Genomic DNA, 55252 nt, shown 5'->3' with positions numbered 1-55252 from the left:
TCGAGCGCCTCGCCGTCGCCCGCGCCTCCACGGACGAGATCGAGAAGATGGCGACCGCCCAGGGCATGACGAGCCTGCGCGAGGACGGCTGGCTCAAGGTCCGCCAGGGGCTGACGTCGATCGAGGAGATCCTCCGCGTCGTCGCCTGACCCCGCGCCCCGCCCCGGGGCCGTCCGGGCCCACCTGCACCCAGTGCGCAGATCAGCCCCACTCCCGCGGCCTCACCCCGGGCCCACCTGCACCCAGTGCGCAGATCGGCCCCCACTCCCGCGTCGCGATCCTGTGCCGAGGCCCACCGAGCGGGGGGCGCGGCCCGGTCCCGAAAAGTTTTACCTTCCGGCCGTCCGGCGGCCCGCCCCATCGGTGTCCGGCGGCCGGGTCCGTCGCGGCCCAGGTCAGGGCCCCGGGATGCCTCCGGACGGGTGAATCAATGGATCAAGAACGCCCTGACCTGCGCAAAGTTACAGCCCTGTAGTTCCGGGGACCCGGTGGCACGGGTGCGACTGGTGTGAAAACAATGGCCTCGTTCATTACCACCAGCACCACCAGCACCAAAGGAGACACGCCGTGCCGGAGAGCGAGCAGACGGGCGGGGGCCGCCACCGACGGCGTCGCCGCGAGCGGGCCTCCGACGAGCAGCTGGCCCCGCTGCCCGGTGGCCTCCCGCCGCGCGCACCCTGGCGCCGGGCCAAGGCCGAAGAGGTGTCCTGGACGCCCCTGCCGGCCCCCGGATCGACGCTGCGCCCCATCGGCGCCACCCCGATGCCCGGCCTCGCGGCCGGCGGTTTCGTGCGCCCCCTGCCCAAGCAGGGGAACGGGGACGTCCTGACCCTCGACGCCCCGCCGGACCTGGACCCGCTCGGCCGCCTCGACAGCCCGAGCCCGGTCGGCCCCGACGAGCTGCTCGACCCCCTGGCCGACGTGCGCCGCCGCAGCGCCACCGTGGTGGCCGGCGTCGTCACCGGCGCGGTCACCCTGCCGCCGATGTTCGGCCTGTCCGCCGCCAGCGCGGCCGTCGAGCCCAAGCCGAACCCGACCCCGGCCGTGGTCCTCCCGACCGGCGTCGAGGACTTCTCGCCGTACCTCGGCCAGGTCTCCTGCGACCCGAACGCCAAGCCCGGCGTCGTCGCCTTCTCCCAACTCGTGCTCTCGTACTGGGGCCGCGGCGGCAGCTACGGCATCACCCGCCCCTGCAACATCGGCGGGCAGTCCGAGCACAAGGAAGGCCGCGCCTGGGACTTCCGGCTCGACCCCAACAGCTACGAGGACCAGGTCGCCGGCCAGCGCATCATCGACTGGCTGCTCGCCGACGACGCGCTCAACGCCCGCCGCCTCGGGATCATGTACATCATCTGGAACGAGCGCATCTGGGCGACGTACCAGCGCGAGGACGGCTGGCGGCCCTACCGCGGCCCGGACAACCACACCTCGCACATCCACTTCTCGTTCTCCTGGAACGGCGCGATGAAGCGCACATCCTGGTGGACCGGCACCGTGGCGCCGATCGAGTTCGGCCCGTGCCAGCGCTACATCGGCGAGAAGGTCCCGGTGTACGGCAAGAAGATCAACCTCGCGCCGTGCCCGAAGCCGAAGGCCCGGCCGAAGCCGAAGCCGGACCAGAACTCGAAGCCGGACAAGCCCACGAACGACAAGCCCAAGAACGACAAGCCGGCCGACAAGCCCAAGAACGACAAGCCGAAGACCACGACCAAGTACAAGGTCGTCTCGGTGAAGTCGGGTCAGACGGTCGGCGGCATCGCGAAGAAGTACAGGACGACCGTCGCGAAGATCGTCAAGCTCAACAAGCTGAAGAACCCGAACCGCATCTACGTCGGCCAGAAGCTGCGGGTGCCGGTGAAGGTCACGAGCACCAAGAAGAACAACAGCGGGACCAAGGCGTCGTCGGCCAAGGCCCCGACGAAGACCCCGAGCGTCGTGCGGATCCACGTCGTGAAGCGCGGCGACACGGTCGGTGGCCTCGCGTACCGCTACGACAGCAGCATCTCGGCGATCGTGAAGGCGAACAACCTCAAGGACGCGAACACGATCTACCCGGGCCAGCGGCTCCGGATCCCGAAGGTCTGATCCTTCCGGAGAATCTGACAGACAATCAGGAACGACCCTGGGCGAGCTCGATGCCCAGGGTCGTTCCGATCTCCCGGAGCGTCAGTTCGAAGAGCGGCTCGCCGTCCTCGGTCGCGAACTTGAGGTGCCCGAACACCTCCATGGTGACCGCGCCGTAGAGCTTGACCCAGCTGGACATGTAGGCGAGCACGGCCCCGAGCGGGAGGTCGCCGATGCCCATCTTCGTCCGGCACTCGCGCAGGCCCTCGGCGAGCCGCGGCTCGATCTCGTCGTCCGCCGGGACGGCGAAGGGCCTGGTCGCCCACAGCTCGACGAACATCGCGCCGAACACTGCACCGAAACGGCGGCCGGCCTCCTCCGAGGCGCCCTCGGGCTCGGTGCTGACGTCCGGGATCGGCGTCCCGAACAGCAGGCTGAACTCCGGGGCGTGGGCCAGGGCCCAGCGTCGGAACGCCCGGCTGCACTCGATCATGCGCACGCCGACGGGCTGGTCGAGGTGCCGGTCGCGCTCGGCCTCCAGTTCGGCCGTCAGGTCGTCGTAGCAGGCCGCGACGAGGGCCTCGATCAGCTTGTCGAGGCTCTCGAAGTACCGGTACAGCGCCGGCGCGGTCATGCCCATCTCCCGGGCGATCGCCCGCAGCGAGATCGCCGTCGGGCCGCCCGCGACGAGCTGTCGGCGGGCCACGCCCAGGATCTCGTCGAGCGTCGACCCGCGCAGTCGCTCGCGCCGCGTCCCCGCTGCCGTGTCCACGCTCGTCCACTCCCGGTCCGACATTGCTCTTGACAACTGCGAACAGCGTACACAGAGTTTACACCGTTAGCTATACACCGTTCACTCCGGTGAACTCCGCTCACCGCAGAAGGAGCCGCGATGTTCGAGGCACTCGGACGCCGGACCTACCGTTCCCGTCGCTGGGTCCTCGGGCTCGCCGGCCTCTTCGTCCTCGTGGCCGTGACCTGGGGCACCGGCGTGTTCTCGGCCCTGTCCCAGGGCGGGTTCGAGGACCCGGACAGCGAGTCGGCCCGGGCCCTGACCCGCATCGAGGCGATGTCCGGCGGCACCGGGGATGTCGACGTCGTCGCGGTCTACACCGACCCGGACCGGACCGTCGACGACACGGGCTTCCGCAACACCGTCGTCCAGACCCTGCAGGACCTTCCCGCGGCCGAGGTCGCCGGGTTCTCGACCTACTGGAGCACCGGGTCCGAGGCCTTCGTCTCCGCCGACCGCCACTCCACCTTCGCCGCCGTGACGCTCGCCGGCGTGAGCGACGAGGAGAAGGAGGAGGCCTTCGCCGCCGTCCGCGACCACCTGCGAGCGCCGGGGCTGCAGACCGAGCTCGGCGGCCCCTCGGCCGTGTTCTCCGACATCAGCAGCCAGGTCGAGTCCGACATCGCACGGGCCGAAGCCCTGTCGCTGCCGATCGTCTTCCTGCTCCTGGTGATCGTCTTCGGCAGCCTGACCGCAGCGGCGATGCCGCTCGTGATCGGCGGGCTCGCGATCCTCGGCGCGTTCACGATGCTGCACGTGCTGACGCTGTTCACGGACGTCTCGATCTTCGCGATCAACATCGTCACGATGCTCGGGCTGGGTCTGGCCGTCGACTACGCGCTGTTCGTCGTCAGCCGGTTCCGCGAGGAGCTGCCCCGCGCCGCGACCGTCGAGGACGCCCTCGTGCGGACGATGGCGACCGCCGGCCGCACCGTCGCGTTCTCCGGCCTGACCGTCGCCGTCTCGCTGGCCTCCCTGCTGCTGTTCCCGCAGCCGTTCCTGCAGTCGATGGGCTTCGGCGGCATGGCGGCCGTGCTGGTCGCGATGATCGGGGCACTCACCGTCCTGCCGGCTCTGCTCGGCCTGCTCGGGCACCGCATCGACGCGCTGCGCGTGCCGCGACCCTGGCGGCGCGCCGGCGGTTCGACCGGCGGTGTCTGGGCGCGGGTCGCGCACGGCGTCATGCGCCGGCCGCTCGCCGTCGCCGGTGCGGTGATCGCGCTGCTGCTCCTGCTCGGGACCCCGTTCCTGCGCGCGGAGTTCGGCGGCGTCGACTCCCGCGTCCTGCCCACGGGCACGGAGAGCCGCGTCGTCGACGAGAAGCTCGCGAGCCAGTTCCCGGCCGACCCGAGCGCAACGATCGACGTGGTGCTCGACGGGGCGGACGCCGGGACCGCGACGACCTACGTCGACCGGCTGCGCAGCCTGCCCGGAGTGACCGGGGCCGAGATCACCGCCGGCGGTGACGGCGCAGTGCGGATCGCCGTCCACCACGACGAGCTGCCGACCTCGCCGGCGGCGCGCGACCTGGTCGCCGACATCCGGGGCGTTCACGCCCCGGCGGGGACCGAGGTGCTGGTCGGCGGCGAGAGCGCCGAACTCGTCGACCTGCTCGCGGGTCTGCGCGGCACGCTGCCCTGGATGGCCCTGTTCGTCGGGATCGTCACCCTGCTGCTGCTGTTCGCGGCGTTCGGGTCCGTGGTGCTGCCCCTCAAGGCCCTGGCCATGAACGTGCTCTCGCTCGGCGCCGCGTTCGGTGCGGTGGTGTGGATCTTCCAGGACGGGCACCTGTCCGGCCTGCTCGACTTCACCCCGACCGGAGCGGTCGAGGCGTCGAACCCGATCCTCATGCTCGCGATCGCATTCGGGCTCTCGATGGACTACGAGGTGTTCCTGCTCTCGCGGATCCGCGAGGAGTGGGACCGCACCGGCGACAACACCGCGTCCGTCGCGACGGGGCTCGCCCGCACCGGGGGGATCATCACCAGCGCCGCGCTGCTGCTGATCGTCGTCATCGGCGCGTTCGCGACGTCCGGCATCACGTTCATCAAGATGATCGGCGTCGGGCTGGTGATCGCGATTCTCGTCGACGCGACCATCGTCCGCGGCCTGCTCGTCCCGGCCACGATGCGCCTGCTGGGCACGGCGAACTGGTGGGCCCCCGCCCCGCTGCGCCGAGTGTGGGAGCGCTACGGGTTCCGTGAGGGCGACGGGTTCGTCGCGGAGGAACCGCTCCGGCGGCCGCAGCTGGTGCCGATCATCCTGCCGACCGTCGACCCGGTGTACGTCGGGACGGACGTCGATCCCCTCTACGAGGAGAACGTCCCGATTCCGACGCCGGTGTCCGGATAGGTCCGGATCGCATCGGGTTCGCGTCGGGACTCAAGGCCCGGCCTCCGGAGGACGAAAAGACTGAGGTGATGTGCATTCCGCGCATCACCTCAGTCCTGCGTCGACGGAAGGCCCTCGCGTGGAGCAGACGCCCGACCTGCTTGCCCAGTACGAGATCGCGGACGCGCTCGCCTCGACGCACGAGCTCGCGGTGCACGCACTGACCGCCGAGCACCAGGCGGCCGCGATCGCCGCCGCCGCCGAGGCCGCGGAGGAGGCGGCCCGGGCCCGCGAGGAGGCGATCGCGAACAAGCGCGTCGACCTCGACGAACTGCTGCTGCACCTGCTCGAGCTCGGCGGTTCCGACCTGCACCTGACCGCCGGGGCGCCGCCGGTCGTGCGGCACCTCGGCAAGGTCACGCCGGTCGAGGACCAGCCGGTGCTGACCGGCGACACCCTGCGCGAGCTGATCTACGGAATCCTGACTGAGCGTCAGCGCAAGGTCTTCGAGGAGAATCTCGAACTCGACCTCGCCTACGCGCTGCCCGGGCACGCCCGCTTCCGCATGAACATCTTCCAGCAGCGCGAGTCGATCGGTGCCGTGCTCCGCGTGATCCCCTGGGAGATCAAGGGACTCGGCCAGCTGAACATGCCGGCGGTCATCGGGTCGTTCGCCGAGCTCAAGCGTGGACTCGTGCTGGTCACCGGTCCCACCGGTTCGGGCAAGTCGACGACGCTCGCCGCGATCATCGACCAGATCAACTCGACCCGGCACGACCACATCATGACCATCGAGGACCCGATCGAGTTCCTCCACCAGCACAAGCGCTCGATCGTGAACCAGCGCGAGGTCGGCGGCGACACCCACTCGTTCCGCAACGCGCTCAAGCACGTCCTGCGTCAGGACCCCGACGTCATCCTCGTCGGTGAGCTCCGGGACCTCGACACGATCTCGGTCGCGCTCACCGCGGCGGAGACCGGTCACCTCGTCTTCGCGACCCTGCACACGCAGTCGGCGCAGGACACGATCACCCGTGTGGTCGACGTCTTTCCGGCGGAACAGCAGCAGCAGATCCGCACGCAGCTCGCCGCGACGCTCCAGGGCGTCGTGTGTCAGACGCTGTGCCGTACCGCCGACGGCGTCGGCCGGGTCGCGGCCGTCGAGATCATGGTCTGCACGCCCGGCATCCGCGCGATGATCCGCGACGACAAGCTCCCGCAGATCCCCGGCGCCCTGCAGGCCGGCGCCCGTGACGGCATGCAGACCCTCAACGCGCACCTGGCGGACCTGGTGCGGGCCCACCGGATCACGCTCGACACCGCGCTCGAGCACTGCACGAACAAGGAGGACCTGCTGCAGCTGACGGGGTCTCTGCTGCGCCGTCCCCCCGTCCAGAGCAGCGGCCTCAACGCACCGCTCTCGCTCTGATCCCGCCGGTTTCCACCGACACCCGCTACCGACACCGAGTGCAGGAGCACTGAATGGCAGCAACGCAGTACGCGTACAAGGTCAAGGACAACCGCGGGAAGCTGGTCGAGGGCAAGGTCGAGGCCGACAGCGAGAGCGCGGTCGCCGACAAGCTCCGGTCGATGGGCTACCGCCCGCTGGAGATCAAGCAGGCGAACACCGGTCTGGACCGGGAGATCCGCCTGTTCGGTCGCGAGCGCGTGAAGCTCAAGGATCTCGCGATCTTCTCGCGCCAGTTCGCGACGATGATCAACGCGGGCCTGTCGATGCTGCGCACGCTGACGATCCTGTCGGAGCAGTCGGAGAACGGTGAGCTCAAGCGCGTCCTGCGCCTGGTGAAGACCGACGTCGAAGCCGGCTCGTCGATCTCGGCAGCGTTCGCGAAGCACCCCAAGGTGTTCCCGCCGCTGATGGTCAGCATGGTCCGTGCCGGTGAGGCCGGCGGCTTCCTCGACCAGAGCATGCGTCAGATCGCCGACAACTTCGAGTCCGAGGTCAAGCTCCGCGGCAAGATCAAGGCCGCGATGACCTATCCGGTCGTCGTACTGATCCTCGCCATCCTCATGGTCATCGGCATGCTGCTGTTCGTCGTGCCGATCTTCAAGGACATGTTCGCCACCCTGGGTGGCACCCTGCCGCTCCCGACGCGAATCCTCGTCACGCTCTCGGGATGGATGAAGTTCCTGGCACCGATGCTGGCGATCCTCACCGTCGCCGGCCTGTGGGCCTGGCGGAAGTACGGCCAGACCGAGCAGGTGCGCAACGTCGTCGACCCGCTCAAGCTGAAGCTGCCCGTCTTCGGCAAGCTCTTCCAGAAGGTCGCGCTCGCCCGGTTCGCGCGGACGCTGAGCACGCTGCTCAAGTCCGGCGTCCCGATCCTCACCGCCCTCGAGATCACCGGTGACTCCAGCGGCAACGTCGTCATCAGTCGCGCCCTGGAGCAGGTGAAGGACTCGGTGAAGTCCGGTGAGTCCATCTCCGGCCCGCTCAGCCAGCACGAGGTCTTCCCGTCGATGGTCGTGCACATGATGGCCTCCGGTGAGGAGACCGGCGCCCTCGACGACATGCTCGGCAAGATCGGCGAGTTCTACGACCAGGAGGTCGAGGCGACCACCGAGTCTCTGACCGCCCTCATCGAGCCGCTGATGATCGCCTTCCTCGGCACCGTCGTCGGGTCGATGATCGTCGCCCTGTACCTCCCGATCTTCAAGATCTTCGACCTCATCCAGTAACTGCCCTTACGTCCGAAGAAGTGGCTGCAACAGCAGCCACTTCTTCGGACGTCAACGGCTAGAACGAGCGCAGGTCGTTCAGGTCGTGGATGACGGCGCGGATCTGGGCGATGGTCTCGTCGGTGTCGGTGATGAGCTCCTCGAGCCGGTCGGCGTGGGGGGCGCCGACGGACGCCGTCATCGCCTGCATCGTCATGCCGGCGGCGAAGAGGCGCTGCAGGACGTGGTCGTGCAGGTCGGCAGCGATGCGGTGGCGGTCCTCCAACAGGATCATGCGCTGCTGGGACTCGCGGGCGTCGGCGAGCTCGAGGGCGACGGCGGCGTGGTTCGCGAACGAGGTCGCGAGCTCGAGGTCCTCGTGGTCGAAGGGCTCCCCACCGCACGTGCGCGCGATCAGAAGAGCCCCGCGGGCGCCCTGCTCGCCGAAGAGCGGGACGACCATGACCGGGCCGACCATCACCATCGGACCGCTGCGACGGACCTGCTCGACGCCGTTGGGGCGCTCGGCAACGTCGGCGGCCAGCACCGGTTGCCCGGTGCGGATCACCTCGCCCGAGATCGAGTGCTGGGCGTCGACGACGACGCCGACGAGGTCCTCGGTGTTCTCCCCGTGCGCGACCTCGATCATCAGCTCGTCGCCCGCGGGTGTGGGCAGCAGGACCAGCGTGATGTCCGCGCCGGCGATCGAGTTCGCGGCCCGCGCGACGGCGTGTAGGGGCTCCTCCCCGCCGACGGAGAGCAGGCTGCGCGTCACCTCGATGGACGCCTGGAGCCACTCGCGGCGCCGCTGCTCGGCGGCGTACAGCGCGAGGCCGTCCGCGGAGGTCTCCAGGTTGTTCATGTCCCCGCTCCCACCGTGCGGATGACGTCCACCAGGCGACGGCGGGCCGAGGCGGGCGCTGCGGGCGCGCATCCGACGCGCACCACGAGGTGGGCGTACCCGGGACAGCCGGCGGCAACCTCGACCATGTGCCGGGCGGCCGGGACCTCGATCGGCAGGCTCAGCACGTGCGCGGCCGTGTCGAGCGCGGTCGCGGTCAGCAGGACACGCTGCAGCGCCTCTCCCGCGCGCAGCCAGGCCGCGGGGCTGTCGGTGGGGGTGCTGAGGACCAGACACGTGCTCGTCCGCCAGTCCAGGTCGTCAGGAATCCACGTCGCCCCGGCCCGCCAGGCCCGCAGCTCGGCGAGGTAGGCCGCGTCGGCGTCCAGCACGACCGCGGCCACGCGGGCGGCTCGGGCGGCCGCCGCGGGGTCCATCGCGACCAGATCAGCTCCTTCGGCCCTCGCAGCCGCGACGAGGGCCGCGACGAGGGCCGGCTCGGCCGGGGTGGTGAACGGGCCCCACGAGGACCGCCGCCGCAGCGTGGCCCAGTCCAGACCGGCCAGGACGAGGTCCGGGTCGGTGATGTCCGGTGCCGGGCGCAGCATTGCGAGGTCGTCGACGTCCCCGGTGCCCAAGGCGTCGGGGCCCCAGGTCACCTCGTCACCGATCCCGGCCGCCGCGAGGGCGACCCGGGCGTTGAAGACCGCGGCGCCGCAGCTGAGCAGGAGCTGACGCCCCGTCGGATCAAAGACAGGCAGCCGACGGGACCGGTCGGCGCGCACCACCAGTCGGTCCGGGTGGAGCACCAGCCGCCAGGGCTGGCTGTTCCGCACCGAGGCGGCGAGCGTCGCCCGGACGGCCGCGCGGCGCAGCACCGCCGGCAGCACCCGGGTCAGATCCGGTGTGCGGTCGTGCTCGACGGTCATGGACACCTTCCGCTCACTGGCCGTTCCATGGTCGCCGCCGGCGAGCGCGGAACACAGGGCCGAAGGTCCCGCAGCTCAGGAGTACGCGGCGGGGATCTCCGCAAACGTGGCCTGGCCGAACGCGGTTTGCACCGGGTTGAGGTAGAACGGCGGCGGGGCGTACCGCAGGCGGGTGTCGTAGTTGTAGTCCTTGAGGTACCCGGTCCGCCATCCGGACCCGGTCGTCCCCACCGCCCCGCGGTACTTCTGCGAGATCGAGCCGTACACCTGCAGGTTGTCCAGCGGTGCGCCCATGTTGTAGAGCTCGACGCCGAAGCTGTGCTGCAGGGAGAGGATCGCGGCCTCCAGCTTCAAGGTCTTCGGCCGGTTCGGGTACAGATCCGTGGCGCCACGCAGCTCGTTGATGGTGTCGCACGAGTTGCAGGACATCGGGTGCCAGATCAGCACCGAGTTGTTCGCGACCAGCCCGAGACTGTCGTTGCCGTTGTGGCCGGTGGCGTAGGTCTGGTTGTCCGTCACGTAGATGTTGTTGTCGGCACCGATCGTCACACGGCCCTTGAGGATTCCACTGACGAACGCGTTCCCGTCCCGGCAGGAGTACTTCGCGACGGAGTTGTCCGGGTTGGACGCGGTGGTGAGGTCGAGAAGGGTCTTGACGCTGCACGCGGCACTGGCCTTCGGCGAGGACTGCGTCGCCGGCAGGTTCTGCACGTAGATCACGTTGTTGTCGGGCACGTTCACCTGGACGTTGTCCGGCTTGTTGCCGCCGCAGGTGGCCGGGCTGGTCAGGGTGTACGGGCTCCAGACCCGCATCTTGCCGTTCGACTCGAACTTGATCCGGGTCGGTCCCGTGAACAGACATCCAGGGGTGCCGACGCTGGTGGCGGCCACGGTCTGGGAGCGGAGGCTGGTGTTCGACGGCGGCAGCGTGATCATGCCGAGGTAGGTGAGGCTGCGCGCGAAGGTCGGGTTCGCCGTGCCGTTCGCGCGGTAGCAGTTCGCGACCGGCTTGGGCTTGCCGTTCGAGCTCGGCGCGCAGTTCGGCCACGCGGTCGAGGCGGTGCCGGCGAACACCGGGTTGCCCTGGAGCAGGATCGCGTCGTTGCTGTGCAGCGGGCCGTTGATGCGGTCACCGGTGATGAACTGGATGTCCTGGCAGGACGAGTTCCGCGCCGGCGAGCCCCAGTAGTAGCGCGCGCAGTACACGGCCGCCTGCGAGCTGCTCATCGGGTTGCCGTCGTACACGTAGGTGTTCGCCGGGTCCGTGGACTCGATGTCGGAGTAGTAGAGGAAGTCACCGAAACCCTTGCGCTGCACGACGACCCGGACCGTGCGCGTCTCGTCGCGCACCTTCCCCGTCGACACCACGGTGATCGAGCCGTTCGTCCCGGTCGACGAGGTGTCCGCCTCGTAGTGGTAACGCGCGCAGTTCAGCGGGGTCGGCGTGGTGGAGCAGAGGACGCCCTTCGGGTCGCGGGCTCCGGGCACCGGAACCCATCCGATCGCAGTGCTCGCCCCCCACCCGCAAGCTCCGCCCAGGGGCCGGCGCATCGCGAGGTTCGAGCAGTCGAGAGTCTGCCAGTAGACGTTGTTGGCATTCAGGCGCGAGACGTAGTCGTCGACGCCGGCCTGGGCGGCTGCGAGCGCCGCGTGGTAGTCGGTGCTGCGCCGCGCGTCCGACATCGACTCGATCGCTCGGTCGGTCAGTAGGCCGAGCATGAGCGAGAGAATGGTCCCGTAGCCGAGCACGAGGATCATGCTCATGCCGGCGTCGTTGCGGCGATGGCGCTCCAGCAGTGCGCGCAGGCGTTCCGTCATGACGGCTCTGGCACCGGAACGGCCGTGGCGAGCACGGACGTGGAGGCGTTGGGCAGTGTCACGCGGGTTGCGGACAGGAACCCGCCGGCACCGACACCGTTCGGGGTACGGACCGGCAGGGTGATGTCGATCGAGTCGACAATCAGGAGCTGATCCGGCGTCAGGCCCGGGCGAGCCCCCGGCGGGGTGAGCACGTCGGCGGCGTTGTCGCGGTACACGAACATCGGTGTCGGAGACGGCCAGTCCAGCCCGCGCACGAGGGTACGGACGCTGATCCGACACCCGGCTTGCTTCGGGATGCACGGCGTGTAGCGGAAGTTCGGCGCGCTGCCGACGTCCGGACGCTGGGTCTTCTGGGTCAGCACCCACTTCCCGTTCTCCTCCTCCGCGGCGAAGGTGATCAGGAACGGCCCGGTCGGGTCACCGAGGTTCGCGAACAACTGCAGCCGGTCGCCCTCCGCCGCCGTCAGCGCGGTCGACACGGACGCCGGTCCGATGCAGCTGCCGCACCCGACCTGGAGCTGCGCGGGCTGCACCGCGGTGCGCAGCACGCGGGTCAGGGCGTCCATGCCGACGCGGGCCGAGTCGAGGTCGGCCATGCGGATCTCGCCCGCGGCCGTCTGCCGTTGCGTGCTGATCACGAGCATGGTCACCATGCCGCCGAGCGTCGCGGCCAGCACGGTCGAGGTCATGATCTCCACGAGCGTGATACCCCGGTCGCCGTGGCGGCGACGTAGTCCGGCCAGCAACTGACGGATCATCATCATGGTGGTCACAGCAATACGTTCGCCGTCACGACCTGGGGCCCGGGCTGGTCGGCCCGGAGGTCGATCGTCGGCCAGCCACCGAGGTGGGGCAGGAAGTTCTTCACCTTGATCTGCCAACGGCCGTAGGGAAGCGAAATGCGAACCATCCCGGAGGAATCGGTCTTCACCGGCAGCTCCAGCACCTCTCCCGCGCCCGACCCGCCACTGACTGGATCGCTGACGGTGGTCGCGCAGCCCGTGCTCTGGTCCTTGGCGTGCACGGCGTAGACCGACGCATCGGGAACGGCGAGCAGCCACAGCGCGAGGCGCACGTGCACCGTGACGGGCACCAGGGGCACGTTGGCGGTCGTCGACGTCCCCGGCGTGAGCACGACGGGATCCTGGCGCTCGCCGCCGGTCACGATCGGGTCGGCGTCGTTGCACGAGCCGGCCCACAGGTCGATGCCGTCCGGGAAGGGCCAGGCGCGGAAGCTCCGGATCGGTCCGTCCCCGGGCAGAACCCGACGACCGTTCGGCGTGAAGGCCGTGTTCGCCGCGGTCAACGGGATGTTCTTCGCCGGGGGAAACTCCGGCAGGCTGGGCGCGAGCGCGGCCTCGACGTCGGCCGCGGTGGCGTAAGCGAGGTTCGCCTGCGCGATGGCGTTCGCGAGAACCGTGACCGTCTGCGTCGAACTCGGCCCCCAGGTCGTGCGGTCGATCCCGTTGGGCGCCGAGACGCTCGCGGTGTAGGTCCCCACCGGGAGACCGGCGAAGAAGGAACAGCCCCCGTCCGCGGTGGTCTGGGTGTCGGTGCCGCCTGGCCCGTTCAGGGTGACCTGCCGGCCCTCGACCCGCTCGCCGGTCTGGTCGACGACCGTGACGCGAAGGTGGCCGGTGCCCTGGGCGAAGGTGCCGAGGGGCGGCGTCAGCAGCGTGCTCGACTTCACCGATTGCGTCGAGCCCATGTTCGGCCACGACACCTCGGCCGTCACGCGCAGGTACGCGAGGGGCGCGTTGCCCCCGCCCGCGTCGACGTCGCAGGGGCCGTTCGCCGCCCCCTGCTGCGTCCACTCGGCGACGCGCTTCACGGTGAACGGGACGCCGTCGATCAGCAGCGGCTGACCGACCGCCCCACCGGGCAGCGGGTTGTGGTTGACGACCTCGCCGGCCTCGACCTGCTTCGGGCCGATCGCCGGGGAGTTGAACGCGGAGCGGGCGATGTCGATCTCGCGGGCTGCGAGCGCCGCGGCGCGGACCCGGTTCCGGTCGTCGGTGGTCACCTGCATGACGTCGATCAGACCGGTGGAGACCGTGGTGCCGACGATCGCGAAGATCCCGAACGCCACGACGACCTCGGCCACGCTGAACCCGCGGTCGCGGGGCGGCCCCTCGGTACGACGTGCCTTGCGCCAAAACATGCTTCGCTCCCAGTCGGACATCCGTGTCCGCAGGTCGCCGCCCTGGGAACGATCCGAACCGGGTCCAGCCGTCCTGGCGTGACCTTTGTCGGTACGGCGCGTCGTGCGGGTCAACCGTGCTAATGGCCTTGTCGGTCGGGACTTTGGTCCGGTTGAGGATCCGCAGGTTTGGGTTATGTCAAGGAACGGTCAGCGGTCGAGCTCGCGGTACGTTCCCGGGTTCACGTCGAACAGGGACGGCGGCGGGTTCGCGACGTAGCAGGCGTCGAGCGAGGCGTTGAACGTGCCCGTCATGTCGATGGTGTCCGCATAAAGCATGCCGATGTGGTTCGCGGTGCCGTTGGCTTTGAACAGCTGCCCGCCGGGAGCGGCCCCGGAGAGGTACAGCGACGCCGCGAGCTGGGTGTTCCCGTTCAGTCGCGCGTTGCCGCCCTGGACCACGATCAGCAGCGACGCGTCGAGGCACATCGGACTGTTCGCGTCGGTGATGCGACCACGCGACCACAGCGACCCGTCGAGCGGCTTGAGGTCGACGGTCTGATTCGCGTTCAGGTCGAAGAACAGCACGGTGTGCGGGTTGACGCTGCCGTCCGGGACGGTCCAGGTGGTCGACGTGTAGTAGGTGCCCTGCGCCTGCGCCATCGTCTTCAATTGCTCGAGCTCGGAGTCGGTCAGCGCCGGCCGCTTGATGTTGAACGTCCGGAACAACGCCTCGTCGTCGCGCAGGAACGAGCCGTTGACGTCGAGCTTGCCGTCCAGGTCGAGGTCGCGCGGCTGGTACGGCGTCTGGCCCGCGGCGACGCCGCAGAGCCCGAGCGGGTCGAGCAGCGCGCTCAGCCCGGTCAGTGCCCCACCGAGACGGTCCTGGTCGTACGGGTACTTGCTGTTGCACGGCTTGAGCGAGGCGCCGAGCAGGTCGAGCCCGCCGTGGATCGGCTTGTTGGTGTTCGCGCAGTACTGTCCGCTGCCCTGCGACTCGGTGATGATCTGCGAGGAGTGAACGCCGACCGGCACGCCGTAGGCGGCGTCGAGGCCCGACTCGAAGTGGGTCGCCACCTTGTCGCGCTTGTAGACGCAGCCGGTGCTGAAGATGCTGATCTGGTGCAGGTCGACGGTGCCGCCGAGGTTGACGGTGCGCCCGAAGATCCCCTTGGGGAGGTCCACCGGCGCCACGGTCACCTCGACCTCGATGGTCCGCTCCGCCGGGCCACCGGCGACGCCGGTCGAACGCACCACGTAGCGGTCGCCGTCGTCGCCGTTGTTGATCAGCACCGGCTTGATCGTGGCGGTCCAGCGCCCGCCGCCGCGCACCTCTGCGGACACCGGGTTCGACGCGCTCCACGGGTTCGTCGGACAAGTCGTCAGGTTGCAGACGACTCGGCGCGTTCCGTTGGCCCGGATGTACGCGACGGCCTGGGCGACGCCGGCCTCGGCCGCGTCGAGCGCGCGCCCCGCCTGCTGCGCCTCGCCGGCGCCGCGCATGTCCCGCACCGCCATCGTCGCACCGACGCCGGCCAGCGTCGTCACCAGCATCATGACCGACATCGTCATGAGCATCGCGGTGCCGCGGTCACGCGCCTCTCCGAAGCGCGCACCGCGAGCAGAGTGCCGACGTCTCATCAGATATCTCCGCATCAGGCGATGTGCCGGTTCCGGAAGTCGACCTGGGTCCGGTACTCCTGCTGCCGCCCGCCGCGGAACACCGCGACCTGCAGCACGACGGAGTCGATCCGGGCGAGCTCGGCGCCGTCCGGCTTGCCGTTCTGGTTGCCGACCGGGGCCGGCGTGGCGTCCAGCTCCTCCCAGTCGACGATCCCGTCGGCGTTGCGGTCGTACTGCCACTGGCTGCTGCGCAGCGAGAGCGTGAACCGGGTGACGTTCTCGGCCAGGATCGGCGTCGTCACCGCGTGACCGGCCGCGTCGTTGACCGTCAGCGTGATCTGGCCTGTCCCCGGCGTGTAGCGGTAGGTGAGGACCTCCGGGTCGGCGGCGTCGTAGTCCTGGTGCGCGTCGTTGTCGAAGTCCGCCCAGAAGGTGATTGCGGTTGGCGCCGTCGGCGTCGAGGGGAGATCGACCTGGAGCAGCGTGCCGGCCTGGCGCAGCTCGCGGACGAGCCGCTCCATCGCGCGCCGCACGTCGGCGGTGAGCTCGCTGTTGAGCCGCGCGTCGTCGGTGACCTTGCGAGCGCCGAGAGCGGCGCCGAGCAGCAGCGCCCCGATGACGCTCGTCAGCACCATCGCGACGAGGAGTTCGACGATCGTGAACCCCTGGTCCCGCGACTCGCGCAGCCGCGCGGTCATCGGTTGTCCTCGGCACGGCAGCTGGAGGCGCCGACCGCCATGGAGACCGCCGTCGACGGCGCCGACGCCCCGCCCACCGGCTGGGTCTGGACGTTCACCAGCGCCGGGATCGTCACCTCGGCGACGTGGTTGGCCGCGACGTTCGTGACGCGGTCCTTGGTCAACCCCGTCAGGGACTCGATGTAGTCACCCAGTTCGTGGTCGTTGCTCACCGGCGTGCTCAGCGGGATCGCCGCGAGCGGGTCCTCCGTCGTGTTCGGCGTGATGGTCCCGGCGTGGACGTACTGGCCGACGCCGAGGCCGAGCAGCGGCTTGCCGAACAGGTCCAGGACCGGCGTCCACTTCCAGTACTCGACGTCGGCGCGGTAGCTGACCTCCGTGCTCGCCGTGTGCGCGACACCGGTGACCCGGCACCGGGCGGCCGAACGCGCGGTGATGCGGATGAGACCGTCCGGCGCCTGCGCGGTCGGCAGCACGCGGACGACGCTCGCGTGCGCGCCGCCGCAGGCCTCGGCCGACAGGGGATTGGACGGCGCCTGCTCGTCGGTGCTGTTGATGTAACCGCTGCCGGTGATGCGGGACAGCGGCGCGGTCACGCTGAACGCGCAGTTGTACAGGCTGCCGAGCACGTCCGGCAGGAGGCTGCCCACCGTCGGCAGCGCGTTCACGTAGACCAGCGGCCGGTCCGGCTCGAGACCGGGGAGGGTCGGCGCCTCGGCCCGGAACGAGAACCCGTCGACGCTGACGGTCTGCACCGGGTTGAGGAACCCGGCCAGGCCGTTCACGCCGGCCCGCGGCAGGCCGTTGTCGGCCGCGAGCACGAACGGGGTGATGGCGGTGGCGGTCCAGCACGGGTCGGAGCACCCGGAACCGAGCGATCCGACGGACGCGTTGAGGTTCGCGATGTTCGTGTACGGCGCCGAGACCGACAGCGCCGCCCCGGACTGACGTCCGGTCAGCGAACTCGACGCGGTCATCGCGGTCAGGTTCGCGCGGGCGGAACTGGTCGTGGAGAGCGAGCCGGAGAGGTCGAGCATCCCGCCGGTCAGGGTGATGTTCTCCCCGTTGGACCGGGCCGACCCGACCTCGATCGCGGTGCCCTGCGCGTCGAGCTTGAGGCGCGTCTCCGAGGGCGTGCGCGACGCGATCTGCGTGTAGACCGTCACCGGCTTCCAGCGGTCGTGGTCGCGGTAGAGCACGGTGGCCGTGACGCCGACCTGCGAGGACGGCGGCCGGTCCTTGCCTGCGACCTGGCTGTCGAAGCCGGCCGGGGGCGTGAGCACCAACGGCGTGGTGCCGGGCGAGACGAAGGAGGTGTTGAGGACGATCGCGAAGCTCGGTGGCATGTCTCCGGTGCCCGGCGCGAACACCTTGCGGTACATGGGGACGCCCGCCGGCTCGTACGAACAGCGCGCGGTGCTGCTCGCGGAGACGTACCCGCTCCAGCTCGCCTGCGGCGGGTTCGGAGTTCCCGTCCCGCACGACGGCGCCGTCGTCGGCGCGCTGACGTTGCGGAAGTAGGTGTCGAGCAGATCGCGGTGGTCACCGGCGGTCGGCGTGACGCGGAACGGCAGGGTGCGCATGGCGTCCAGATGACCCTGGAGCAGGCCCTTCGCCTGGGAGGCGAGCTTCGCGTTCCCGGAGGCGCGGATCGACGCCATCATCTGCGGTCCGACCGCGGCCATGGTGATGCCGAGCAGCGTGATCGCGACAACGACCTCGAAGAGGCTGAACCCGGCGTCGGAGCGCCGCAGCGCGAAGCGCCGCCGCAGTCGCTGCCACCGTCCCACCCGACGTAGCTCAGTCACGGGCCACCCGTCCGGTGAGGCCCTCCACGGTCAGGGTGTCGACCCGGTCCGATCCCTCACGGGTGATCGTGATCGAGCCCGGCGTGGCCGTGCCCCGCGGATAGAAGGTGATCCCGTCGATCGTCGAGGCACCGGCGGCGAACGTCGCGGAGGCGATACGCACCCCGTCCTCGACGCGGATCGGCCCGTCGATCAGGACCTGCCCGGTACCCGTGCAGGATCCGCGCAGGACGGACCAGCTCTGCGCCGCGAGGTCGAAGTCGATGCACAGAGTGCGGCCCTCGGTCACCGCCCGCTGCTGGGTCTGACGAAGCAGCGCCTCAAGGGCGGAGGTGGTCGCGGTGTGCCGGGACCCGGCGGTCCAGCTGTGCAGCGTCGTGACGCCGATGGCGGAGAGAATCCCGAAGATCATCAAGCTTGAGCAGAGCTCGACCAGGGTGAAGCCCGCGGCGGAGCCGCTCGACGCGCGGACTCTCCTCGCGACGTTCCCCATCACTGCGGCTCCCGGCCTGACCTCGTGTCGGGACGCGGCGGTGCATCCGCGTCACGGGTTACTTCGGCCGATGCGTCGGTGATCTGAACCTCGGAGCAGTGTTGATCACGTCTCGTCCCGCCGTGACCGATCCGTCCGGAAAGACGGTGGTGCCGGCGCTGTCGACGTCGCACTCCGCGGGTCGCACGGTCCAACGGCCGGACTCGCGCTCGACGCACATGGGTCGGTCCTCTCCCACCGCCCGCTGCTGCGCGTCCCGGAGCACGAGTTGCCGTTCGGCCTGCTCGGCCCGATCCTGAGCGTCCGAGGTCCACCGCGGGGCGGCGGAAGCGACGACGGCGGTGAGCACGCCCACCGTCGCCGCCGCCACGCAGATGCCGACGAGGTTCACGCCTCAGCGCTCATCGGTCACGACGCCTTGACCTCGGCGAAGGTCTGCGGGTCCCACGTGGCGCCGCCCGGGGCGGGCAGGTACGGCGGGGGGTCGCTCTTGAGCTTGCTGTTGTACTTCATCTTGAAGTCGAAGCCCATGTCGACGCCGGCGCCGGCGACGTCGATGCCCAGGGCGTTCACGCCGAGCTTCAGCAGGTCGGCCGCCATGATGCCCTTGTACCGCTGGGCCAGCGAGCCGTTGAGCTGCAGGGTCGGCGGATCGATGTTGATCGCGATCAGGTTGTTGAGCAGGCTGACGTTCGCGACCGGGCTGAGCAGCGGCATCTGCACGCCGAAATGGCCGCCCGTGACGATGGCCGCGTCGACGGTCACCGGCTTGTTGATCCCGAGCGAGTTCAGCACGTTGGTCAGCTGCAGGTGCGTGATGGACCCGCTGTTGAGCAGCCCGAGCACGCTGGGGACGAGACCCGACAGGTCGCTCAGCGACGCGCAGGTGCCGAGCGAGAGCAGGCACTGCAGCGAGTTGTAGACCTCGACCGGCCCGTCGGCGACCAGGCCGAGACGGTCGTTCTCCGTGGTGGCCGTGAGGTCGCTCAGGATCGTGATCTTGCCTTCGGTGCCGATCGTGGTCTTGCCCTGGTACTTGCCGCTGACGCGCACGTCGGCGGCGCGGCAGTCGGACGGCGAGAGCAGGGCGCCGTTCACCGTGGCGGCGACGTCGAGGTTGTAGAGCCCGAGGCCGGCGGCCGAACCCAGCAGGCACTGCACGGTGGCGGTGAGGCCGGGGGGCGGCGACGCGAGGTCCTGAACGTAGATCGCGCTCGGGATGGCGACCGGTGTGGGGTTCGAGGGGAGGATTCCCGAGGTGAGGTCACCGAGCAGGTTCCCGGAGAGGATGTTGCTCAGCGAGAGGTTCACCGTGCTCGGGCAGCCGAGGCCGAGCAGTAGGCACGTGGTGCCGAGCAAGAGGTTCGCCAGCCCCCCGAGCAGGCCGCTGACGATGTTCAGGTTGCCACCGGAACCCGTCCGCACCTTGATGTCGAGGTTGAGCCCGAGCAGGTTCGGCGCCGCACCGCCCATGCACCGGTCGCGGTCCGCGGTGGTCGCGAACGTCGAGTACGGGCTCCAGACCTGCATCTTCCCGGCGTTGGCCCCCTCGAGGAACTTGATGCGAGTCGGGCCGGAGTACGTGCACCCGGTCGCGGTGGCGGCCGCCGCGGCGATGTCGGAGGTCAGCACCGTCGGCATCGTCAGGTCGTCGGCGTAGCTGGGGTTGCCCTTGCCGTAGCTCGGCGAGCCACCCACGACGCAGTTCGACGCGGACGTGGCGCAGGTGGGCGTCGACGCGCTCACGAGGCTGTTGAACGACGGCGACCCCGTCGCGCGGAAGACGTCACGGGTATGCACGCGACTGCCGTCGGTGCTGTCGTCCGCCCGCCACCTCGGCAGGACGCACCCGGAGGCCGGCCGGGTCGGCTGCCCGTTCTCGGACCACGACTTGTACTGGCACCCCGCCGGCGCGCCGGTCAGCCCGAGCAGCGGGATGTTCGGGTACGCGAGGCGGTCGTTGGGGTCCGCCGCCTCGCTCTCGGAGAAGTACAGGTAGTCGGTGAAGCCGCGCTTCTTCAGCGTCACCTTCACGGTCCGCTCCTGGCCGCGGGATTTCCCGGTGGCCGTCACGGTCCACTCGCCACCCGCCGGGACCGCGCTGTACTTGAAGCGCGGGCAGTTCGGCGGCAGCGTCGCGTCGGTCCCGGTGCACGTGTTGCCGGCGCCGTCGACGGAGCCGGCGATCGGCGTCCACGCCGTGGTCGTCGCGGTGGTCAGGCTCGGGTTGGCGCGCAGCTTGGCGACGAAGTCGTCGACACCGGCCTGGGCGGCCTGGATCGCGGCGTTGAAGCCCTGGGACCGTCCGGAGCTCTGCATGCCCTGCACGGCATAACCGCCGACGACGCCGACCGTGAGCACGATCGCCGTGCCGAGGCCGACGACCGGCAACAGCGCATAGCCGCCGTCGCCCCGGTTACGGCGGAAACGTCGCTTCGACAAGAACTGAAGCATCGTCAGCGTCCCATCACGGAGTTGGGCAGGAACACGGTCGCGGTGGCGCTGGTGCCTTTGTCCAGCTGCGAACCCGCAATCGGCACATCGATCAGCACGCAGGAGATCCGGGTGAGCGGGACAACGGCGTCAAAGTCCGCGCAGTGCTCGTCGGCGAAGTCGAAGACCGGGTCGGTCGCGGTGAGCGGCCAGGTCAGACCGCGCGCGAGGACGCGCTTCGTGCAGCCGACCCCGCAGGTCGTCGACGGCGATCCGCCCGGCGCCGCCGCGGCGAATGTCTCCTCGACCAGGCGGGCGGTGCCGGCGTGGTCGGGGTCGGCCTCGACGCGATAGGTCGTCAACTGCGCCTTCCCGGCCTCGCCGTAGTTGGCGTAGAAGGTGACCGAGTTCGACCCGGCCGTCAGAAACGCGGAGTCGCAGTTCGTCGCGCAGGCGGAGTTGATCTGCTCGGGGCGGACCGCGGTCCGCAGGCTCTTCGTCACCGCGTCGAGCGCGACGCGGACGCTGTTCACGCCCGTGAGCCGGGAGCTGGTGCCGGCGCTGCTGCGGAGCATGTCGATGACGAGCGTCGTGAGCAGCCCCCCGACGACGGTGAAGATGACGACGCCGACCATCACCTCGATCAGCGAGAGCCCGGCGTCCCGACGCACCTGCTTCATGACGGCCCGCCTCACGACAGCACCGTCGCGTTGATGACGGGTGGCCGGTCGCCGAGCGAGGGCCAGCGGACCGAGACCTCGACGCGCAGCACGTTGCCGGTCGCCGCGGTGTACGAGACGCCGGTGGTCGGGTGTGCGTCGCGGCCGGCGGTGTCCAGCCAGGTGGCGCGGCGCTCGACCGTGTACCCGATGCCGTCGACATTCTTCGTCGTCGTCTGCGTCGTCTCCGGGATCGAGCCGCGGGAGACGCGGAACAGCGCGCGGCTCCGCTCGATCTCGGCGGAGGCGAGGTTGGCCGCCCGGACGCGGTCGCGGTTGTCCCCGGCGGTGTGCAGCGAGTCGACGGCGATCGTCACGCACGCGACCGCGAGCACGGCGAACACGCTCAGGGCGACGATGATCTCCACCAGGCTGAACCCCGCGTCGCGAGCTCCACGACGCGTTCGCTGCCTGTTGGCTCCGTCACCTTCGGGGACTGCGGCCACGCAAATCTCCAAAGTCCGACCTGCCAAACCGCAGGAAGCTTCGGATTTTCACGCTCTGTACTTGAGTCGGCCCGGGACCAAGGTCCTGGGCAGTCCCTGGGAGTTGGCCGAGATCGTTGGCTGACGGTACGTCATTCCCGGGCAATTCGGCTCTAAAGGGACAGCCGGCATCGTCCGTACGGAGGATCTCTCGCCACCCGCAGGGTCCGACTTGGACCGATCCCTCAACCTTGCCGACTTCCGGGCCGACACCCCCCTCGACCGAAACGTCGCAGCGCAGCCTTCCTCTCCACCGGCGGCGCGACGGCGCACTCACCCTCCGTCCATCCGCCAGGGAGCACCATGTACACCGCACTCCGCAAGTCCCTGAACCGGGAGAACGACAAGGGCTTCACCCTCATCGAACTCCTGGTCGTCATCGTGATCATCGGCATCCTCGCCGCGGTCGCGATCCCGATCTTCCTCAACCAGCGCAAGAAGGCTGCTGACGCGTCGGTCAAGTCCGACGTCCGCAGCGTCGCCACCGCGCTGGAGACGGCCTTCACCGACAACGCTGCCTACCCGGCAGCCGGCACCGGGGCAACCGAGCTCGGCACCCTGCCCGTGGCCGGTGGCACGCTTTCCGTTGCCGGCGAGCAGGTCCGCCTGTCGCCGAACAACACCGTCGCCGAGGTCCGCTACAACGCCGCCGCTGCGTCCGCTACCGCGTTCTGCGTCCGCATCGTCAGCAGCAAGGGCTCGAACGCGACCGGCTTCGTCTGGCGTAGCGACGCCGGCGGCCTCCAGCCGGCCTCGGTCACGGCTTGCGACACGGCTGTGTACACGCAGGCCATCCGCTAGGGCATCTAGGCAAGCACAGCTCCACCCGCTCCGGGGAGACAGTGAACGCTGTCTCCCCGGAGCGTTTCCATGCCCGCCCGAAGAACCGCTGGCAACTCGAGGGTCGTCCGAACGGATGAGCTTTGAGCCGCAAGGCACCTCGCCCTCAACTCGGTCGAACGGAGGGCCGACACCCCAGTCGAACCACACACCGGCCGCTCCCCTCACCTCGGCCGTAGTACGGCTCACCCCTCCAACCCGCCAGGGAGTTCCATGTACACCGCACTCCGCAAGTCCCTGAACCGGGAGAACGACAAGGGCTTCACCCTCATCGAACTCCTGGTCGTCATCGTGATCATCGGCATCCTCGCCGCGGTCGCGATCCCGATCTTCCTCAACCAGCGCAAGAAGGCCGCCGACGCCTCGGTCAAGTCCGACGTCCGCAGCGTCGCCACCGCCCTCGAGACGGCGTTCACCGACACCGCCGCGTACCCGAACGCGCCGGAGATCACGAACACGACCTCTGCGACGAGCACCGGTGGGTCGATCGTCATCGCCGGTGAGACCGTCAAGCTCTCGCCGAACAACTGGGTCAAGGCGATCAAGTACAACGGCGCCGTGACCGCGTTCTGTGTCCAGGTCGTCAGCACCAAGGGCTCGGAGACCACGAACGGCTACGTCTGGAAGAGCGACGCCGGCGGCCTGCAGCCCGCGAACAGCGACTGCACCGCCTACACCACCGACCCGCCGGCCGGGGGCTGATCAGCCTCCGTACCGCTCCAACTGGCTCCGGGGAGACAGCTCAGCTCTGTCTCCCCGGAGCTTCACTTCCACCACACGATCGACCTGGAGGCTCCGTGTCCGGCACCGTCGCCCGACGCCCGCGGGTCTACATACCCGGCCGCAAGCTCCTCACCGGGTTGCCGATCGTCGCCCTCCTCGTCGTGGGGGGAGCGGACCTGGCGTCGGTCGCACTGGTCAAGGTCTCGGTCCCGGACAACGCCAACGAGGCGGCCCGGGCCGGGGTGATGGCCGTCGACGGCCGGGACATGGCAACCCCGCGGACGGCCGAGACGGCCTACAACGCCGCGAACGCCGTCGCCGACCTGCACCGCATGACAATCGATCCTCAGACCTTCACCGTCTACGCCGATGGTTCGGTGGAGCTCACCGCTCACCGCTCGGCGCCGACGATGCTTTTCAAGCACATCCCGGGGCTGAAGACCCTGACCGACGCCACGGTCAGCGTCCGCGTCTCGCGCCCCGACTGGTAACCCGTCCACGGAAGGACCTCCGATGACCGACAGCCCCAACGTTCTGCCGACGGACGCCGACCGCACGCCGGCGCCCGACATGCTGGGCGAACTCGGCCCGCTCGCCTACGGTCTGGTCGTGCTCTCGGAGATCGACGACCTCGCGGACGTCAGCACCCTGTCCGAGCGCCAGGCCGCGCAGCTGCCGTCCCAGGTCGAGCGGACCGTCGAGCGTGACGCGCGTTCCGAAGCCCTCCTCGGCGAGCTCGGCGCGCTCGACCTCTGACCTGACGCAGCGTCAGTCTGGTACGTCAGTCTGTTCGTACCGGACGTACCAGGCTGTCGCCCCGTCGAGGTGATCCAGCAGGAACCCGCTGCGCTCGAGCACGCGGCGGGAGGCGGGGTTCGCGGCGGTGTCGGTTGAGGCGGCCACGCGAGCAACGCCGGGCCGGCCGAGCAGCCACTCCGTCAGCGCGGCGCACGCCTCCGACCCGAGGCCCTGGCCCCGCGCGGAGACCGCGATGCCGTACCGGATCTCGACGACCCCCTCGAGATCCGGCGGGCCGTGGGTCCCGCACTCCCCGACCACCTGGCCGTCGAGAAGGATCAACCACCCCGGGTCGCCGCCGAAGTCGACGGCGAACCGGAAGGCTTGCAGCGCCTCGGGCCCGGGCCACCCGCGCGCCGCGGCGGGTCCGTCGCCGGCGAGTACGGAGCGAGCGACGTCGAGGCCGGCCGGCTCCAGCACCAGCCGGGCCGTCCGGATCGTCGCGGGCTCGAACACGTCCCCATTAATGCGGACGTCCGACGATGTGGTCGCGATGGCAGCCACATCGTCGGACGTTGGGGTCCTTAACGACCCGGAGCCCGGATCGGGCGTTGCCGCCGTCTCCGGGCCCGGGCCCAGGGTCACCGCTTCCGGTGCCTTACTTGTACCGCTCCGACGATCAGCCGGTGTCAGGCACTGATCGCCATCAGAACCGCCTGCCGGGTCTCCCCGGGTAGGCCGGGGGGGTGCCCGCCCGGGAAGAGTGTTCCCGGCGTTCTCGGTTCTGAGCTTGTACTGCGCTTTCAGTCGATCCGCGAGCTCAGCTCTCGGCGCCGACGCGGCGACGGAGCGCCACGCCACCGGCAACGAGGGCCAGGCCGAACGGAATCAGGGCGAGGCTGGCCGCACCGGTGTGCGGCAGGGTCGCGCCACGGACCGCGGAGTTGCGGTCACGGGACTCGCCCGCCACGTCGCCCTCGTCCTCGTCGGACGGGCCGGCGACGTTGGTGGCCTCAACCTCGCAGTTCGCGTCGGCGTCACCGAGCACGGCCAGGCCGCAAACGGTCACCGGGATGTTGGCCTGCAGGTTGTTCAGCAGGTTCAGGCCACCCAGGAGGCCGCTGTTGCCGTTGGCGGAGCTGGAGGCGCCGCCGCCGTTGCCCGAGCCGCTGCCGCCGCCGGCCGAGTTGGCCGCGCCGACCGCCGCGTCGCAGTTCGCGTCGCCGAGGACGGCCAGGCCGCAGACGGTGACCGGAACGTTGAGCTGCGCGTTGTTCAGGGCGTTGAGACCGCCGACCAGGCCGCTGTTGCCGTTGGCCGAGGACGACGCACCGCCGCCACCGCCCGCGGTGTTCGCGGACTTGACCTCACAGTCGCCGGTGCCCCTGGCGAGCAGCGCGCCGACGCCACACACGGTGACGGGGACGTTCGCCTGGAGGTTGTTGCCGAGGTTCACGCCGCCGAGCAGGCCGCGGTTGTTGTTCGCGGAGGACTTGGCGCCACCGCCGCTGTTGCTCGTGCTGCCGCTGGTGCTCGTCGAGCCGGCCTTGTTGCCGGTCGAGACGACCGGGCTGCCGTCGCCGACACCCAGAACGCCCGCGCCGCCGACGGTGACCGGCAGGTTCAGCTGAACGCCGTTGAGCAGGTTCAGGCCACCCAGCAGCCCGCTGTTGTTGTCAGCGGACGAGTCGGCGTGGACGCTGGGGGCGCCGAGCACGAGTGCGGCACCCGCGGACAGGAGCACAGCTCCCTTGACCTTCTTCGAGGCTCGCATCGAGGCCCCTCCTTTTGGTTTCACGTGAGTCGTCATGTCGGTCGACGGGGGCCCCGACCTTTGTTCCGGATGTTTTTCGGTCCTGCCAGAAATTGGGTCTTCCGAACCCTCAACCCTGGCCCGCTCGCTGCCGATACCCCCTGCAGCGACCGGTCCTGACCGCTCCCCCCGGGGCGGCTCCGCACCGGGCGCCAGAGGCGTTTGGCACGGAATGAAGAACCGAACTTGCGTGCTGAGACGCAGTTGATGGTGCACCGGTTCCCTTCACGGGCGCAGGTCAATGACTGCGTTGCTGCGTGTCGCCCGGGGCAAATGGGGCACGCCCGGACGAACCGGCGGCACCCAACCAAGTCTTTGCCATTAGGACCGGTCGAAACGGGATCCCCGGCGCCGGCTCCGCCGCGCGGTTCAGCGCGGGGTTAAACGACCAGGGCCCGGATCGGCTACTGCCGATCCGGGCCCGGGCCCAGGGTCACCGCTTCCGGTGCCTCACATCAGATCCACGCGTGCCAGGTCTTCCCGGACAGGCCGGGGGGGTGCCCGCCCGGGAAGAGTGTTCCCGGCGTGAGCGGATCTGAGCTTGTTCCGTCGGTGTCAGCTCTCCGAGCCGACGCGGCGACGCAGGGCGACGCCACCGGCCACGAGGGCCAGGCCGAACGGGATGAGCGCGAGGCCGGCCGCACCGGTGTGCGGGAGGGTCGCGCCGCGGACGGCGGAGTTGCGGTCGCGGCTCTCGCCGAGAACGTCACCGTCGCCGTTGGTGTTGGTCGCCTCGACCTCGCAGGTCGCGTCCGCGTCGCCGAGGACGGCCAGGCCGCAGACGGTGACCGGAATGTTGGCGTCCAGGCCGTTGAGCAGGTTCAGGCCGGAGACCAGACCGCTGTTGCCGTCCGAGCTGCTGTCGCCGCTCGAGCCGAGCAGGTCGCTGTCGTCGCCGTCCAGGTCGTCGTCGTCGCTGTCGCCGTTGCCGGAGTTCGACGCCGTGACGTCCGCCTCGCAGTCGGCGTTGCCGAGGACGCCCAGGCCGCAGACCGTCACGGGGACGTTCAGCTGCGCGTTGTTCAGCGCGTTCGCGCCGGCAACCAGGCCCTCGTTGTCGTCGGCCGAGGACGAGCCACCGCCGCCGCCGCTGTTCGAGGAGCGAACCTCGCAGTCACCCTCGCCGCGGGCGAGCAGGGCGCCCACGCCGCACACGGTGACCGGCACGTTGGCCTGGAGGTTGTTGCCGACGTTGGCGCCCGAGACCAGGCCGTCGTTGTCGTCGGCGGAGGAGGAGCCGCTGGAGCCGGAGCCCGAGCCGCTGCCCTCGTTCGTGGTCTTCACGGTGTTCTTGCCCTCGCCGACGCCGAGGACGCCCGCGCCACCGACGGTGACGGGAACGTTCAGCTGAACGTCGTTGAGCAGGTTGAGGCCGGAGACCAGGCCGTTGTTGCCGTCCGCCTTGGAGTCAGCGTGGACGGTGGGGGCGCCAAGCACGAGGGCGGCACCCGCGGAAAGGAGCACGGCTCCCTTGACCTTCTTCGAGGCTCGCATTGAAGCCCCTCCTTCGAGTTCACGTTGGGTCGTTATCAGGGTCAGGTGTGGTGCGGTATTGCTCTTCCGGCCCTGCCCCGTGTGCAGGACCGACCGGCCTTGCGGCCGTTCGGACGGTCAACCCAGTGGGGCTACCGTCCTGCCGGCTCGGCGCCGACCGCGGCTCCTGCCGCGCTGACGCGGGGCGACACTCCCGTTGCCAGAACGCCGATCGGGGCAGGTGCCGTCGTCGTCGGGGTCCCGCAAGACCCGTTCAATGACGACACCGGGGGCTCAACCGACGGGGTCGTCGGCTGGAGAAGACCGCCCATCACACCTCGGGCGGGTTCACCGACCTTCCCGGCCGCCGCGTAAGCGGCCCGGACAGCCGATGAGACCGAGTAGCCGGTCACCGCGGTGGCGCCCGGAACAACCCGTCCCTCGATTCCATACATGGACATACATTCGCATTCAGGGGTGGGACCGTTACTGAGGTTGGTTCGGATTTGCACCAACCCGTACCGTTCCCGCCGCCCGGTACGCCCGGACAACCCGTGAACACCGATCCGTGCTCTCCTCCGCCAGGCGTTGAGGTCCTGTGGACCCGCTCCCCTGGCCCGATCGCTGCCGAAACCCCCTGCAGCGACGATCCCTACCGCGCCCCCCGCGGCCTCCCACCGAGCCACCGGAGTCGGGCAGCCGGCCGGAGTAGGACGAGTCGAGCGAGTACGCCCCGCCGCAGCCGAGGCTGCGCCGGAGACGACCGTCCGGTTCGGTCCGCACGCGCGGGAGCGCGAAGTGAGGCGCATCTGCCTGCTCTCCGCGTCCATCGTGCTTCCTCCCCAGGTCCTTCCGCTCGGGTGAGCGGAGGGGTGCCTCCCTGTCCGTCAGCCCCTTGTGTCGATAGGGATAAAAGGGATTAACGGTGCAAGTGAGGCGATCGGTCTGTTGGAGAGTAGCTGCGCCCAAATGGGCCTTCCACCCAGCCAACGGAGATGACCGTTCAAAGTCTCCGGAAACGACCAAAGTTCACTCGGTCATCAGCGATTACGACAAGTAATCAGAACCCCACCCTCAGTCGATCGGACGACCCCTCCCTAGGCCGTTCGACCAGGCATTACTGATCGTGCACCTTCCCCCCCCATTGGCGCAGGGAAACGCGAAAAACTGTGACGTGCCCGTTCCGCCCCAGTACGGGCGTGCCCGCTGTGGTAACTGTGGGTTGAGTGACCAATGTGACCAGGGCCACGCGGCGGTGACGCTCCGGACGCCTCGAATGCGAGGGAGATTACGGTGCGTTAGGCAAAGAAGGTTCGACTTCGTCCGACGCCGGGCCACCGGCGGGCGCGCGGTCAGCGCGCCTCGGCATCCGGATCCTCGTCGTCGGGACCGAAGCCGACCCAGCCGACGCGATAGGCGCCGGGGCCCGCCCCCGAGCCGTCGTCCTCGTCGGCCGGGGCGACGGCGATCAGGTCCGGGGTGAACAACATCGCGCAGATCTCGCGGTACAGCCAGTCGGGCTGGGAGATGAACGGCACGCGGGACAGGGCCTGGTCCTTACCGGCAGACTCCATGATGAAGGCGCCGTAGCCGAGCAGCCGGCCGGGCACCGAGCGCTCGTAGCGCATGTCGGTGACCTTGCCCATCGGCATCATGTCGACCTGCCGCAGGATGATGCCGTGGACGAGCATCACCCGCTTGTTGGTGATGACGAACCGGTAGAACCACCAGTCGAGCAGCGCCCAGGCCAGGTAGAAGCAGGTGCCGGACCAGGCGAGCCAGATCAGGTCACGGATGCCCGCGGCCGAGGTCGGCAGCGCGATGTCGAGGAACAGCGCGACCGCGAACCCGCCGAAGAAGACGGCCAAAGGCATCGCCATCGCCGCGTAGTGGCGGCGCTGCACGATGACCACCCGCTCCGCGGGCAGCAGGTACTTACCGACCAGGTACGTCCCGGGCGTCCGGGGCGGGGCGACGGTGGCGGTCACGGCAGGCGACTTCTGGCAGCGGGCCGACCGGCGGGCGCGCCGGCGACGTCAGCTGCCGCCGAGGTTCTCGGTGAAGGTGAAGAAGCTGTCGACGAAGGACGTCGTGCCGCCCGACAGCCCGTCCCAGGCGTTGCCGACGGCCTCGGCGGACCGCGCGGGCTGCTGGGTCAGGGCCACCAGGACGAAGACCAGCAGCGCGAGCGCGACGACTGGATGCTTACGCAACGCCGACACGTCTTTCCCCCAGCGATCGATGGACGCGGATGATCTTGGTCCGAGCGTACACGGCGCACACTACGACAAGACCTCACATGTCACAATGACCACAGGAGTAACACGGTCTGTCCGCGTGGCGAACAGCGGGGGAGCTAGCGTCGGCACGTGTCCAGCTCCTCCCCGTCGGTTGCTGTGGTGGCCGAGTCCCGCCCGGGTGAGCGACGGGTGGCCCTGGTCCCGGAATTGGCCGGCCGGCTGCGAGCGCGGGGCTTCAGGGTCGCGGTCGCAGCCGGGGCCGGCCTCGCAAGATCATCTCCCGACGTCGCGTACACAAACGCCGCCGTTCGGGTGACGCCGGACCCCGTTGTGGGTGCCGACGTGCTGCTCTCGGTGAGGCCGCCGCGCCCGGACGACGTCCGCCGGCTCGCGCCCGGCGCGCTGACCATCTCCTTCCTCCCGGTGTCCGAGGAGCGCGATCTGGTCGAGCTGATGCGCGCCCAGGGCGTCACCGCGCTCTCGCTCGACCTGCTGCCGCGCACCTCCGCGGCCCAGCCGATGGACGCGCTCACCTCGCAGGCTCTGGTCACCGGGTACCGGGGGGCGCTCGTCGCCGCCGAGCGGCTGCCGCGCTTCTTCCCCGGGTTCGTCACCGCAGCCGGGACGCTGCCCCCGGCGCGGGTGGTCGTCCTCGGCGCCGGGGTGGCCGGCCTGCAGGCGATCGCCACCGCCCGCCGACTCGGAGCCGAGGTGGCGGCCTACGACGTCCGGGCCTCGGCACCGGAGGAGGTGCGCAGCCTCGGGGCGGAGTTTCTCGACCTCGGGCTGCCGCCGCTGACCGGCGCCGCCGGCTACGCCCGGGTGATGGACCCCGACCGGGCGACCCGCCAGGCCGAGCTTCTCGCCCCGCACGTCGCCACCGCCGACGCCGTTCTCACGACCGCGGCGGTCCCCGGCCACGCGGCGCCGATCCTCGTCACCCGGGCGATGGTCGCGGCGATGCGGCCCGGATCGGTGGTGGTCGACCTCGCGGCCGAGTCCGGCGGGAACGTCGAGGGCGTGCGGCCGGGGGTGGAGGAGATCGTCGGCGACGGCGTCCTGCTCTGGGGCGGCGCGGACGTGCCGAGCCAGTTGCCGGAGACCGCGAGCCGTCTCTACGCCGCCAACGTCGTCGCGTTGCTCGAGCACCTCGGCCCCGAGGGCGTGCGCTCCCCCGACCTCGACGACGAGATCCTCGCCGCCTGCTGCGTCACCCACGCCGGCGTGATCCGGGGCCCGGCCGCGGAGCTGCTGCGGTGAGCCCCGACCCCCTGGCGGTCGCCGACATCGCCGACATCGCCGCCGTCGCCGACGAGCTCGCCCGCGCCCGCCGCGTCGTGCTCGTCCCCGGGTACGGCCTCGCGGTGGCGCAGGCGCAGCACGCGCTCGCCCACCTCGCGGGGACGTTGCGACGGCGCGGAACGACGGTCGAGATCGCGGTGCACCCGGTCGCGGGCCGGATGCCGGGGCAGCTCAACGTCCTGCTCGACGCGGCGGGCGTGGCGTGGTCGGACCTGCGGGACGGCGACACCGCGGAGTTCGACGGCGTCGACGTCGCCCTGCTCGTCGGGGCCAACGACGTCGTGAACCCGGCCCTGAGGATGCCGGTGTTCCCGGTGGAGCGGGCACACCGGGTCGTTGCGCTGCTGCGGTCGGCCGGTCCGGGGTTCGCGGGGGTCGAGAACCGGGTCCTGCGCCGCGCCACCGTGCTGCTCGGCGACGCGCTTGAGCTCCTGCTCGTGCTAGTCCGCGAGACCGAACAAGCGGTCGCCGGCGTCCCCCAGCCCGGGGACGATGTAGCCGACGTCGTTGAGCCGCTCGTCGAGCCCGGCGACGACGACCGAGACTGACTTCGCGTCAGATCCCAGGGCCTCCTCGACGTGAGCCAGGCCCTCGGGCGCGGCGAGCAGGCACAGCGCGCAGACCGACTCGGCGCCGCGCTCGAGGAGGTACTGCGCCGCCATGACGAGCGTGCCGCCGGTCGCGAGCATCGGGTCGAGCACGAAGCACTGCCGGCCGGACAGGTCGGCGGGCAGCCGTTCGGCGTAGGTGCTCGCGAGCAACGTCTTCTCGTCGCGGACCAGGCCGAGGAACCCGACCTCGGCGGTCGGCAGCAGTCGCATCATCCCGTCGAGCATCCCGAGCCCGGCCCGCAGGATCGGCACGACGAGCGGCTTGGGCGCCGCCAGGCGGACCCCCGCCGCCGGCGCCAGCGGCGTCTGCACGGTGACGGGTTCGACCCGCACGTCCCGGGTCGCCTCGTAGGCCAGCAGGGTCACGAGTTCGTCGCAGAGCAGCCGGAACGTGGGGGCCGGGGTGGCGGCGTCGCGGAGCGCCGTGAGCTTGTGCGCGACCAGCGGATGGTCGACCACGTGGGCGCGCAGGGCCCCCGCCGGCGAGTCCGGGGAATCCGACATGGCCGCAGACTCTCACGGGTAGGGCCGAGGGTCGGATCGACGGTCGGGCACGGTCGGAGGTTTGCGCCCCTGCCCGGCGGGGCTCGGATCTGTCAGGATCGGGATCACCCGTTGGGGCAGGAGTCGGTTATGCCGAGCGAAGCGACTGATTTCGCGGTGGTCGTCTACCGGGAGGACGACCGCTGGCAGGCCACCGCGCTGTCCACTTCGGTCGGCCAGGACCTCGACTCGCTGGTCGAGGCAACGCGGCGTCAGGCGGCCGACGGGGACGCGATCGGGTTCGTCTCGATCGAGGACGACTTCTTCGTCGCGGTGCGGGTGCAGGGGTCCGACGTCTCGCTGTTGCTGTCGGACGTCACGGCCGCCGGGGAGTCGCCCGTCGCCGGCGAGGTCCTCGAGGCGCTCGACCTCCCGTTGCCCGGACCCGACGAGGACGAACGGGTGCAGCCGGCCGGGAACCTCCAGATCTTCGCGGATCTGGGGCTCTCCGCCATGGAGCTCGGCGCGTTGTGCGACGACCTCGACCTGTATCCGGATGAGATGCTCGACAGCATCGCCGCGCGACTCGGCTTCGCGGAGCCGTACCGTCGCGCACTGAATGCCGCGCTGGCCGATTGACGCTTGCTGGGGAGCGAGAACGTGGGGTACTTCGCCGCCGTGCTGACCCGTACCGAGGACGGGTGGGACGCCAACGAGATCGATCTCGACGAGATCGAGGACCTGACCGACCTCGCCGACGCGATGCGTGAGTCGTCGGCGGACGCCGATCCGGAATCGACCTCGCTGCTCTTCTTCGAGCAGGAGGACGCCTGGTTCGCGGTCGTCCGCGTCGACGGGGAGGAGGACCCCCGGGTCTTCGTCTCGGACAGCGACGCCGTGGGCCACTCGGCCTACGCCGAGATGCTGCTCGAGGCCGCGGGTGGCACCGGGGCCGCGCTCGCCGTCGAGGAGCTCGACGTCGAGCCCGAGGACAGCGACGCCGTCGACGACGACGCGGACGACGAGCCCGAGGACCTCGACGCCGGGCCGGTCGGCGACACCGAGTTGCTCACCGACCTCGGCACCGACGGCGAGACGCTGCTCTCCCTCTGCTCGAAGGAGGGCATGTTGCCGTCGGAGATCCTGACCGCGCTGGCCGAGGCGGCCGGGGCGGGCGAGGCGCTGGAGTCCGTGCGCTGAACGTGGTGCGGACCGCCTGGGAGCCCGCGATGCGCGACGCGCTCGCGGAGGCCCGCGCCGCGGTCGCGACCGGCGACATCCCCGTCGGCGCCGTCGTACTCGACGCCGATGGGGCGGTGATCGGCCGCGGCCGCAACCGGCGCGAGGCCGACGGCGACCCGACCGCCCACGCGGAGATCCTCGCCCTTCGCGAGGCCGCGGCCGCCCGCGGCGAGTGGCGCCTCGCGGGCTGCACCCTCGTCGTCACCCTCGAGCCGTGCACGATGTGCGCCGGCGCGATCGGACTGTCCCGACTGGCCCGCGTCGTCTACGGCGCGACCGACCCGAAGGCGGGTGCCGTGGAATCGCTCTGGGACGTCCTGCGCGACCGCCGGCTCAACCACCGGCCCGAGGTCATCACCGGCGTCCTCGACGCCGAGTGCGCCGCGGTGCTGTCGGAGTTCTTCGCCGGGCACCGGCTGTCGGGCCCGGGCGGTGCGGGCATGAAGGACGTCTCGTGAGCGGGTGGGGTCCGCCGCCGGCGGAGGACTCGGCGCCGACGCCGAGGAAGAAGCGGCCCTGGCCCGCGGTCGTGCTGGCCGGGATCGGCGGGGTGCTGCTCGCCGTCGCGTTCGCGATCGTCGCCGCCCTCGTGCTCGCGCTGCTGTTCTGGCAACTGATGGCGAACATCGTGATGGTGATCTTCGTCCAGGAGCTCGAGTGGTACGGCCCGAGCGTCTACACCGCCGGCGGGAACCTGTGGTGGTACGTCGTCGGGATCGGCGCCGTGGGCGCCGCGGCCTTCGTCGCGGGCATGACCATGCTCGACCGCGCGGGCACCCCCCTGCGCCGACCGGGACGAGGCCGTCCGGCCTGACCTCGGCGCTTGATATCGTCTCCGGCGGTGGCGTGTCCGAGCGGCCGAAGGAGCACGCCTCGAAAGCGTGTGATGTGCAAGCATCCGTGGGTTCAAATCCCACCGCCACCGCCAGCCCCGGCGACGTTTCCGCAGGTGAGAGCCTCGGGATGCGTCGCCGGACTGCTTAAAACGGCCTGCTGGTCACAGAAGTGGTCACAGAAACTCAGGGCGCCTGGGGCGAAGCAGGGTTAGCCGCGGGCACGATCAGTGCCGCGACCCGAGCTGCGGCGGCGGCCTGCATGTCGAGATCGACGTGTGAGTAGGTGTCCAACGTGATTGACACGTTCGCGTGCCCGAGCCGCTCCTGAACGATGCGCGGGTGCACGCCGGCCTTGAGAGCAAGAGTCGCGTGGGTGTGGCGGAGATCGTGGAGTCGGATCCGGGGAAGGCCGGCAGCGCGTGCGGCCTTACCGAACTGGTAGCTGATGGCCTTGGGATGGATCGGCGTGCCGTCGGCTGCGCACACCACCAGGTCCTGGTCGTCGTAGCCCTCTCCGAAGCGCAACCGCTCCTCCAGCTGGCGCGTGCGGTGCAGGCGAAGGGCGGCCACGGTGGCGGGATCCAGGGCCACGATCCGGCGACCCTTGGCGGTCTTGGGCGTCCCCCACGCCATGCCGGGCGCGCCTTTGCGCTGAACATCGGTCGTGATGAGCGTTCGGACGACGCGCAGCGTGCCGGCATCCAGATCGACGTCAGCCCACCGCAGCCCGAGGACCTCCCCTCGGCGCATGCCCGTGGTGGCCAGCAGCCACCAGCACACCCGCAGGCGGTCCTTATCGACGGAGTCCAGGAATGTGTGCAACTGGGCCCCGCTCCAGGTCGCCAAATCGTTCCGGCGAGCGGCGCGCGGCGGATCGGCGGCGTCGGCTGGGTTGCGGACGACCGCCTGCCAGCGAACTGCATCCCGGAAGGCCCGGTGCAGGATCGCCGCGATGTAGGCCACCGAGCGCGGGCTGAGCGCCCGATGCGCGTCATCGCCGGCCAGCAGCGCCCCGTACAACGCGTTCAACTGAGTCGGGTCGACCTCTTGCAACAGTCGTCGCCCGATGGGGCGCCCGGCGATGTGCAGCCGCACGTTGCGGCGGTAGGACTCGAAAGTCCCCGGCTTGATGGTGTGCTCGACCGCAGGCAGCCAGGTCTGGGTCAGGAAGTCGGCCAACGTCTGCCGTTGCGGGGCGACGTAGGTCCGTTGTTCCAGCGAGCCCAGGATGCGCGTGAGTTCGGCCTGGGCGGCCTTCTGCGAGGGGAAGCCGCGACGGCGGGTCTGTTCGCGGTCGGCCCCGACTCCGATGTCGACGACGAGGTACCAGGTCCCGTTTGCCGCTTGGCGGACGCTGCCTCGGCGTCCAGTGCCGGTTGATGGCATGAATGACCCCCACACGGAAGAAGGGATGGGTTGGTCCGACGATCGCTGGAACGGCCGAAGCCTGCCAACGACCGCCGAACGCCCAGTCTGGCCATGATTCCTGTCGGGGACTTCCCTAGCGGCCGGCTTCGTTCTGACCAGGTTCCTGCCGGCCGGCGTTGATGTACGCGTCGAGGTCGTCGCTGTCGATCCGAACGTGCTTGCCGAGTTTGACCACCGCGATACGCCGCTCGGCGCGCAACCGCCACACGAACCGGACCGAAGTGCCGAGTCGCTGTGCGGCCTGCTGGACGGTGAGAAGTTCCATGAGCCCTCCCCAGGTGATAGTTGCTGCACTTTGTTACGCCACGATGCCCAGACAATACCGCTCATGACTTCCTGCAGCAACTATCGACATAAGCTGGGGAGCGTGTACGGTGGTGGACATGCCCGGACGCAAACGCACCCCGTCGCCGCAGGAGCCACCGCCGGTGAACCTCAACGAGGTCATCGCCTACAACTTCCGCCGGGCCCGCGAGCTGCGCGGGCTGACCCAGGACGAGGCCGCGGTAGCACTCGAGCCGTTCTTAGGCCAGCGCCTCACCCAGGCCAGCATTTCTGCACTGGAGCGGTCCTACGGCGGGGACAAGCGCCGCGAGTTCGATGCCCAGGAGATCCTCGCGTTCACCTGCGCGTTCGATGTCCCCCTGATGTGGTTCTTCCTGCCCCCACCGCAGGACGCCCGCCGGCTGCAGGGAACCTCGGACCGCGTGAACGAGCTCTACACCCTCGCCTTGGGTCGCGAGGATCAGCTCGACGAGCTCTACGCCCGGTTCCGCGAGCTCGGGATGACCGAGCCCTCGGAGGTTGACGACACGTTGGCCCGGGTGTTCGGTGCTCCGACCGCACTCACCTTGCGCGACTACCGGCATCGCCGCAAAGAGATGCTGCTCGCGCTGCTCGACGACTACGCCGACAAGGTCGACGCCACTGCCGACGAGATGGGCCAGTTCTTCGACCACCTGCGCAAGGTGGGGATCCGCGGGCTGGTCGCCGAGAAGCTCAACGACCATGACTACGCGGTCCCGCCCGCAGCCCGGCGCCGCAAGACTCCCGGGGCCTAATGGCCACCTGTCCCGACCCTGCACCATGTACTAGATTTTTGTACTACACTTTGGCCATGACTGAGGTCCCCGTGCGTGAGCTCAACCAGGACACCGCCGGGGTGCTGGCGCGGGTCAAGCGTGGCGAGGCGATCGAGGTGACCGAACGCGGCACCGTGATTGCGCGGTTGATCCCGGCGGAGAACCACCCCTTGGCCGAGCTGATCGGCACGGGACGGCTGCGCCCGGCCACCACCTCCGGGCCGGCGCCCCGCCCCTCGGGGCCGGTGCGCACCGAGGACGAAGCCGGGGAGTTGCTGCGCCGACTCCGTGACGACGAGCGGTACTGATGCTCTACCTGGACACCGCGGCCCTGGTGAAGTTGGTGCGCCCGGAGCCGGAGTCCGAGGCGTTGGCGGACTGGCTGGACGCACGCTCTCCCGCGCCTTGGGTGTCCTCGGTGTTGGTGGAAGTGGAGCTTCCTCGCGCCCTGCGCCGCAATGAGCCGGCGCTGCTCGGCGGTGTGCCCGCCGTGATCGCCCGCCTCGCCCGCTACGAGATCGACGAAGTCGTTCGCGCCACCGCGGCCGCATATCCCGATCCGAACCTGCGCAGTCTTGACGCGATTCACCTCGCGACCGCGAGTGCGGTCTTCGGGACCCGACTGGACGCCTTCCTCACCTACGACCAGCGCCTCCTTGAGGCGGCCCAAAGCATGGGCCTGCCGATCGCGAGTCCCGGTCGACCCGAATCGTCGGAGTGAGGCTGCCGGCTCCGGGCGTCTGAGGTCGGTCAGCGGCTCAGGCCACGACCGTCGTCGCGTTCACGGGCCAGGCTGCGTTCGCGCTCGTAGTGCAGGTCCCGGCTGCGTTGCAGCTCTAGTTCATCTCGCATGTCAGCGGCGGCGGTGATCGGTCGGGGCCGGGCCAGTTCCAAGGTCGGCCGACCGAACACGTTGCGGCCCGGACGTCGCGTGCTACTTCGGTTGGCGGTGTCCTGCAGCTCTCGGGCGTCGCGTTCGACTTGGCGGTCGAGTTCGTTGATCTCGGTGCTCAGCCGCGCCTGTACCGGGAGGGACTGCGTCAGCGCGCTTTGATGTTCGCCGATCGTGGTGGTCAAGTTCGCGCGCCGGCTGCGGGAGAAGCGGGGCAGGTCCGCGAGTTCGGCGTTGGCCTGCTGGAGCTGTTGGCGATGGAGCTGTTGCTCGGCGCGGAGCTGTTCGGCCTCGGCTCGTCGTTGGGCCAGGAGCAGGAGGCGTGCGGCGTGCTCGGGCGGTATCGCCGGCTCCACGGGTGCGGCTTCGCGTTCGGCGGCCGCTCGGCGGGCGGCTTCGGTGCGGGCGTGTTCGGCGGCGCGGGTTCGGGCCGCGTCGCGGGCGGTGTGGGCGGCGTCCTGTGCGCCGCTGGTCGCGAGCGCCGCAGCGAGGAGATCGCGGGCGCGGTCCTCGGGGCTGCGCTCGGCATCGAAGCCTTGGGGCCGACGTTCGTGGTCGGGGCGCGGGCTGTGGTGGTGGTCGGGTTCGGTGGCGGGGTCGGTGGTGACGTAGACGTGGTTGGCCTCGCGACCTCGGGTCATGCCGACGTAGAGGTGTTCACGATCGATGCCCGGGCGGGCCAGCACGATCCCGAGGTCGGTGGTGGCACCTTGGGCGGCGTCGATGGTGATGGCCCACCCGTAGTCGGCGTGCGCGGCGACGTAGGCAGGGGGCAGCACGGTGCGTCCTCGTCCGTTGAGGTCTTCCACGATCAGCCCACCACCGGGGCCTTGGGTGTCGAGGACGCGGTACCGGTCACCGTTGCGAACGTGCCCGTCGGCGATGGGCAGGCTTCGATCGTTGCGGCGGGTACGGAGCAGGTCGCCGGCTTGCCAGTCCCGCTCACCGATCTTCACGACGGGTCCGTGCACTTCGCCGACGGCTTGGGCGGCGGCGCGGGCACGGGCGTTGAGGGCGTCGACGTCGGCGCGGGTGCGCGCCATCATCAACGCCCCCTTTCCCCACCTGTGCTGCGCCCAGTGCGCGTAGACCGCGTCGAGCGCGTCCTCACCCGAGCCGCACGAATGGATCCGCCCGGCCGCGGCGTAGACGTCGAGGACCCTCGGGTCACGTCTGCGTAGCGCGAGGGAGGCGTCGCGTTCCCAGTCCTCATGGAAGCGGTGGATGGCGGCGAGTTCGACCCCGTGCCCGGCGTTGGCCAGGGCGGCGAGCATCCCGCCGGGGCCGTTGACGACCCCGATCTGGGCGGGGTCACCGACCAGCACGACCTTCGCCGCGGTCCGGGCCGCGACACTGATGAGCAGGTCCAGGTCCAGGGTCGAGGCCATCGATGCTTCATCGACGATCAGCACGGTGCGGTCGTCGGGGATGGACCAGGCCCGCTCTGGAGCCGGCAGCGTTCGCAGGCGACCGATGTTGTGCAGCCATTTGGCGAGGGTGTCGGCCCGACCGCCGGTGGCGGAGGCGAGCTCGGCCGCCGCCCGCGCCGAGGGCGCGAGCCCGACCATCCGGTACCCGGCGTCCTGCCATGCCAAGGCGGCCGCGCCCAGGCACGTCGTTTTCCCGGCCCCAGCCGGCGCGGTCAGAACGGTCACAAAGTCCCCGCCCAAGATCAGGTGCCGCGCCGCGTTGTGCTGGCCGGCATCCAGGCCGCGCGCGATCAGGGCAAGCGTGCCGATCTCGGCCGGGACCGTCCCATAGCCACCGGCGCGGCCCCGCTCGGCGAAGGAGAGGATCCGGGCTTCGGCCGCGAGGACCTCGGCGCTGGCCCACCGGCCATCCGACGCCCGCGCCGTGACGCCCTTCGGGTGCTCCCCGACCGAGACCGCCTCGCTCAGTTCCAGCGCCTGGCCGGTGAGCGCCTCGACCCGGGCGAGTGTGCTCGCCGCCGACCCGGCGGTCGCGGGCAGTCGGGCCGCGACCTGGCCGGCGACATCCGCGCGGGAGAACACCGCCCGCACCCGCCCGGCCGCACGAACCGCCTCAGCGAGCAATCCCGCCTCATCCTCGACACCCGGCGGCGGGGCATGGGCCGCTGCTCGGATGGCGTCCATCAAGCCCGTGCCGGTGAATCCGGCGCGGGCCGCCTCGGCCGCCCACGCCTCGTGCAGTGCGGACAACTCGGATAAGGCGGGGTGGTTCTTGCCCGGCCGCGTCTTCAGGACCGCGGTCTTCACCACCGCTATCCGCTCACTCGCCGTCAGTTCCCGGCCGAGGGCCTTCTCGAATTCCGCGATCTTTGGGCTCGCGTCACCTTCGATTTCCGCGGTGCGTTTGCTCCACAATTTCAGCAGCTGTTCTGGGACACCGGCGATTTCGGCCTGGCCATGTTCATTCACCATGGCGAATTCGACGCCAAGTCGCTCAGTGAGCTCGTCTCGCAAGGCGGCCTGGTAGATCATTCCGGCGCTCTTCTTGTGGTGATACAGCTCGCTCGCATCCAAGGTTCGCCAGACCCCGTCCGCGCAGCGGACCTTGTTGATCACGAGCGCATGGGTGTGCAGCTGCGGATCCCCGCACCGGCTAGTCCGATGGTCGAAGAGGGCGACGGCCAAGCCCTGGGTGCTGATCTGTTCGGGCCCGTCGGTGCCGCGCCGCGACAACCCGGCATGGGAGTCGAGATAGGCAAGCCCCGCTGCAACCGCGGCACGGTGTGCACTCATCGCAGCCGCCGCGACCGCCGGATCTCCCAGCGCCCACAGGGAACTGGCGCTCTTCGGCGCCGAGAACGTGAGGTCGAACCCAGTGATCCCGTCGACGCGCCAGGCCCGGCCTAACCGTTGTCCGGTCATCGGGTGCAGGCCGCGCGCGAACAACGCCTCCAGCTGTGCCTCAGTCACCACGCCGCCGGGTTCGAGGCCGAGCTCGGCCAAGCCGCGGCCGTGCCAACGCCCGGGAGCCTCCCCGATCCCCAGGTAGTACTCGGTGGCCGCGCAAGCGACGCCGGCGGTGTAGTACCGCCACGAAGCGGTCCCGATCTTCGCCGAACTCAACACCGCCGCGACGCCTCCCCGATAAAGCCGGACGGCGACCACCGTACATTCAAAGAATGCACATGTCTGCAAGTTTTGCGGGGAAGTTGTTACTTGAACATCGGGAATGCTGTGGGTCGGTTAGTTGAGGTTAGTGGCGGTGATTATTGGCGAGTAAGGGTTATGGATTGATGTTTCCTTCCGAGCGATTTTGCTCGGGCGTGTCGCCCGCGCCCTGACGGCGTGCGGAGCGGCCGCTTCCATCTCGGGCGGTTCCCGAAGCCAGGCTCTCCGCGCCCAGCTGCGCGGTCGGCGGGTGCCGATGGGCGGGTCGGACGTGGGCGATGGAGACCACAACTGAGACCACGGATCCGCCATCGCCCTCCCTCGCGCGACCGCCAGGGTGGGGGGACGTGACGGTGGTGGGGTTCACCGTTCCAAACCGTCACCCTCGGGTGGCCAACAGTCCCTACAGATGCTGATTCCCCTATAGAAGGGTGCGCCGTGACGTCCTCGGGTCCGTCCTCCACTCTGCGGATCATCGCGTGGCGGCTTCGTGGGGCGGCGGGGCGGTGGGGCGGTGGGGCGGTGGGGCGGTGGGGCGGTGGGGCGGTGGGGCGAATCATGGTTCGCGGTGATCGAAGGCGCCCGGCCGGCCGAATCCGTTGCGCCTGTTTTTCGAGGCAAGAGGCATCGACCTGGCCCGGCTGACCGCCGAGCTGGGGGCATGAACTCGGCTGGTGCTTACGCGTCAGTGTTGAGCAGATCGCCGAAGATTCGGCGCCCCAGGTCGACGGCGGCCGCCTGGTCCAGCTGGACACCGACGACGTCGGGATGAAGGGCTGCCCACCGGGTTGCGCTGTTGGGCGAGGCGAAGCAGTTGATGCTGTCGCAGCAGGCCGTCTCGGCTGGTCCATGTCCGGTCCGACCACCGGCGAAGACGACCGCAGTGGACGGTTCCCAGATGGTCGTGCTCGGACTCGCAAGGATCGTGATCGTCTCGCCGGTGATCGGGTCGGGGGAGGTGATCGTCACGTTGCGGCCCAGCATCGGCGCGACGCCGAGCGAGTCAACAGCGCACATCGCCCACACCGCGGGCCCGTCCTTGACCTGCACGCGATGGCGCGTCGGGGCGATGGAGAACGGATACGCCGCACGGATCCCGCCGTGATCGTCAAGGGCCAGGAAATCGCCCGCCGCAAGTTCACGGAGCACGTCGGCCACGGTCCGCGAGAACGGGACGACGAGCTGGTCCAGGACCGCAGGTTCTGGCAGACGCCCCGTGCAACCCAGCGACCGCAGGACCGCCTGCTGCACCTGGCGCAAACCCCGCTCGGCCGGCGCCAGACGCCCCTGTCCCGCGCGCCCGGCCGGGCCGAGCCAGGACATCCCGGCCGGGCGAGGAGGAGCAGGCATGGCGATGAGTACGCGCCGCAGCTCGTCCACGCTCGGACTCCCCGCAATCGCCCCGTCGGCCGTCCGATAGAGCCGACACGAAAGCGAGCCTGCGGTGCTGGGCGCGGCGAAGAGGTCGAACCCGTCAACGAGAATCGTCGGGGACCCGGCCATGCCCCACCGCGCCGCGTCCCGCTCGTCGACGATCTCGATCAGCTCGATCGAGGCGACCTGCCCGGCAAGGGCGGCCCGGATCCGTTCGGTGACGACCGGCGCGTTCGGGCAGTCCGGTAGGGCGAGGATCGTGATCTGCATATCGCCGCTCCCTTGCGCGGTTCCGAGGGGCTTGAAGCTAGACGTTCCAGTGCGATGGAAGGTCAAGGCCTACGCTTCGGAGATGCAGATCGGGGCCCTCGCCACCGCTACCGGGTTGACGACCAAGACGATCCGGTTCTACGAGCAGAGCGGCCTTCTCTCTCCACCGCCCCGGACCGCCGGCGGATATCGCGACTATCCGGAGCACACCACCGCCCGGCTGAAGTTCATCCGTGACGCGCAGTCCGCCGGCCTCACCCTCGCGGAGCTTCGCTCCGTCCTTGAGCTTCGCGACGCAGGCGTCGCTCCCTGCGATCAGGTGAGGCGTCTCATCGCGCGGCACTTGCGCGACATCGATCGGCGCATCATCGAACTGCGAGCGACACGGGCCGTTCTGCGCAACCTTGCCGACCGGGCCGCCGCCGTGGATGCGGACACCTGCGCTGAGGCGGACATCTGCACGATCCTCGCGAGGTGAGCTTGCCCAGTCCGCGTCTGCTACCGGCCGCTCAAGTCCATGCTTGCCATGGAATCGAGGATGTAACGGAAGGCCGGCATGCGCTTCAACAGGCTGGACTTCTTGCCTTTGACTCTGAGTTGGCCGCGCGTCAAGGCGAAGACCGGCGCCATCTTCCGCCCGAGAACCGCGCGCCAGACCTCCGGAGCTCCCGAGATGACGAAGTCGCTGGGTGCTGAGACCCCCGGAGACAGCTCGCGGATGTCGGTGATCTTGCCCGCGTCGAAGCGGACGAAGAACGCGCTGTCGATCGGTGCCTGAAACATGAAGGTCATCGTGCAGGAGAGGTCCCTGCCCTTGTCGGCCCACGTCGGATCGGCGCTGAGCAGTCGGCCATCGCCTCACACATGTGGATAGTCCCGAACTGCATTGTGCTGCTCCTTCCGTGCTGGGACTCAGTGCACGCGCGAGGACCTGCGCACCGTTTCTCGGGAGGCGAGGTCGGGGCGACTGTCCTGGACCTGGCGTTCGGGGCTGCCTGCCGGGGGTTCGGTGAGGGTCATCGTGGCGCGGGCTTTGAAGGTGATGCCTTGGTAGGTGCCTTGGAGTTCCTGTTCGTCGATGGCGGGCATGCCGAGGGTGGGTAGCCAGCAGGTGCGCTGGCGCTGGGTACCGGTGACGTCGCCGGACATGGTGGTGGTTCGCTCGATGATGTAGCAGTCGAGGCGCCGGCCCTCGATGGTGACCGGACGGGTGCCGGTCACCGTGGAGGTGCTCTCGCCCCGGGTTCCGCCGGCCTTCCATCGGCTGGTCCAGGACTCGCCTATGCGGATAGGGCGCCGGATCAGTTGTTGCGGGGGGTCGAAGGTTCCGCCGTAGGAGAGTCCGAGGGCATTGGCTTTGAGGCTGAGCGCATCGACTGATCCGCTGGTGTAGCGGCGGGTTTCGTCGGTGGTGGCGAAGCTGGTCTCGGTGTGGAGGGCGAATTCTGGTCGGTCCGGCCCGCCGCCGGTTCGGGTGACGACGGTGTCTGCGTCCTCGGCGAAGGGCTGGTCCGAACCGGCGGCGCCGACCTTCCGTGTGCCCTCGACCCGGTAAGTCCAACGTCCTTCCAGCGGTGCGGCGATCCTGGTGGGAGTAGCCACCCCGGGCCGCTGAGTCGGCTGGGGAGCTGGGGATGGCTCGACGGAGCGCTTCTTCTTCTTCGGCGCTGGCGAGACCGTTGGCGCGGCCGTGGGTCGGGCCCTGGCAGTCGCCTTCGGTGTGGTGGTCGGTGCCGCGGCGGTGGCTTGGGGTGCAACGGCTCCAGCAGCGGCAGCGGCGGCCGCTGGGGGCGGGACCTGGGTGACTCCGAGGTCCTCGCGGACGGCGAAGGCCAGCCCTGGCAGGGCGATGGCCAGGGCGAGGAGCCCGGCCATGGACCCGGCGATCGCCAGCCGCGGCCGGGTGCCGGTTCGGGCCAGTCCGGTGGAGGGCCAGAAGGCGAAGCGCCCGAGCAGGACGGTGGCCGCCGGCACGAGGAGTGAGCGCACGATGAAGGTGTCGATCAGGACACCGACCGCCACGCCGAATCCGATCTGACGGACACTCGGAAGTGGTGTGATCAGCAAAGCTGCGAAGGTGCCGGCCAGGACGAAACCGGCGGCGGTGATGGTCGGCCCGGTGCTGACCAGGGCGCGGGTGGTGGCCTCACGCACGCTGTGTCCGGCGTCGAGTTCTTCGCGGATGCGCCCGACGATGAAGATGTTGTAGTCCGAGCCCAAGGCGATCAGCATCACGAACAGCAGGATCGGCAGGTAGAAGGCCAGGCCCTCGTGGCCGAGCATCCCCTGGAATACCAGGGTGGTGATGCCCAACGCGGCGAACATCGACAGCAGCACGCTGAACAGCAGGTAGAGCGGCGCGATCACGGAGCGGACCAGCAGCGCGAGCACGATCATGATCAGCGCGATGACCAGCGCCCCGACGGTGCGCAGGTCACCGTTGATCAGGGTGTCGATGTCGGCGAAGTACGCGCTGGGGCCACCGATCGCGATGCGGGCGTCGGTGACCTCGCTGCCGGCGAGAGCGTCCGCGGCGACGTTGTCCAGGTCGCGGACAGAGTTGAGTACGTCCTGGGCGTAGGGGCTGGAGTCGAAGGCCACCACGATCCGGGTGGTCCGGTCATCCGTGCCCAGGAAGTACCCGAGGCGCTCCCTGAAGTCCGGGTATTGCCGGAGCAGGGCGCCGGAGATGCGCAGTCCTTCGGGGGAGGACAGTGCGCCAAGTAAGGGACCAACGTCGGTGCGGTTCGGGTCGATGCCGAGGGCGTTGAGATCGGTTTCGCCGCCGGTGAACTCGGCGAGGCTCTGGTTGGTCAGGGGCGCACCGGCGGGCTGGGTGACGGAGCGGACCTCCGCCACGCCGGGCACGGCCCGCAGACGGTCGGTGAGCCGGTCGATCGCGGCCAGGCGATCGCGCTCGAGCAGTGATTGGTCGGCGGAGATCACCACGAACGCCGGCGCCAGCGCCCCTGGGGGGTAGTGGGCGGCGAGCAGTTCGAAGCCCTGCCGGGCCTCGGCGTCGGCGGGTAGTTCCGAGGGGATGTCGAAGGAGGTCTTGGTCTGGGTCGCGGCCGCTGCCGGTAGCGCGAGGACCGCGACGCTGACCAACAGCACGGCCACCGGGCGGCGCCCCACGAGGTCCGCGACGCTCCGCCACCTGGCTTCCATGCGGTCGGTGCGGGTCGGGTTCGGGCCGGTGGGCCAGAACACCGCGCGCCCGGCCAGTCTGATCAGCGCCGGGGTGAGGGTGAGTGAGGCAAGGCCGGTGACGGCGACGGCCACGCCGAGCACGGGGCCGAAGGAATGCACGATCCCCAGTTCGCCCGCGAGGAACGCGAGGAACCCCACGGTGACCGTCGCGGCAGACGCGACCACCGTCGGCGATACCGCCGACGTGGCGCGGACCAGGCGGGAGTCATCGCTGGCCTCGTCGGCGCTCCGGGCTTCCTCGCGGTAACGGGACAAGACGAACATCGCGTAGTCGGTGCCGGCGCCGAAGGCCATCACGATCATGAAGGTCTCGGCCAGGCTGTGCACCTCCAGGCCGCCCTGCGCTGCGTAGCCGGCCAGACCCCGCGCGACCAGGAACGCGCAGCCGATGGTGACCAGGGAGATGAGCGGGGCGACGGCGGATCGGTAGACCACCACCAGGATCAGCAGCACCAGCACGATGGTGGCGACGGCGGTCTTGTCGAAGGCCTCCACGGTCGCGGTGGCCTGATCGGCGCCGAGAGCGGCCAGCCCGGTCACCTCGACCTGCAGGCCCGGCGGAGCGGTGGCGGCCACGTGATCGCGCAGGAAACTGACGGTCCGTTCAGAGGAGACCGAGAAGATCTGGGCGTGGATGCTGACGATGATCAGTTCCGCGGCCCCGTCCGGGGACTGCAGGACCGGGCTGAGCTCCGGGTTGGACGCCGCCGACTGCACGCCCTTGACATGGGTCGCGGCCGCCGGCGAACCCAGGAACTGCGCAAGCTCCGCGATGTAGGCGCGGTCCGTCGGCTGAAGCCCGCCACCGCGGCCCAGCACGATCACCGCGGGATCGCGGGTCGGGTCGTCCGGGAAGGCCGACCGCAGCAGGGCATCCGCCTGCCCGGAGGGCGCGTCGGCGGGTACGAAAGCAGTCTGGTCAGCGGTGCCGAGATCCCGCACGCTCGGTGCGGCCAGGGTGATCCAGACCGCGCCCACGATCCAGATCAGCGCCACCCACCTTGCGTGACGCTCCACGAAACGCGCGTGGGCCTTCACCGCCGAGCCTCAAGTCCGCCCAGCAGCACCTCCACCACAGAATCGCCCAACACCTGAGTTGGCAGCTCGCCCTCGACGACCAAGGCCTGCAACGCCGCGATCGCCACCGCACCGAAGATCGCCGACGCTGTCGCCGCCGGATCGCTCAGCTCCCGCAGGGAGCCGTCCGCGACGCCCTCCTCCAGCAGCGCCATCACCGGTAGGTGAAAGGCAGGGACGAGCTCCGCCACGGTGTCCGTCAGCTGACCCGCCTGCTCCAGGTTCCCGATCAGGACCCGGCACGCCTCCGGGTACTCCGCGACCGTGGCGAGCATCGCCCGGATCACGCCCTCGAGACGGTCGCGGCTCGAACCGGGGCCCCTCGTCGCCTCCGCGACTGCGGAAGCGAGGTTCCCGGCGGTGGAGTGCATGAGCCAGCCCAGGACGGCCTCCTTGCCCCGGAAGTGGTAGTAGAGCGTCGCCCTCGGCACCCCGGAGGCCATCACGAGATCGTCCATGCGGGTGGCGCCGAAGCCCTTGCGGACAAAGACCTCCGCCAACGCGCGGGCGGAACTCAGCAGCCACGCCGGCTGCGGACGCACGCCGTCAGCCCCAAACCTTGGACGTCATGCTTGGACGTTACGTCCAAACGGTGCATCCAATCAAGGGTTGGGTGCCCTCGCAGGGTGACCGCCCGCGTCCGCGGGGGACCCAACGGGAGCCTGACCTGCTGGTCACACGGTGGTCACAGAAACTGCGGAAATTGGCGGCTATCAGCGGTCTGGCTCAGCGAGGCGCGATGCTTGCAAAACGGCCCTGAGCTGCAGAAACACAGACTGTAAGAAACCTACGGTCACTAGCGGATTGAACCGCTGCCAGAGTTCAAATCCCACCGCCACCGCCAGCTGACCAGCACAAACGCCGGGCGACTCGATCAGGGTCACCCGGCGTTTTGGTGTCCGGTCTCAGTTCCGGTCTCATTTGCCCTCGGCGATGCCCTCCGCGGTCTCAGTTCCCCAGAGCAGAACGCCGAGACGATCCGCGACGTCGCGCTGCACCGCTCCGGTCATGTGCTGGTAGCGCGCGGCCATCGCGGTGTTCGACCACCCCATCAGGCCCATCACGGCGCGCTCGGACACCCCGAGCAGCAGGAGGACGGTCGCGGCCGTGTGGCGGGCATCGTGCAGGCGGCTTTCCCGGAGGCCGGTGTCCTTCAGGAGCCGCTTCCAGTCGGTGTAGTCGGTGCGCGGGTTGACCGGCTGCCCCGTTGGGGTCGCGAACAGCCACCCGCCGTCAGTCCAGAGCTGCCCGGCCTTGATGCGCTCGGCCGCCTGCAGCGCGCGGTGGCGGCGGAGGACGGCGACCAGCTCATCCGGCAGCCCGACGGTGCGGCGGCCGGCGCGGGGACTTCGTGTCGGCCGTGTCGTCGCGCAGGGCTATCCGCTGCGGGCAGTCCCCGGCCCGCGGGTGCCCGCACGGCTCGTCGCATCCGTGCTTCCATCGAGGCCGTTGGCGGGCTCGCCGGACGGTCAGCAGCCCGGCCTCCAGGTCCACGTCCGTCCATTTGAGGCCCAGCGCCTCGCCCTGGCGGAGTCCGAGAGCCAGCGCGACCGCCCAGCGCGCGGCGTTCCGGCGGTCGGCTGCGGCGACCAGGAGGTGCTTGACCTCGTCGACCGAGTACGGCTCGACTTCGTCATCGCCCAGGGTCGGCGCCTTGGCGATGGTGGCGGGGTTGATCGTCACCAGGTGCCGGCGGCGCTGTGCCTCGTTGAGGGCGGTGCGGATGGTCCGGTGCACCTGGTGGGCGGTCGCGGGCTTGCTGCCGTTCGCAATCATGCGGGCGTAAAGCTTCTCCAGGTGCTCCGGTTCGAGCTTCGCGAGGCGGTGCCGTCCGATTCCGGGTATCAGGTGGACATTCACGGCGACCCGGTATGCGGAGAGGGTGTTCGGACGCACGTGGGCGGCGGCGATGTTCTCGACCCAATGCGTGAGCCAGGCCTCAACCGTCCAGGCGTCGCCGGCCTTGCGCACCGACCCCGCATCCCGGGCCTTTCGAGCTCCCGCACCTTGCGGATGACGACTGCCTGGGTCTTGCCGCGGACATGGCGGCGATCCGGCTTGCCACCGTCCGGGATGCCGACGGTGATGCGGCCGTGCCAATAGCCGTCGGCGCCCAAGTAGGTGGACGAGGCGCCGTTCGGCCGGCGCGTGAGGGGCTCGCTCATCAGGCAGCTCCCTCGTGTCGGTTCGCGGCGCGGAGTCGCTCAACGTAGTCGGCAAGCGCACCTGCGGGGATGCGGCGAAGTCTGCCGATCAGGACTGACTCCACCGTTCCGGTGCTGATCAGCTCGTACATCAGCGTGCGGCCGATGCCGAGCGACTCGGCGGCCTGCTCGACCGTCAGGACGATTCTGGGCGTTGGCGCTGCCTCAATCGAGATCGCGTTCGCTGCCTGTGGATGCATCTGAACTCCTCCCCAACCCCGGCCCGGCCCGCCTGTATTCGGCCAGGTCCGCACGTATATGTGGGTACGAAGGGCGAGGCAATCGACGCGAGCGACCGATTCACTGACCCTGAATCGGTAGGAGTTTGGTAGTAGACTTAGGTCCATGCCTCGTGGGAACCCGGCGCCGAAACTCGCCATCACCGTTGACCCGGACGTCTACGAACAGGTCCTGGAGGCCGCGAAAGCGGAGGGTTCGAGCGTGTCCGCCTGGATGACCGCCGCGGCACGGCGGGCCTTGGCGGTCCGCGACGGCCTGGCCGCGGTCGCGGAGTGGGAGGCCGAGCACGGTCAGCTGACCGAGGCCGAGCTCGAAGCCGCCCGCCAGCGCGTGACCGGCACGGCCGGACGCCGCTCGGCGTGAGCGAAGTCGTCTACGACGCTGGGGCTCTGATCGCCGCCGATCGCAACGACCGGGAGTTCTGGGCCGACCACAAGGTCCGCCTGCAGCGCGGCATCATCCCCGCAGTGCCTGCACCGGTGGTGGCCCAGGTCAGTCGGTCACCCCGGCAGGCGTCTTTACGGCGCCTTCTGCGCGGCTGCGAGGTCGTTCCCCTGGACGAGGCAGGAGCGCACCGGGTCGGCTCGGTCCTGGCCCGTGCGTCCAGCACCGACCTCGCCGACGGCGCTGTCGTCGACGCGGCATCTGCCGAGGCGATGATCGTGACCAGCGACCGGCCCGACATCTCCCGCCTGCTCGACGCCATCGGTTCGACCGCGACGATCGTCGACGTCTGACCCTCACCGGCCGATCGGGTCGTGGCCCTTCCCGGGTGATGGCCGAGTAGCTGAATGTGGGGCGGCGCGATCTGCGCGGCGGAGCGCGATGAGCCGATCGACTTCGGCGGCGACCTCGGGCAATTTGGCGCCGGACAGAGTCTCGCGGATCGACGCCAGTCGCTGCTGCGAGAACGCCGCATCTTGCCGACGGCCCATGGTGACGGTGGCGGAGTGGTCGCGGCCGTCGGTGGCCAGCGCGTGGTCAAGAATCTGACGGCCAGTCACGTACGGCTCGCTGAGGTGCTCTTCAGCGGGGACGTCGAGCGGTATGTAGGCGTGGTTTGCCTCGCGGCCGCGGGCCATTGCGACGTAGAGGGATTGGCGGTCCATACCGGGGCCGGCGACGAGGTGGGCGGTGTCGACGGTGGCGCCCTGCGCGCGATGGACGGTGCTGGCATAGCCGAGTTCGACATGCTCGGCGACGTAGCGCGCCGGAAGCCGCACTCCGTGGCCCTGCCAGACGCCTTCACCCTCGCCGCCGCGGTGGTAGTCACCCAGACGCTGGTCGAGGTCATCGGCATGGTTATCTACGTGCGCACGACCCCGCTGCTGATACCGGAACCTGGGGCGGCCGCTGCGGCGACCCGCCTTGATCAGCCTGGAGCTGGCTCAGCCTCCAGCAGGTGACCGAAGGTCGCTCGGCTGATTTCCATCGCGTCGGCACGACCGAGAACGGCGCCGGGCGCTTCGAGGTGCAAGGCTGCCCAGCGGGCGGCGGTGTGGGCTGAGGCGAAGAAGTTGATGACGTCGCAGCAGACCGCGGAGGCCGGCCCCTTCTCCGCGCGACGGCCGACGAGGACCACTGTGCCGGCTGGCTCCCATTCGGTCGCGGCGTTCGGCGTCGCGGTGATGATGATCGTCTGGCCACTGACGGGATCGGAGGAAGTGATGGCCGTCGCTCGGCCGAGCATGGGTCCCACGCCGAGCGCGTCGATCGCGCACATCGCCCACACCGTCGGGCCGCCCTCGATCGCCACCTGATGCCGGGTCTGCCGCAGGGAGAACGGGTAGGCCGCACGGACACCGCCGTCGTCGATGGAAACGAAGTCTTGCTCTGCGAGCGCAGCTAGGACCGCACGCCCGCTGCGCCCCGGCCCGGCCGCCGCGTCCAGTGCCCGGTCGTTCGGCAATGTTCCGGAGGACGCTAGGGAGCGAAGAACCGCCTGTTGCACAGCGCGCATCCCTGCATCCGTCGGAGCCAACCGGCCCTGGCCACCGCGCACAACCGGGTCGAGCAAAGAGGTCGTGCCCGTTGGCTCGGCGGGCCGTGGAGCGATCACCGCTCGCAGCTCCTCGACGCTCGGTGCACCCCACATTCGCCCGTCCGCGCCTGGGTAGAGACGGCACGATAGTGACGGTTGGGCACCGTCCCCGGCGAAGGGGTCAATTCCGTCCACCAGCAACGTCGGTGATCCGCACATCCCCCACGCCCACGCCTCGGCCTCGTCCTCCACGACGACAACGTCGATCGCCGGTGTGCGCCCAGGCCCCGCCTCACGCAGGCGGGCGACCAACAACGACGCGTTCGGGCAATCGGGCACGGACAGGACGGTGATCAGTGCGCTGAGCGGCGGGGCAGCGGACACCGCGCCGGTGCGGTCGGTCCAATAGCGCGGCTTGCGCCGCGTGTGCGCGACCGCGAGGACGCGGATCACGTCATCGACCACCAGGTAGGCCACCCGATACGGGAACCGGCGAACCGCGGCCTGACGCACCGGCAGATCTCCCGGCAGGCCAGAGACCAAAGGCGCCGCATCGGGCCAAAGGTCGATGCCGAGGACCGCAGCCTCGACCGCCGCAAGGAAGGCCGACCCGAGGACGGGATGCTGATCGTCGTACCAGTGCGCCGCGTCGGTGAGTTCGGCAGCGGCCTCCGACTCGAAGAGGACGCTGCGCTTCACCGCTCGGCGAGACGCGCGGCCAGGCCGTCGCGGACGTCTTGCCAGGGAGTGCCGACCGAGTCGCCGTCCACGACGCGGCGCGCGCGAGCAGCCAGTTCCGAGGCCCAGGCGTCATCGACGAGCTGCGGGTCGTCGTCGGCCTCGCCGTCCAGGCTCGCCAGCAGCACCGCGGCGACGCCGGCCCGCTCACCGGGGGGCAGCGCCAGAGCGTGCTGGAGGAGGTCATGCGCCTCGCTGGTCACGTCTTGAGTGTAGGCCGCGCCGCCGACCAGGGCGCGGGATCACCACCGCGACCGGTCTGGTCTCATTCCGGTCTCATTCGTGGTCGTCCGTCGACGTCCGCCGGAGCGGCACAGGGTCACCCGGCGTCTTGGCCCCCAGTCGCCATTGCCGCTGACCCATGTACTAGGTTTTTGTACTACACTCGGGCCATGGCTGAGGTGCCGGTGCGTGAGCTCAACCAGAACACCGCCGGGGTGCTAGCACGGGTCAAGCGTGGCGAGGCGATCGAAGTAACCGAACGCGGCACCGTGATCGCGCGGTTGATCCCGGCGGAGAACCACCCCTTGGCCGAGCTGATCGGCACGGGACGGCTGCGTCCGGCCACCACGTCCGGGCCGGCGCCCCGCCCCTCCGGGCCCGTGCGCACCGAGGACGAGGCCGGAGACCTACTGCGCCGACTCCGTGACGACGAGCGGTACTGATGCTCTACCTGGACACCGCGGCCCTGGTGAAGTTGGTGCGCCCGGAGCCGGAGTCCGAGGCGTTGGCGGACTGGCTGGACGCACGCTCCCCCGCGCCGTGGGTGACCTCGGTGTTGGTGGAGGTGGAGCTTCCGCGCGCCCTGCGCCGCACCGAGCCGGCGCTGCTCGGTGCTGTGCCCGCCGTGATCGCCCGCCTCGCCCGGTACGAGATCGACGACGTCGTTCGCGCCACCGCAGCTGCACATCCCGATCCGAACCTGCGCGGTCCTGACGCGATTCACCTCGCGACCGCGAGTGCGGTCTTCGGGAAGCGACTGGACGCCTTCGTCACCTACGACCAGCGCCTCCTTGAGGCGGGCCAAAGTATGGGCCTGCCGGTCGCGAGTCCCGGCCGAGGCGAGTTGTCCGGGTGAGGCTGTCGCAACCGGCGTGCGAGGTCATCCCCCTCGATGAGGCGGCCGCTCATCGGGTCGGCGCGATTCTGGCTCGGGCGGCCGGCTCGGACCTGGTCGCCGGCGCGGTCGTGGACGCGGCGCCCAGCGACGCGGTGATCGTGACCAGCGACCGGCCCGACATCACCCAGCTGCTCGACGCCATCGGGTCGACCGCGACGATCGTCGACGTCTGACCCGGTTCAGAAGGCGCCCTCAAGGCGGGCGCTCACCTCGCGGTAGCGACTGACCGGGATGAGGTGGACGCCGGCGAAGGCGCCGCTGTCGCGGAGGGCGAGGACCTGTTCGCAGGCGGCGTCCACGCCGGCAGCCGGGTCCTGGCGGACGCGCTCGACGAGCTCGGCCGGGATGTGGATGTCGGGGATCGACGCCCGGAGCCGCTCGGCCATGGTCACGCTGGCGAGCACCATCACCCCGGCGTAGACCGGCAGGTCGACGGGGTTCTCGTCCCGCCACCGCAGCAGGGCGTCGACCGAGTAGCTCACCTGGACGAAGACGAAGTCAGCCTGCTGCTTCCAGCGCGGGAACCGGCGCCCGAGCCCGGCGGTGACTCCGAGGCGGAACGGGCCGACCCCGGCGAACGCCTGGCGGTCCGTCGTGGAACGCGCCTCCTCGAGCATCGCGCCCACGGTGAGCTCGCTGGTCCGGTCGCCGGCCGTCGGCTTGTCACCGTGGACGAACAGGAACTGGTCGACCCCGTACGCGGCCGCGGTGAGCAGGTCGCGGCGGAACCCGAGCAGGTTCCGGTCGCGGGCGTTGACGCACGCCACCGACCGGCCGCCCATCGCCTCGACCTCGTGGGCGACCGCGATGCTCGACACCGTCGCGCGCCCGATGTGGTTGTCCGGGATCAGGAACGCGTCCGCGATCGGCGCGAGCACCCCGATCTGGTGGCGGACGTGCTTGAGGTCCGGCCGCGTCGGCGGCTCGACCTCGCAGATCAGCCGGAACGACTCGGCAGGTACGTCAGGCACGGGAGGAACCTAGTCCTCGCGCAGGGTCAGGCGTCGAGGTCGAGCGCGGGGATCGGGCGGTGGGCGATCTCGCGGGCCTCGGCGGCGGGGACGCCGAAGGCGCGGAGCATCATCTCGGCGCCGGCGGAGTCGGCGTCGGGGCCGAAGCGGCCGGCGAGGACGCCCTTGATCGCGGCGAACCCGGCCGCGGAGACCGACGTCAACGCCAGCTCGAGGTCCCCGATGTCGAAGCGGCCGGACTCGATGCCGCGCTCGAGGGTCTTGCGCGCGTACGGGAGCAGGGAGTCCTCGAACTTCGCGTCCGCGCCCTCGAGCTTGGTCATCACTGCGGCGAGCTCGGGCTGCTCGGCGGCGAAGTGGACGAAGCGGCGGTAGGCGAACGCGGCGGTCTCGGCGGCGTCGTCGAACTCCAGCGCCTTGGTCCCGATCATCGCGGACACGCTCGCCATCACCTCGAGCAGGACGGCCTCGACGAGGGCCTCCTTGGACTCGAAGTGGCTGTAGAAGGTCCCGAACCCGATGTCGGCGCGCTCGGTGACGTCGCCGATCCGCAGGTTGGCCTCGCCGCCGTCGGCGAGCACCTGACGCGCCGCCGCCAGGAGACGCTCGCGCGCCTCGGTCTTGCGGCGCTCGCGGCGCCCCTCTTTGGGCGCGTCTGCAGGTTCCGCTCTTTCCACGCCCGCACGATCTCACAGACGAATGAACTTTCAAACTTGATTTGCGAATCAGGTTGGCGGAGGATGTGCGCATGACCACACCGCAGCAGCAGTCCTCTCGGCACTACGACGTCGTCATCGTCGGCGCGGGCCACAACGGCCTCACCGCCGGCTGCTACCTGGCCAAGGCCGGCAAGCGGGTGCTGATCGTCGAGGCGTCGCCGCAGTTCGGCGGCATGACCGCCACGAACGCGACGCTCCCGGAGGCGCCGAACCACCTGTTCAACGAGGGCGCGATCCAGCTCACCGGCATCTTCCGGCTCTCGGGCGTCGCGGAGGAGCTGGAGCTGTACAAGTACGGGCTGCGCGAGATCCCGGTCGACCCGGCGCACATCCAGCTCGCTCCTGACGGCAGCTCACTCGCGATCTGGAAGGACGCGAGCAAGACCGCCGACGAGCTGCGGTACTTCTCCCCGAAGGACGCGCGGGCGTGGCTGGAGATGTCCAACGCCATGTACTACGCGATGGGTCCGGTCATCGAGTACATGAAGGTTCACCCGACGCGGCCGCTGAGCAAGGAGCTGCTGAAGGAGACCGCGAAGGCCGTCCCGCACCTGCGGAAGATGTGGGGCCTCAAGCACATCGTCGGGGCGTCGCACTTCGAGTTCCTCGACGAGACCTTTGAGTCCCCGCTGCCCAAGGGCGCCCTGTCGGCGATGGCCGCCTTCTCGCAGCTCAAGCTCGACATGACCG

The 55252-nt window shown here is 70.0% G+C and carries 58 protein-coding genes, 1 tRNA gene and 1 pseudogene (2 of these 60 only partly in view); 26 read left to right on the top strand and 34 right to left on the bottom strand.

Going from position 1 to position 55252, the window contains the following annotated elements; genetic code table 11:
* On the top strand, nucleotides 1-149 hold the end of the coding sequence (locus SPOPO_RS0109835) for a GspE/PulE family protein (RefSeq protein WP_019874607.1). 1537 nt of this gene lie to the left of the window's left edge; the window shows 149 of its 1686 coding nt (coding positions 1538-1686); the start codon falls outside the window, past its left edge; its stop codon occupies nucleotides 147-149.
* Between the two features lie 418 nt (nucleotides 150-567).
* Nucleotides 568-2085, top strand: coding sequence for a LysM peptidoglycan-binding domain-containing protein (locus SPOPO_RS0109830; RefSeq protein ID WP_028984653.1), 1518 nt, complete (start codon nucleotides 568-570; stop codon nucleotides 2083-2085).
* A gap of 25 nt (nucleotides 2086-2110) precedes the next feature.
* On the opposite strand, the gene SPOPO_RS0109825 is transcribed toward SPOPO_RS0109830, so the two are convergent.
* Nucleotides 2111-2836: a TetR/AcrR family transcriptional regulator gene (locus SPOPO_RS0109825; RefSeq protein ID WP_019874606.1), complete on the bottom strand. Its 726-nt coding sequence runs from the start codon at nucleotides 2834-2836 to the stop codon at nucleotides 2111-2113.
* Nucleotides 2837-2956: 120 nt separating this feature from the next.
* Between SPOPO_RS0109825 and SPOPO_RS0109820 the strand changes: the two genes are divergently transcribed.
* The 3 genes from SPOPO_RS0109820 (at nucleotide 2957) to SPOPO_RS0109810 (ending at nucleotide 7888) form a co-directional block, all read left to right on the top strand.
* Nucleotides 2957-5209 carry an MMPL family transporter gene (locus SPOPO_RS0109820; RefSeq protein WP_019874605.1) on the top strand — a complete coding sequence of 751 codons (2253 nt, stop codon included), beginning with the start codon at nucleotides 2957-2959 and terminating at the stop codon, nucleotides 5207-5209.
* A 118-nt stretch (nucleotides 5210-5327) separates the two neighbouring features.
* The gene (locus SPOPO_RS0109815; protein WP_019874604.1) at nucleotides 5328-6617 is read left to right on the top strand and encodes a type IV pilus twitching motility protein PilT; all 1290 of its coding nucleotides are present in this window, start codon (nucleotides 5328-5330) and stop codon (nucleotides 6615-6617) included.
* Nucleotides 6618-6670: 53 nt separating this feature from the next.
* Complete coding sequence (locus SPOPO_RS0109810; RefSeq protein ID WP_019874603.1) at nucleotides 6671-7888, top strand: type II secretion system F family protein; 1218 nt, start codon at nucleotides 6671-6673, stop codon at nucleotides 7886-7888.
* Nucleotides 7889-7946: 58 nt separating this feature from the next.
* Here SPOPO_RS0109810 and SPOPO_RS0109805 read toward each other — a convergent pair whose 3' ends face one another.
* From SPOPO_RS0109805 to SPOPO_RS0109745, 13 genes are all read right to left on the bottom strand, one after another.
* On the bottom strand, nucleotides 7947-8729 hold the full coding sequence (locus SPOPO_RS0109805) for a GAF domain-containing protein (protein WP_019874602.1): 783 nt from the start codon (nucleotides 8727-8729) through the stop codon (nucleotides 7947-7949).
* On the bottom strand, nucleotides 8726-9637 hold the full coding sequence (locus SPOPO_RS0109800) for a hypothetical protein (RefSeq protein WP_019874601.1): 912 nt from the start codon (nucleotides 9635-9637) through the stop codon (nucleotides 8726-8728). Before SPOPO_RS0109800 ends, SPOPO_RS0109805 begins: the two co-directional genes overlap by 4 nt.
* Before the next feature lie 75 nt (nucleotides 9638-9712).
* Entirely contained in the window at nucleotides 9713-11455 is a 1743-nt protein-coding gene (locus SPOPO_RS0109795) for a hypothetical protein (RefSeq protein WP_019874600.1), read from the bottom strand.
* A complete protein-coding gene (locus SPOPO_RS0109790) occupies nucleotides 11452-12231 on the bottom strand; it encodes a PulJ/GspJ family protein (protein ID WP_019874599.1) in 780 nt (259 codons plus the stop codon). Before SPOPO_RS0109790 ends, SPOPO_RS0109795 begins: the two co-directional genes overlap by 4 nt.
* Nucleotides 12228-13619 carry a carboxypeptidase-like regulatory domain-containing protein gene (locus SPOPO_RS0109785; protein ID WP_156869755.1) on the bottom strand — a complete coding sequence of 464 codons (1392 nt, stop codon included), beginning with the start codon at nucleotides 13617-13619 and terminating at the stop codon, nucleotides 12228-12230. Before SPOPO_RS0109785 ends, SPOPO_RS0109790 begins: the two co-directional genes overlap by 4 nt.
* A 189-nt stretch (nucleotides 13620-13808) precedes the next feature.
* The gene (locus SPOPO_RS0109780; RefSeq protein ID WP_156869753.1) at nucleotides 13809-15239 is read right to left on the bottom strand and encodes a hypothetical protein; all 1431 of its coding nucleotides are present in this window, start codon (nucleotides 15237-15239) and stop codon (nucleotides 13809-13811) included.
* 14 nt (nucleotides 15240-15253) lie between these two features.
* A complete protein-coding gene (locus SPOPO_RS0109775; RefSeq protein ID WP_019874596.1) occupies nucleotides 15254-15919 on the bottom strand; it encodes a PilW family protein in 666 nt (221 codons plus the stop codon).
* Nucleotides 15916-17727: a type IV pilus modification PilV family protein gene (locus SPOPO_RS0109770; protein ID WP_084670967.1), complete on the bottom strand. Its 1812-nt coding sequence runs from the start codon at nucleotides 17725-17727 to the stop codon at nucleotides 15916-15918. The genes SPOPO_RS0109775 and SPOPO_RS0109770 overlap by 4 nt, the downstream gene beginning before the upstream one ends.
* Nucleotides 17720-18220, bottom strand: coding sequence for a GspH/FimT family pseudopilin (locus tag SPOPO_RS0109765; RefSeq protein WP_019874594.1), 501 nt, complete (start codon nucleotides 18218-18220; stop codon nucleotides 17720-17722). The genes SPOPO_RS0109770 and SPOPO_RS0109765 overlap by 8 nt, the downstream gene beginning before the upstream one ends.
* 58 nt (nucleotides 18221-18278) lie before the next feature.
* The gene (locus SPOPO_RS0109760; RefSeq protein ID WP_019874593.1) at nucleotides 18279-18611 is read right to left on the bottom strand and encodes a hypothetical protein; all 333 of its coding nucleotides are present in this window, start codon (nucleotides 18609-18611) and stop codon (nucleotides 18279-18281) included.
* 17 nt (nucleotides 18612-18628) lie between these two features.
* On the bottom strand, nucleotides 18629-20662 hold the full coding sequence (locus tag SPOPO_RS0109755) for a hypothetical protein (RefSeq protein WP_156869751.1): 2034 nt from the start codon (nucleotides 20660-20662) through the stop codon (nucleotides 18629-18631).
* A gap of 14 nt (nucleotides 20663-20676) precedes the next feature.
* Nucleotides 20677-21333, bottom strand: coding sequence for a PulJ/GspJ family protein (locus SPOPO_RS0109750; protein ID WP_019874591.1), 657 nt, complete (start codon nucleotides 21331-21333; stop codon nucleotides 20677-20679).
* A gap of 11 nt (nucleotides 21334-21344) precedes the next feature.
* Nucleotides 21345-21818, bottom strand: a complete 474-nt coding sequence (locus SPOPO_RS0109745; protein ID WP_281168157.1) for a type IV pilus modification PilV family protein — start codon at nucleotides 21816-21818, stop codon at nucleotides 21345-21347.
* 342 nt (nucleotides 21819-22160) lie between these two features.
* On the opposite strand from SPOPO_RS0109745, the gene SPOPO_RS35865 reads away from it, so the two are divergent.
* The 4 genes from SPOPO_RS35865 to SPOPO_RS0109725 all read left to right on the top strand — a co-directional run bounded on the left by SPOPO_RS35865 (nucleotide 22161) and on the right by SPOPO_RS0109725 (nucleotide 24176).
* Nucleotides 22161-22658 carry a type II secretion system protein gene (locus tag SPOPO_RS35865; RefSeq protein WP_019874589.1) on the top strand — a complete coding sequence of 166 codons (498 nt, stop codon included), beginning with the start codon at nucleotides 22161-22163 and terminating at the stop codon, nucleotides 22656-22658.
* A gap of 252 nt (nucleotides 22659-22910) precedes the next feature.
* On the top strand, nucleotides 22911-23399 hold the full coding sequence (locus SPOPO_RS35860; protein WP_019874588.1) for a type IV pilin protein: 489 nt from the start codon (nucleotides 22911-22913) through the stop codon (nucleotides 23397-23399).
* Between the two features lie 95 nt (nucleotides 23400-23494).
* On the top strand, nucleotides 23495-23911 hold the full coding sequence (locus SPOPO_RS0109730) for a hypothetical protein (RefSeq protein WP_019874587.1): 417 nt from the start codon (nucleotides 23495-23497) through the stop codon (nucleotides 23909-23911).
* Nucleotides 23912-23933: 22 nt separating this feature from the next.
* Entirely contained in the window at nucleotides 23934-24176 is a 243-nt protein-coding gene (locus tag SPOPO_RS0109725) for a hypothetical protein (RefSeq protein ID WP_019874586.1), read from the top strand.
* 12 nt (nucleotides 24177-24188) lie between these two features.
* On the opposite strand, the gene SPOPO_RS34785 is transcribed toward SPOPO_RS0109725, so the two are convergent.
* The 5 genes from SPOPO_RS34785 to SPOPO_RS0109700 form a co-directional block, all read right to left on the bottom strand.
* Nucleotides 24189-24722, bottom strand: coding sequence for a GNAT family N-acetyltransferase (locus SPOPO_RS34785; protein ID WP_169577179.1), 534 nt, complete (start codon nucleotides 24720-24722; stop codon nucleotides 24189-24191).
* A gap of 256 nt (nucleotides 24723-24978) precedes the next feature.
* Entirely contained in the window at nucleotides 24979-25932 is a 954-nt protein-coding gene (locus tag SPOPO_RS0109715) for a hypothetical protein (RefSeq protein WP_019874584.1), read from the bottom strand.
* Nucleotides 25933-26526: 594 nt separating this feature from the next.
* On the bottom strand, nucleotides 26527-27465 hold the full coding sequence (locus SPOPO_RS0109710) for a hypothetical protein (protein ID WP_019874583.1): 939 nt from the start codon (nucleotides 27463-27465) through the stop codon (nucleotides 26527-26529).
* A 1331-nt stretch (nucleotides 27466-28796) separates the two neighbouring features.
* Nucleotides 28797-29432: a PH domain-containing protein gene (locus SPOPO_RS28735; RefSeq protein ID WP_019874582.1), complete on the bottom strand. Its 636-nt coding sequence runs from the start codon at nucleotides 29430-29432 to the stop codon at nucleotides 28797-28799.
* A gap of 48 nt (nucleotides 29433-29480) precedes the next feature.
* Nucleotides 29481-29657 carry a hypothetical protein gene (locus SPOPO_RS0109700; RefSeq protein ID WP_156869749.1) on the bottom strand — a complete coding sequence of 59 codons (177 nt, stop codon included), beginning with the start codon at nucleotides 29655-29657 and terminating at the stop codon, nucleotides 29481-29483.
* A 156-nt stretch (nucleotides 29658-29813) separates the two neighbouring features.
* On the opposite strand from SPOPO_RS0109700, the gene SPOPO_RS0109695 reads away from it, so the two are divergent.
* Together SPOPO_RS0109695 and SPOPO_RS28730 are read left to right on the top strand one after the other, a co-directional pair.
* A complete protein-coding gene (locus SPOPO_RS0109695; protein ID WP_028984651.1) occupies nucleotides 29814-30944 on the top strand; it encodes an NAD(P) transhydrogenase subunit alpha in 1131 nt (376 codons plus the stop codon).
* Nucleotides 30941-31534, top strand: coding sequence for an NAD(P)(+) transhydrogenase (Re/Si-specific) subunit beta (locus SPOPO_RS28730; RefSeq protein ID WP_019874579.1), 594 nt, complete (start codon nucleotides 30941-30943; stop codon nucleotides 31532-31534). Before SPOPO_RS0109695 ends, SPOPO_RS28730 begins: the two co-directional genes overlap by 4 nt.
* On the opposite strand, the gene upp is transcribed toward SPOPO_RS28730, so the two are convergent.
* On the bottom strand, nucleotides 31427-32068 hold the full coding sequence (gene upp / locus SPOPO_RS0109685) for a uracil phosphoribosyltransferase (RefSeq protein WP_028984650.1): 642 nt from the start codon (nucleotides 32066-32068) through the stop codon (nucleotides 31427-31429). The genes SPOPO_RS28730 and upp overlap by 108 nt on opposite strands.
* 162 nt (nucleotides 32069-32230) lie before the next feature.
* Between upp and SPOPO_RS0109680 the strand changes: the two genes are divergently transcribed.
* The 5 genes from SPOPO_RS0109680 to SPOPO_RS0109660 all read left to right on the top strand — a co-directional run bounded on the left by SPOPO_RS0109680 (nucleotide 32231) and on the right by SPOPO_RS0109660 (nucleotide 34250).
* A complete protein-coding gene (locus tag SPOPO_RS0109680; protein ID WP_019874577.1) occupies nucleotides 32231-32719 on the top strand; it encodes a tRNA adenosine deaminase-associated protein in 489 nt (162 codons plus the stop codon).
* 21 nt (nucleotides 32720-32740) lie between these two features.
* Nucleotides 32741-33280 carry a tRNA adenosine deaminase-associated protein gene (locus tag SPOPO_RS0109675; RefSeq protein WP_019874576.1) on the top strand — a complete coding sequence of 180 codons (540 nt, stop codon included), beginning with the start codon at nucleotides 32741-32743 and terminating at the stop codon, nucleotides 33278-33280.
* Nucleotides 33281-33309: 29 nt separating this feature from the next.
* Entirely contained in the window at nucleotides 33310-33780 is a 471-nt protein-coding gene (gene tadA, locus SPOPO_RS0109670) for a tRNA adenosine(34) deaminase TadA (protein WP_033386140.1), read from the top strand.
* Nucleotides 33777-34136: a hypothetical protein gene (locus tag SPOPO_RS0109665; RefSeq protein ID WP_019874574.1), complete on the top strand. Its 360-nt coding sequence runs from the start codon at nucleotides 33777-33779 to the stop codon at nucleotides 34134-34136. The genes tadA and SPOPO_RS0109665 overlap by 4 nt, the downstream gene beginning before the upstream one ends.
* A gap of 26 nt (nucleotides 34137-34162) precedes the next feature.
* A tRNA-Ser gene (locus SPOPO_RS0109660) sits at nucleotides 34163-34250 on the top strand.
* A gap of 91 nt (nucleotides 34251-34341) precedes the next feature.
* Here the strand turns inward: SPOPO_RS0109660 and SPOPO_RS0109655 are convergent.
* Complete coding sequence (locus tag SPOPO_RS0109655; RefSeq protein WP_019874573.1) at nucleotides 34342-35544, bottom strand: tyrosine-type recombinase/integrase; 1203 nt, start codon at nucleotides 35542-35544, stop codon at nucleotides 34342-34344.
* A gap of 115 nt (nucleotides 35545-35659) precedes the next feature.
* Nucleotides 35660-35851 carry a helix-turn-helix domain-containing protein gene (locus SPOPO_RS0109650; protein ID WP_019874572.1) on the bottom strand — a complete coding sequence of 64 codons (192 nt, stop codon included), beginning with the start codon at nucleotides 35849-35851 and terminating at the stop codon, nucleotides 35660-35662.
* A 118-nt stretch (nucleotides 35852-35969) separates the two neighbouring features.
* Here SPOPO_RS0109650 and SPOPO_RS0109645 point away from each other — a divergent pair, with 118 nt between their 5' ends.
* Genes SPOPO_RS0109645 through SPOPO_RS0109635 form a run of 3 tightly spaced genes read left to right on the top strand, consistent with a single transcriptional unit; the run spans nucleotide 35970 to nucleotide 37389 of the window.
* A complete protein-coding gene (locus SPOPO_RS0109645; RefSeq protein WP_156869747.1) occupies nucleotides 35970-36647 on the top strand; it encodes a helix-turn-helix domain-containing protein in 678 nt (225 codons plus the stop codon).
* Nucleotides 36648-36703: 56 nt separating this feature from the next.
* Nucleotides 36704-36976 (top strand): type II toxin-antitoxin system Phd/YefM family antitoxin, encoded by a 273-nt coding sequence (locus SPOPO_RS0109640; RefSeq protein WP_028984649.1) that lies wholly within the window; start codon nucleotides 36704-36706, stop codon nucleotides 36974-36976.
* Nucleotides 36976-37389, top strand: a complete 414-nt coding sequence (locus tag SPOPO_RS0109635) for a type II toxin-antitoxin system VapC family toxin (RefSeq protein WP_019874569.1) — start codon at nucleotides 36976-36978, stop codon at nucleotides 37387-37389. The genes SPOPO_RS0109640 and SPOPO_RS0109635 overlap by 1 nt, the downstream gene beginning before the upstream one ends.
* A 29-nt stretch (nucleotides 37390-37418) precedes the next feature.
* On the opposite strand, the gene mobF is transcribed toward SPOPO_RS0109635, so the two are convergent.
* The gene (gene mobF / locus SPOPO_RS0109630) at nucleotides 37419-40655 is read right to left on the bottom strand and encodes a MobF family relaxase (protein ID WP_156869745.1); all 3237 of its coding nucleotides are present in this window, start codon (nucleotides 40653-40655) and stop codon (nucleotides 37419-37421) included.
* Between the two features lie 681 nt (nucleotides 40656-41336).
* Nucleotides 41337-42368: an alkylmercury lyase family protein gene (locus SPOPO_RS0109625; protein ID WP_211210879.1), complete on the bottom strand. Its 1032-nt coding sequence runs from the start codon at nucleotides 42366-42368 to the stop codon at nucleotides 41337-41339.
* A 16-nt stretch (nucleotides 42369-42384) separates the two neighbouring features.
* On the opposite strand from SPOPO_RS0109625, the gene SPOPO_RS28725 reads away from it, so the two are divergent.
* A complete protein-coding gene (locus tag SPOPO_RS28725) occupies nucleotides 42385-42780 on the top strand; it encodes a heavy metal-responsive transcriptional regulator (RefSeq protein WP_019874567.1) in 396 nt (131 codons plus the stop codon).
* A 20-nt stretch (nucleotides 42781-42800) separates the two neighbouring features.
* Here SPOPO_RS28725 and SPOPO_RS31970 read toward each other — a convergent pair whose 3' ends face one another.
* From SPOPO_RS31970 to SPOPO_RS0109595, 5 genes and pseudogenes are all read right to left on the bottom strand, one after another.
* The gene (locus tag SPOPO_RS31970; RefSeq protein ID WP_156869743.1) at nucleotides 42801-43085 is read right to left on the bottom strand and encodes an SCP2 sterol-binding domain-containing protein; all 285 of its coding nucleotides are present in this window, start codon (nucleotides 43083-43085) and stop codon (nucleotides 42801-42803) included.
* A gap of 129 nt (nucleotides 43086-43214) precedes the next feature.
* Entirely contained in the window at nucleotides 43215-46508 is a 3294-nt protein-coding gene (locus SPOPO_RS0109610; protein ID WP_019874565.1) for an MMPL family transporter, read from the bottom strand.
* Nucleotides 46509-46546: 38 nt separating this feature from the next.
* Entirely contained in the window at nucleotides 46547-47131 is a 585-nt protein-coding gene (locus tag SPOPO_RS28715; protein WP_019874564.1) for a TetR/AcrR family transcriptional regulator, read from the bottom strand.
* A gap of 375 nt (nucleotides 47132-47506) precedes the next feature.
* Nucleotides 47507-48754, bottom strand: a pseudogene (locus SPOPO_RS36035) (tyrosine-type recombinase/integrase).
* Nucleotides 48754-48993, bottom strand: coding sequence for an excisionase family DNA-binding protein (locus tag SPOPO_RS0109595; RefSeq protein WP_019874563.1), 240 nt, complete (start codon nucleotides 48991-48993; stop codon nucleotides 48754-48756). The pseudogene SPOPO_RS36035 and the gene SPOPO_RS0109595 overlap by 1 nt, the downstream one beginning before the upstream one ends.
* A 145-nt stretch (nucleotides 48994-49138) precedes the next feature.
* Between SPOPO_RS0109595 and SPOPO_RS0109590 the strand changes: the two genes are divergently transcribed.
* Nucleotides 49139-49396, top strand: coding sequence for a YlcI/YnfO family protein (locus SPOPO_RS0109590; protein ID WP_019874562.1), 258 nt, complete (start codon nucleotides 49139-49141; stop codon nucleotides 49394-49396).
* Nucleotides 49393-49770, top strand: coding sequence for a hypothetical protein (locus SPOPO_RS0109585; protein ID WP_019874561.1), 378 nt, complete (start codon nucleotides 49393-49395; stop codon nucleotides 49768-49770). The genes SPOPO_RS0109590 and SPOPO_RS0109585 overlap by 4 nt, the downstream gene beginning before the upstream one ends.
* Before the next feature lie 3 nt (nucleotides 49771-49773).
* Here the strand turns inward: SPOPO_RS0109585 and SPOPO_RS34320 are convergent, their stop codons facing one another.
* The 3 genes from SPOPO_RS34320 to SPOPO_RS28700 all read right to left on the bottom strand — a co-directional run bounded on the left by SPOPO_RS34320 (nucleotide 49774) and on the right by SPOPO_RS28700 (nucleotide 51955).
* Nucleotides 49774-50256 (bottom strand): hypothetical protein, encoded by a 483-nt coding sequence (locus tag SPOPO_RS34320; RefSeq protein WP_156869741.1) that lies wholly within the window; start codon nucleotides 50254-50256, stop codon nucleotides 49774-49776.
* A gap of 149 nt (nucleotides 50257-50405) precedes the next feature.
* Nucleotides 50406-51713, bottom strand: coding sequence for an organomercurial lyase (merB, locus tag SPOPO_RS0109570; protein WP_019874559.1), 1308 nt, complete (start codon nucleotides 51711-51713; stop codon nucleotides 50406-50408).
* Complete coding sequence (locus SPOPO_RS28700; protein WP_019874558.1) at nucleotides 51710-51955, bottom strand: addiction module protein; 246 nt, start codon at nucleotides 51953-51955, stop codon at nucleotides 51710-51712. Before SPOPO_RS28700 ends, merB begins: the two co-directional genes overlap by 4 nt.
* A gap of 189 nt (nucleotides 51956-52144) precedes the next feature.
* On the opposite strand from SPOPO_RS28700, the gene SPOPO_RS0109560 reads away from it, so the two are divergent.
* Genes SPOPO_RS0109560 through SPOPO_RS0109550 form a run of 3 tightly spaced genes read left to right on the top strand, consistent with a single transcriptional unit; the run spans nucleotide 52145 to nucleotide 53045 of the window.
* A complete protein-coding gene (locus tag SPOPO_RS0109560; RefSeq protein ID WP_019874557.1) occupies nucleotides 52145-52417 on the top strand; it encodes a type II toxin-antitoxin system Phd/YefM family antitoxin in 273 nt (90 codons plus the stop codon).
* Nucleotides 52417-52830, top strand: coding sequence for a type II toxin-antitoxin system VapC family toxin (locus SPOPO_RS0109555; RefSeq protein WP_019874556.1), 414 nt, complete (start codon nucleotides 52417-52419; stop codon nucleotides 52828-52830). Before SPOPO_RS0109560 ends, SPOPO_RS0109555 begins: the two co-directional genes overlap by 1 nt.
* On the top strand, nucleotides 52827-53045 hold the full coding sequence (locus SPOPO_RS0109550) for a hypothetical protein (protein WP_019874555.1): 219 nt from the start codon (nucleotides 52827-52829) through the stop codon (nucleotides 53043-53045). The genes SPOPO_RS0109555 and SPOPO_RS0109550 overlap by 4 nt, the downstream gene beginning before the upstream one ends.
* A gap of 6 nt (nucleotides 53046-53051) precedes the next feature.
* Here the strand turns inward: SPOPO_RS0109550 and SPOPO_RS0109545 are convergent, their stop codons facing one another.
* Together SPOPO_RS0109545 and SPOPO_RS0109540 are read right to left on the bottom strand one after the other, a co-directional pair.
* Complete coding sequence (locus SPOPO_RS0109545; protein WP_019874554.1) at nucleotides 53052-53843, bottom strand: methylenetetrahydrofolate reductase; 792 nt, start codon at nucleotides 53841-53843, stop codon at nucleotides 53052-53054.
* Between the two features lie 26 nt (nucleotides 53844-53869).
* Nucleotides 53870-54520 carry a TetR/AcrR family transcriptional regulator gene (locus SPOPO_RS0109540; protein ID WP_211210877.1) on the bottom strand — a complete coding sequence of 217 codons (651 nt, stop codon included), beginning with the start codon at nucleotides 54518-54520 and terminating at the stop codon, nucleotides 53870-53872.
* A gap of 71 nt (nucleotides 54521-54591) precedes the next feature.
* Between SPOPO_RS0109540 and SPOPO_RS0109535 the strand changes: the two genes are divergently transcribed.
* A protein-coding gene (locus SPOPO_RS0109535) for a phytoene desaturase family protein (RefSeq protein ID WP_019874552.1) crosses the window boundary here: on the top strand, nucleotides 54592-55252 show its start. It continues 947 nt past the right edge of the window; only the first 661 of its 1608 coding nucleotides appear in the window; the start codon lies at nucleotides 54592-54594; its stop codon lies beyond the right edge, outside the window.

It is taken from the genome of Sporichthya polymorpha DSM 43042, from assembly GCF_000384115.1.
Lineage (GTDB): Bacteria > Actinomycetota > Actinomycetes > Sporichthyales > Sporichthyaceae > Sporichthya > Sporichthya polymorpha.
Note: the sequence above shows the minus strand (reverse complement) of the source record. Positions and strands in the feature narration are given on the sequence as shown.

Bases quoted from the DNA above. Each gene is read 5' to 3' on its own strand.
- SPOPO_RS0109590 (WP_019874562.1), top strand. From the start codon at position 49,139: ATGCCTCGTGGGAACCCGGCGCCGAAACTCGCCATCACCGTTGACCCG.
- SPOPO_RS0109795 (WP_019874600.1), bottom strand. From the start codon at position 11,455: ATGACGGAACGCCTGCGCGCACTGCTGGAGCGCCATCGCCGCAACGAC.
- SPOPO_RS0109765 (WP_019874594.1), bottom strand. From the start codon at position 18,220: ATGGGGAACGTCGCGAGGAGAGTCCGCGCGTCGAGCGGCTCCGCCGCG.
- SPOPO_RS0109725 (WP_019874586.1), top strand. From the start codon at position 23,934: ATGACCGACAGCCCCAACGTTCTGCCGACGGACGCCGACCGCACGCCG.
- SPOPO_RS0109645 (WP_156869747.1), top strand. From the start codon at position 35,970: ATGCCCGGACGCAAACGCACCCCGTCGCCGCAGGAGCCACCGCCGGTG.
- SPOPO_RS0109655 (WP_019874573.1), bottom strand. From the start codon at position 35,544: ATGCCATCAACCGGCACTGGACGCCGAGGCAGCGTCCGCCAAGCGGCA.
- SPOPO_RS0109805 (WP_019874602.1), bottom strand. From the start codon at position 8,729: ATGAACAACCTGGAGACCTCCGCGGACGGCCTCGCGCTGTACGCCGCC.
- SPOPO_RS0109560 (WP_019874557.1), top strand. From the start codon at position 52,145: ATGGCTGAGGTGCCGGTGCGTGAGCTCAACCAGAACACCGCCGGGGTG.
- SPOPO_RS35865 (WP_019874589.1), top strand. From the start codon at position 22,161: ATGTACACCGCACTCCGCAAGTCCCTGAACCGGGAGAACGACAAGGGC.
- SPOPO_RS31970 (WP_156869743.1), bottom strand. From the start codon at position 43,085: ATGTTTCAGGCACCGATCGACAGCGCGTTCTTCGTCCGCTTCGACGCG.
- SPOPO_RS0109555 (WP_019874556.1), top strand. From the start codon at position 52,417: ATGCTCTACCTGGACACCGCGGCCCTGGTGAAGTTGGTGCGCCCGGAG.
- tadA (WP_033386140.1), top strand. From the start codon at position 33,310: ATGCGCGACGCGCTCGCGGAGGCCCGCGCCGCGGTCGCGACCGGCGAC.
- SPOPO_RS0109810 (WP_019874603.1), top strand. From the start codon at position 6,671: ATGGCAGCAACGCAGTACGCGTACAAGGTCAAGGACAACCGCGGGAAG.
- SPOPO_RS0109640 (WP_028984649.1), top strand. From the start codon at position 36,704: ATGACTGAGGTCCCCGTGCGTGAGCTCAACCAGGACACCGCCGGGGTG.
- SPOPO_RS35860 (WP_019874588.1), top strand. From the start codon at position 22,911: ATGTACACCGCACTCCGCAAGTCCCTGAACCGGGAGAACGACAAGGGC.
- SPOPO_RS0109710 (WP_019874583.1), bottom strand. From the start codon at position 27,465: ATGCGAGCCTCGAAGAAGGTCAAGGGAGCCGTGCTCCTTTCCGCGGGT.
- SPOPO_RS0109775 (WP_019874596.1), bottom strand. From the start codon at position 15,919: ATGACCGCGCGGCTGCGCGAGTCGCGGGACCAGGGGTTCACGATCGTC.
- SPOPO_RS0109750 (WP_019874591.1), bottom strand. From the start codon at position 21,333: ATGAAGCAGGTGCGTCGGGACGCCGGGCTCTCGCTGATCGAGGTGATG.
- SPOPO_RS28725 (WP_019874567.1), top strand. From the start codon at position 42,385: ATGCAGATCGGGGCCCTCGCCACCGCTACCGGGTTGACGACCAAGACG.
- SPOPO_RS0109820 (WP_019874605.1), top strand. From the start codon at position 2,957: ATGTTCGAGGCACTCGGACGCCGGACCTACCGTTCCCGTCGCTGGGTC.
- SPOPO_RS0109635 (WP_019874569.1), top strand. From the start codon at position 36,976: ATGCTCTACCTGGACACCGCGGCCCTGGTGAAGTTGGTGCGCCCGGAG.
- SPOPO_RS0109680 (WP_019874577.1), top strand. From the start codon at position 32,231: ATGCCGAGCGAAGCGACTGATTTCGCGGTGGTCGTCTACCGGGAGGAC.
- SPOPO_RS0109595 (WP_019874563.1), bottom strand. From the start codon at position 48,993: ATGCATCCACAGGCAGCGAACGCGATCTCGATTGAGGCAGCGCCAACG.
- SPOPO_RS0109800 (WP_019874601.1), bottom strand. From the start codon at position 9,637: ATGACCGTCGAGCACGACCGCACACCGGATCTGACCCGGGTGCTGCCG.
- SPOPO_RS0109715 (WP_019874584.1), bottom strand. From the start codon at position 25,932: ATGCGAGCCTCGAAGAAGGTCAAGGGAGCTGTGCTCCTGTCCGCGGGT.
- SPOPO_RS0109780 (WP_156869753.1), bottom strand. From the start codon at position 15,239: ATGAGACGTCGGCACTCTGCTCGCGGTGCGCGCTTCGGAGAGGCGCGT.
- SPOPO_RS0109785 (WP_156869755.1), bottom strand. From the start codon at position 13,619: ATGTTTTGGCGCAAGGCACGTCGTACCGAGGGGCCGCCCCGCGACCGC.
- SPOPO_RS0109650 (WP_019874572.1), bottom strand. From the start codon at position 35,851: ATGGAACTTCTCACCGTCCAGCAGGCCGCACAGCGACTCGGCACTTCG.